The organism is Mesomycoplasma ovipneumoniae SC01, from assembly GCF_000218525.1.
In the GTDB taxonomy this organism is placed as follows: domain Bacteria; phylum Bacillota_I; class Bacilli_A; order Mycoplasmatales; family Metamycoplasmataceae; genus Mesomycoplasma; species Mesomycoplasma ovipneumoniae_A.
The window spans coordinates 1-48,702 of the sequence record NZ_AFHO01000009.1 but is presented as its reverse complement, the minus strand read 5'-3'; the positions used below and the strand labels follow the sequence as shown (position 1 = coordinate 48,702).

Below are 48,702 nucleotides of genomic sequence, written 5' to 3'. Positions count from 1 at the left end.
TTTTTCATTTTTATATTCACTAAAAAGTGAATTTTTGCCTTAAAACTGGGAAACTCGGGAATAAATTTATTCTTTTATTCTTAGCGTGAAGTTTATTATAACTCAAAATTTTTTTAAACCAAGCATTTTTTTTTTTTTTTTGCAAACAGTTAAAAATTTAATTTGCTCGCCACAGATTTCTTAGTTCTAAGGTTAAAATTTATTCTTGTATTCTTAACGGGAGTTTTATTATAACTTAATTTGAGGAAATTAAAACAAAAATGTAAAAATATTTTTAAAATTAAAGATAAACCCCTATTGAGACCAATAGGGGTTTATTTGATTTATTTAAAAATTAATTAGTTTTTTCGTTTATCAGGACGGTGGATATTAAATTCTTTAAAAATGTTAGCAAAGGCATTATTAGTAAATCCACGGCCACGAGCTTTTTTAAGATCTAAAGGATCAGAGATAATATTACCAAAATAACGGTCATCAACTACATATTCAGTGTCAATAATTGGTAGTCATTTTAGTTTTTTATCTTCTTGTTTGAATATTCCAGTAAATCTAACATTTGTTGAGAAAAAATGATCAGGAATTACTGTTTCAAATTGAATTCAACCTTTGTCCTGATAGTGGGGATTTTTTGGTTGTGAATCTTTTGTTAGCATATTAGCTTTAAGCATTGCAATTTGATTATTGTCGTTTTGGAAAACAAAACGTCAGTCATCGGTGGGTTTAACATCTTGATAGTAGTCTTGAGTTGGAATTGGTAAATTTGTTGTCAATGTAAAAGTACGAGTATCACGATTAAATGCGGTTTTTTGCACTTTTAGTGGATAGCCACCATCATGAATTTGGGTTCAACCTTGGGGTAAAATGGTAACTTTGTTTCATGCCTCTTGGTTATGTTTTGTGCGAATTTCGGCAACTTCCGAATTTTGGAAATTAGGTCACCAATTTACAAAATTCGGGGCTATCATTTTACGGTTTTTCTCTAACTCATCAGGATCAACAAATAATAAATCAGTTAAATTAGCAGTTATTATATTTGATTGTTCTTGAATGACTTGTCTTGGATACCAAAGGTTAAAATAAGCACTTCCTCAATCAGCGGCATTAGCACCAACTTTTTCTTTAATATTATCAGTGTATTTATCTTTAATATCTTCTTCTTTTTGATCAGGATCATTAAATAAATCGGTGATAAAGTCAGAAGCATTATAAAAAGTAACTTTTGTTGGTTGATTGGAAATAATATTTAAATAGTCATCAGGTAAGGCAAAATTATCACCAATAATGGTTGACTGATTTGGATGTTGGTTAGTTCAACCTTTACGGGTTGATTCTTCTTTTGTCTTATTAAGACGATAAGAATAAAGATCAACATCAGTTCCTGATTTAGAATATAATTTTTGGTATAAATAACCATCAGGATCAAAAACTTTGAATGACAAACTAGTTAAACTTTGTACCTGAGGTATGGGAAACATGTCAACAAGTGGATCAAAAAGAGGTTGGACTTGGCGGTAGGGGAGTTCTTTTCCATTTCCAAGATCTAGGTATCTCCATCCAGTGACAAAAAATGTTGTATCTTTAACATTAGATAAATCTCGTTTTGTTGGGTCTTGTAAATGTTTTTTTTTAGCAAAAACTACCTCTGATGTACTTCATGGCACACCAACAGTACGCTCAACAATAAATTTTGGTTTAATAAAAGTAATTGTTGAATTTTGTTTTTCTTCTAAAGTTGGGTCTTCTTCACTTTGGATGTTATGAACATTGCTTGATTCGCGATCAAAATCTTCATCAGAAAGTTCTGAAGCAATTTCAATTGGGGCATTAATTAGCCGTTTAATATTTGAGCTTTCTAAATCAAAGCTAATAGTTTTTTGGTTAACAAGTTGGAGATTTCCAACTTTAACTTCTGGGCTTGAATTTGTTTGAGCATTTAGTGATAATTTAATTGGTGAATGATTTTGATTTTGGACATGTGCTAAAGACAAAAAATGGGATTTAGTAGAGGAGAATCGATTAAACGCACTAGATATTGGATTTATTAGATTTGCAAAGGCTTCACCGTCTTTAGAAGATAGGCTTTGAATTATTTCTTGGGCTTTTTTGCTTTCTTTAAATACTTTGGCTAAAACTTCAGGGGTAGGGGGTTCGATGAGGCTAGATATATCCAAGTTCGATAGTGTTTCATTGAATATTATTTCATCAAGAACATCGGCTTGAGGAGAAATATTTATCAAGGCCGGATGAATCGTTACCGGCACCGAAGACAACCACTGACTTGTTGGCCGACCACTGGCATCAACTGGTATTGGATTTTTAAATTCAAGAGTTATTGTTGTTGAATTTGCCAAGGGCTGATCAGGATTGTATTGTTTAGCCCAAGAAGTATTTGAGACCTCAGGAGATTTTGCTAATTCAGGAATATTAGTTTGTTGTTTGTGGACTATTAGACTTAAGCTGTTATCTGATTTAACTTTGGTTGTTTTATTTCCATCATTAATATTTTTTACTAATGAAAGACTAACACTATAGACTTGTGGTGAGATTTCTTTGACTGAATCAATTTCAAAAGTAAGACTTGGATCAAGTTGACTAAAATAAGAACTAAATTCTTGACCTAAAAGAATTTCAAGTTTTTGTTTTAGTGTTTGTAAATCTTCGTTTTGAGTCTGACTTGTTGAGTCTGAATTTTGATTAGATTGGCTATCATCTTGGAAAGGACTAGCAAAATAAGGACTCTCTTCGAGGCTGGCGAAAGTTGAAACCTCAACAGCAACTGGTTTTAATTTATTTTTGAAAAATTCATCTTGATTTGGCTGGGTACTTTGAACTTGTGGACGCGGCTCAACAGGAACTTTGTCATCAATTCAACGGAATTTTGAATCTCTTGGAGGAACTACTTCTGGTGCTGGTTTTTTCTTGTCATAAATTGAATTAGCAAGAATTTGTAAATGACCAAATTTTTCAGCATCAAGAATTAATGATTGACTTGAAAGTGGCGCATCTTCAACCATTTGGTTTAAATTATTTCTTTGTTTTACTTGTGCCTCAGATTGACCTAATGTACGAACAAAAATGGTTTGTGGTGTTGATGAAATAACATCATCAACAAAATTACCAGCATTATCATCAAAGCCAACAACATATTTGATACTTAGACCAATTATGTTATCTTGATTATTAGAAGTCTGAGCATCTTCTTGAATTTCAAATTTAATTGAAGGACGTGCTCCTGAGTCTTGATATTCATTTCAATTATTAGTTAAAGCCGCTTGAGTATAAAAGGCAAAAACTAAATCACTAAGGGTAGCAATTTTACTAAATTGACTATCTTTAAATGGAACTTGAGATAAATTGCCATCCAAAGTATTTCAAAAAGCTGGTTGTTTAGCGATTCTAACTGCTTCTTGATAATTTTTAAGAATTTTAGATGTTAGTTTTTGACTATCATTTGGAGCTTTTTCTTGGCCAATAATTTTATTTCAAATTGCAAAAGGTAATTGGGATAGCTGGTTTTTACCGTCAACAAGTTTATTAGTAATTTCAATTTTTCAGTCTGGGGTAGTTGTTTGGTTTGAACTTGATTGAGTTGAAGTTGACTGAACTGAATCGCGATTTAAACTTGCAGGTAAAAATAAAGCCATTCCTTGATTTGGGCTTGTAATATCATTAGCAAAATAACCATTAAAATCAAGAAGTTTGAGACCAAATTTTGTTGGTTTAACGTCAGATGCTGAACCACCTTGGTTTTGGTCAATTTCTTGTTGGTTAACAAAAGCTTGGGTATGTTGGTAGTTATCAAATTGGGTACGAATTTTTACTTTTGCTAAATCTGCCAGAGTTGGATTTAGCGGTAAGTTTTGGTAGCCTTCAAATTCAAGACCCATTTGGGAACCTATATCAACAAGTTTTTTGACTGCCTCTTTGGGATCTAATGATAAAAGATGACGAAAATAAGCAAATAAAGAAGCACGATTTTTAAATGCCGAAGTTGAAACTGAATAAATATCAGCATTTTTTAATGCCTGAGCTGAGTCAATTGTTACATTTAAATTAGCAATTTCTGTCTCACTAGGAACTTGAATGCTTTGGTTTGCTAAAGTTGAACCTAATTTAAAGTCAATATTATAACTATTTGTATCACTTAAGAGCTCAATTAGTTTTTTATAGTCTTTTTGGTTAATTAATTGTTGAATTTCGTATTTTGAAAGTAAATAAGACTCAGGTGCACCTTGACTGATGTCATAAGGATTTTCTTTGCTTGCCCCGCGAGTTTGGTCTGTTCACTGAGACTGAATTGGGGAAGTATCAGCTAGTTGTTGGGGTTGTTGAGTGTTTTGAGCATTTTTTAATGCTTTAAGTTGATCACTAAGTTCAGGATAAAGACTGGCAAGGGCATCTTCGATTTCTTGATCACGGAAGTTATCAAGTTTAAAACTTACAGTTTTTTCTAAAATAGTTTTAATATCTTGGCCGGTGTCGCCAAAAATTGAAGATTTAAGTTTAATTTTAATTGGCAGTTCAATAAATAATTTTTTTGAAACTGAATTTTGACGAATTTTAGCATTTGAAACTAAAAAGTCATAATCAAGATGTTGACGTAAATTATCAAAAAGTAAATCGTATTTACCAAATGAAAATGTTAGACCACGACTTAGGCTAGCATCAACTATATCTTTAATTGCTGCTGGCTTACTTACAAGTTCTTGAAGTTGTTTATAAAAATTAATTGCATCATAACGAAACAAAGAAAATTTACCAACTGATCCAGACTGTCTTAATGAATCACGTTGAAAAAGACTAAGTGAAGAAGGAAGTAAAAGATCAGTTAGTGGATCAGTCTGAGGCTTATCAGGATCAAGATAATAATCAGAAGCATCAAGTAAATTAACATCAAGTTGAGCAGCTAGATCTTTGGTATTAGCAGCAAATCAAGTAGACTTATCTTTGCCAATTAAGTCAATTGAAGTTAAAAATGACTCGTCTTTATTTTTGTAATTAGCTAAAGTAGCTTTTGCTTGACTAGTAAATTCAGTTTTTAAATATAATCGAACAGAGGGAACTTCTTGGTTGAGACTTGTTGCTCACTGAGTTGAGTTTTGTGGATTTTTAACAAAACTAAATTCAAAAGGTTCTTCTAAGTCACCTTTGGCAAAACCAAAGCCTTGAGACTCAAGACGAATTTTTGCTTTAATTGCCTGAATATCAAAAAATTTACTTAAATGAGACTCAAAATCCTCTAGTGACTCAAGTTGATTTAATGTTTTTGCAAAATCATCAGCACGAGTTAGGCCTAAAGGTCTAACTGAGCTTGATGAAAAATGAGAAAGTGGACTAGGAACTAAATTAGCAAAATTTGAGTCAACAATATCACTAAATTGAGCCAAAGCTGCCTTAGGGGCATCAACTACCGAAAGGTAAATTGATTTTGTTGCCGAGCGGGCAACATTTTTGTCTTCAAGAGTTTCTTCAAGGTGAAATGAAAGGAAAAAACGTTGTTGTTCGTCTTGGGCTTCAAATTTTTCAATAACAACTTTATATTTGTTTGGAATTGCTAAAACACTACGGCCATTATTAGTTAAAAAATTGAATTTACTTGCAAAATCGCTAAATTCAGTACTTTGAGGACTAAAAGTTTTACCCCCTAAAAGTGCTTGTTTAACAGTTTTATAATCACTTGTAAAGTGGGCAACGCTTGGTTTAAAGCTTACTGAATCAATTAGTCCAAGTTGGCTAACAACACCTTGGGTAGGATTAACTCCGCGATATTTAGTTTTAGCAGCAAGGCCAGCAACAGTTCCAAAGACGCTCGACATTATTACAACTGCAGCGGCACTACCAATTAATATTTTTGCCTTATTCTTTTGCATAAAACCGTCCATGTTTTTTCCTTTTTTCATTATTTTTATTATTTTGAACAAAAAGAATTATACTAAATTTAAAATTTATTTTTACTTAATTTTAAATTTTTTTTAATTAGTTAAAAGTCAATCAATAAAAGTTTATGATAGTTTTAAATATTAATTTTTTTGTTTTTAATAATTACTCTTAGAAGACTTAGTTTAGTGTTGAATTTTTTTATATTTAGATCTTAATTAAATTAAGATAATTCTAAATTATTTTAGTTAATTATTTTTTGGCTTATGAATGTTAAATTCTTTAAAGACATTACCAAAAGCATTGTTAGTAAGACCACGCGCATTTGCATTTTTAAGGTCAATTTGATCACTAGTAATATTTTTAAAATAACGATCATCGATAATATATTCAGTATCGATAATTGGTAGTCATTTTAGTATTTTATCTTCTTGTTTGAATATGCCGACAAATCTAACATTTGAAGAAAAGAAATGATCAGGAATAACTGTTTCAAATTGAACTGCACCATTTTCTTTAAACTCAGGATTACTTGATTTATCAGTTACCTTAGTTGCTTTTAGCATTGCAATTTGACTATCATCGTTTTGGAAAACAAAACGTCAATCGTCAGTTTTTCCAACTACTTTTGAATAATCTTCGGTTGGAACAGGAATATTAGTTGTTAGTGTAAAAGTACGGGTATCACGATCAAATAAAGTTTTTCTTACCCGAAGATTAAATCCACCATTTTGAACTTGAGTTCAACCACGGGGATCTTGAAGCACTTTGTTTTTTGCATCTGCATTTTCAGTTGTTTTAATAACAGCAACTTCTGAATTTCGGAAATTTGGTCACCAATTAACTAAATTTGGGGCAATCATTTTTTCGTTTTTTTCAAGTTCATCAGGATCAACAAATAATAGATCAGTTAAATTAGCACTAATTATATTTGATTGTTTTTGAATAAGTTCATTTGGATACCAAAAATTCAAATAAGCAGTTCCTCAGTCAACAGCATTAGCTCCAACTTTTTCTTTAATAGTTCTTGTATATTTATCTTTAATATCTTCATCTTTTTGATCAGGATCAATAAATAAATTATTAACAAAATCACTTGCACTATAATAAGTAACTTTAGTTGGTTGATTTAAAATAATATTTAAATAATTACTAGAAAGTCTAAAATTATTACCTACACTAACGAATTGATTTGGGTGAACATTTGTTCATCCTTTTCTAACATTATTTTCTTCTGTCTTATTTAGTCTATATGAATATAAATTAAGATCAGTAGTTGGACTAGCAGATCCGCTTAGGTTAATTGCACTTAAATAACCCGAAGGGTCAAAGACTTTGAGAGATAGAGCAGAAAGATTATCAGCGGGGTCTTTTGTAAATAGTTGGAAAAGTGGATAGTTGTTATTTTGTAAGGAACCAAAATAATTATCAGCTATTTTTACAGGGTTGACATTTTTGTTATCAATTTTAGGTATTGCTTCCTTTAGTTGTTCTTTTCGTTTTTCCCATGAAGGAAATAATTTCTGTCAGTAACCCTCATTCTGTTTGAGAAACCTCGAGTCTTTAGCGGGTTTTTGTATTGTGCTTCAAGGAACACCTATTGATCTTAATAAAAGAAATTTTGGCTTTATTTTGACAATGTTAGTAGGGATAGTAGAATTTGGAAGAGAATCTGATGCTTCTGTAGAAGAAGCAGAAGAAATGTTAGCTATTTCAATAGGAGCATTAATTAAACGTTTTATATCACTACTTTCAAGGGTAAATGATAAACTTGTTGGTGATTCTACCTTTAGATCATTTATTTTAAAGTCGTTAACCCTTTGATTAAGTAATGGGTTTAGCGTTAGTTGAACTAATTCATGGGCTGGATTTGGGATCTGAAGGGGCGGAGAAGAAATTCACTTTTGACCTGGAACATTAACTTTAGATGCTTCTCTTACAACTTTTTGGGCATCACTCTTCTTCTTGTTTATTTCCCTCGCACCTTTTTTTGCGTTTGCGATGAAGAAGGTAAATCGTGTATGGAGTCCCGCCAAAGCTGTATTTTTTAACTCAGGAGCTAATACTGGTTGTAAAGGACCTAAATTAACTTCAGCCGGATAAATCGTTACCGGTACTGAAGACAACCACTGACTTGTTGGCCGACCATTGGCATCAACTGGTATTGGGTTTTTAAATTCAAGAGTTATTGTTGTTGAATTTGCCAAGGGTTGGTCAGGATTGTATTGTTTTGCCCAAGAAGTATTTGAAACCTCAGGAGATTTTGCCAATTCAGGAATATTAGTTTGTTGTTTGTGTACTAGTAGTGTTAGACTTTTATCTGATTTAACTTTGGTTGTTTTATTTCCATCATTAATATTTTTTACTAATGAAAGACTAACACTATAGACTTGTGGTGAGATTTCTTTGACTGAATCAATTTCAAAAGTAAGACTTGGATCAAGTTGACTAAAATAAGAACTAAATTCTTGACCTAAAAGAATTTCCAATTTTTGTTTTAGTGTTTGTAAATCTTCATTTTGGGTCTGACTTGTTGAGCCTGAAGTTTGATTGTTTTGACTATCGTCTTGGAATGGACTAGCAAAATAAGGACTCTCTTCGAGGCTAGCGAAAGTTGAGACCTCAACTGCAACTGGTTTTAGTTTGTCTTTGAAAAATTCATCTTGATTTGGCTCAGGTTGTTTAACTTGTGGGCGCGGTTGGCCTGGAACTTTGTCATCAATTCAACGGATATTATCTGTTGTTCTTGGAGGAACTACTTCTGGTGCTGGTTTTTTCTTGTCATAAATTGAATTAGCAAGAATTTGTAAATGACCAAATTTTTCAGCATCAAGAATTAATGATTGACTTGAAAGTGGCGCATCTTCAACCATTTGGTTTAAATTATTTCTCTGTTTTACTTGTGCCTCAGATTGGCCTGATGTACGAATAAAAATTGTCTGCGGTGTTGATGAAATTACATCATCAACAAAATTACCAGCATTATCGTCAAAGCCAACAACATATTTGATATTTAGACCAATTATGTTTGAATCTTGAGTGTTGCCAGTCTGGGCATCTTCTTGAATTTCAAATTTAATTGAAGGGCGTGCTCCTGAGTCTTGATATTCATTTCAATTATTAGTTAAAGCAGCTTGGGTATAAAAGGCAAAAACTAAATCTCTAAGACTATCAATTTTACTAAATTGAGTATCTTTAAAAGGAACTTGAGATGAATTGCCATCTAGAGTATTTCAAAAAGCTGGTTGTTTAGCGATTCTAATTGCTTCTTGGTAATTTCTTAGAATTTTAGATGTTAGTTTATCATTATCATTTGGGGCTTTTTCTTGGCCAATAATTTTATCCCAAATTGCAAAAGGTAATTGGGATAGCTGGTTTTTACCGTCAACAAGTTTTTTAGTAATTTCGGTTTTTCAATCTGTTGAAGTGCCTTGGGTTGAACTTGGTTGAGTTGAAGTTGACTGAGTTTGACTAAAATCTAAACTTGCAGGTAAAAATAAAGCCATTCCTTGATTTGGGCTTGTAATATCATTAGCAAAATAACCATTAAAATCAAGAAGTTTGAGACCAAATTTTCTTACACTAACCTCAGATGTTGAATCTCCTGGGTTTTGGTCAATTTCTTGTTGGTTAACAAAAGCTTGGGTGTGTTGATAGTTATCAAATTGGGTACGAATTTTTACCTTTGCTAAATCTGCCAAAGTTGGATTTAGCGGTAAGTTTTGGTAGCCTTCAAATTCAAGACCGATTTGGGTACCTATATCAACAAGTTTTTTGACTGCCTCTTTAGGATCTAATGATAAAAGATGACGAAAATAAGCAAATAAAGAAGCACGATTTTTAAATGCTGAAGTTGAAACTGAATAAATATCAGCATTTTTTAATGCCTGAGCTGAGTCAATTGTTACATTTAAATTAGCAATTTCTGTCTCACTAGGAACTTGAATGCTTTGGTTTGCTAAAGTTGAACCTAATTTAAAGTCAATATTATAACTATTTGTATCACTTAAGAGCTCAATTAGTTTTTTATAGTCTTTTTGGTTAATTAATTGTTGAATTTCGTATTTTGAAAGTAAATAAGACTCAGGTGCACCTTGACTAATGTCATAAGGATTTTCTTTGGTTGCCCCGCGGGTTTGGTCTGCTCACTGAGACTGGATTGGCGAAGTATCAGCAAGTTGTTGGGCATTTTGGCTTTGAGCATTTTTTAATTCTTTAAGTTGCTGACTAAGTTCAGGATAAAGGCTAGCAAGGGCATCTTCGATTTCTTGATCACGGAAATTATCAAGTTTAAAACTTACGGTTTTTTCCAAAACAGTTTTGATGTCTTGACCGCTATCGCCAAAAATTGAAGATTTTAGTCTAATTTTAATTGGCAGTTCAATAAATAATTTTTTTGAAACTGAGTTTTGCCGAATTTTAGCATTTGAAACTAAAAAGTCATAATCAAGATGCTCACGTAAATTATCAAAAAGTAAATCGTATTTACCAAAAGAAAAAGTTAGACCACGACTTAGACTTGCATCAACTATATCTTTAATTGCTGCTGGCTTACTTACAAGTTCTTGAAGTTGTTTATAAAAATTAATTGCATCATAACGAAACAAAGAAAATTTACCAACTGTACCAGAAGAATCTCTTAATGAATCACGTTGAAAAAGACTAAGTGATGAAGGAAGTAAAGTCTCAAGTTCTTGTAATGCATCAGTCTGAGGCTTATCTGGATCAAGATAATAATCAGAAGCATCAAGTAAATTAACATCAAGTTGATCGCTTAGATCTTTGGTATTAGCAAATCAAGTAGACTTATCTTTGCCAACTAAGTCAATTGAAGTTAAAAATGACTCGTCTTTATTTTTGTAATTAGCCAGTGTTGCTTTTGCTTGACTAGTAAATTCAGTTTTTAAATATAATCTAACTGCTGGCACTTCTTGGTTGAGACTTGTTGCTCACTCATTTGGGTTTTGTGGATTTTTGACAAAATTAAATTCAAAAGGCTCTTCTAAGTCACCTTTGGCAAAGCCAAAACCTTGGGACTCAAGACGAATTTTTGCTTTAATTGCCTGGGTATCAAAAAATTTACTTAAATGAGACTCAAAATCCTCAAGTGATTGAAGTTGATTTAATGTTTTTGCAAAATCTTCAGCACGAGTTAAGCCCAGCGGTCTAACTGAGCTTGATGAAAAATGAGAAAGTGGACTAGGAACTAAATTAGCAAAATTAGAGTCAACAATATCACTAAATTGAGCCAAAGCTGCTCGCGGGGCATCAACTACCGAAAGGTAAATTGATTTTGTTGCCGAGCGGGCAACATTTTTGTCTTCAAGAGTTTCTTCAAGGTGAAATGAAAGGAAAAAACGTTGTTGTTCGTCTTGGGCTTCAAATTTTTCAATAACAACTTTATATTTGTTTGGAATTGCTAAAACACTACGGCCATTGTTAGTCAAAAAGTTGAATTTGTTTGCAAAATCGCTAAACTCGCTACTTTGAGCATTAAAAGTTTTACCCCCTAAAAGTGCTTGTTTAACAGTTTTATAGTCACTTGTAAAGTGCGCAACGCTTGGTTTAAAGCTTACTGAATCAATTAGTCCAAGTTGACTAACAACGCCTTGGGTAGGATTAACTCCGCGATATCTAGTTTTAGCAGCAAGACCAGCAACAGTTCCAAAGACCGTCGACATTAGTACAATTGCAGCGGCACTACCGATCAATATTTTTGCCTTATTCTTTTGCATAAAAACCTCCGGGTTTTTTTACTATATTATTCTTTTAATTTAGTTATTTATTAATAACTAAATACTTAATTTAAATTTATTAATATTTATTATTATTTAACATAATATTGTTTTTTTAATATTTTGTTAAGTCTTTGTTATTTAAAATATTGATCAATAAATGCTTTACGTACCTCAAGACGAGCTTTGTCATCTTTAAGTAGTCTCTCACCTTTAAAGACAGCAAGAGATTTGAATGTGATTCCATCACGTTCGTTAGCTGAAGAATCATCAAGACTATTAATTATTCGATCACCAATTTGGGAATAATCAATTCCACGACCGAACAATACACCAATTGGGGTATCTGGGTTAATATTGCGTTTAGCATCTTTATAAATTGACTTTAGTTGACTTGTTCAAACATATGGATCTTGGTTTGGTTCTCTTTGGGCAATCAAACTAAATGTAACTGAAGAATCATCAATACGAACTTCTAAAATTAAAGTTTTATCTAAGAATGACTCAAGTGCAACATTTCCGTTTGGTCTTGTATGATTAAACCAAATACCATCTTGATAAATTTGACCTTGACCTTGGGCAAGAAAGTCGGTATTGTTACCTTCAGGTCAATATTTTCTAAAAATTTCATTTACTTCATCAACTTTAATAGTTGCTGATGGTTGGGAGGTTTGACCAGCACCAGTGGCTACACCACCTGCACCGGTTGAAGCAGTTGTGCTAGCTGCTCCACTTCCACTTGCACTACTTGTATCACTTCTTTCAAACAATGTCTTAGACGGAGTGATTTTTTGAGTGTCACCTTCCACAAAATTTTCAGCTGTTTGTTTTGTATAATCATAAAGTTTAGATGAATCATCTGGTTTTGCTGGATCAACATCACGGAAAACAACTAATCCTTTTGTTTGTCAATCAGCTTCAGTTGTTGGAACTTGACTCTTGTCAATTGCTAATGAACGAGCTTTTTCAATTCTTCAACCTAGATTTAGTGTTTGTGAAAATCTGTCGCCTTTAGCATTAAGACCATCATCAGTTCTAAATAGTTCAAGAACAGTTGCGCCAAATGAACCATTTTGGGCATCTGGAGCAGTTGATAATAATTTATATGACTGATCTACGAGCGTTTCTGGTTTTGCTAAAACATCGCTAAGTTTAAAGGTGAAGTATAAAACACCTTTGTCCATTGTTGATTTTTCAACTTGACGTCCAAATGTTTTAATAATTCGTTTACCTTCACCGTCAAATTCATAAAGAAGCGGTTGTTTAATTGCTAAACCTTTTCCGTTAGCAGCTCTTTGGTTATAAAAGCCATTGTCTTGAAGTAAATTATCAAGTGCACTATTGTCAGTAAAATTATTTACTTTAAATTGGAATGCTGTGCTATTTGCAGAGCTAATATTAGTTAAAATTGGCTTAGATGGAGTACCTTCATGAGCATGATATTCAAGCCCTGAACTTCCGTCAATGAAAACATCTGGTCCATAAGCAAGTGATTTTCTAAGAGCGCCATTATTTTTATTAATACCAACAAAACCAAAGACTGATGAGGCAATTGCGTCATTATCACTATCACGAACTTCAAAAACAAAGTTATATGAACGATTTTTCTCGTCATATTGACTTGATATTGCTAATTTTTGCCCTTGAGCTAATGTAAATGTTCCAAACTTATCAAGATAATTAATTAAATAATCACCAAAAGCAAATGTTTCTTCTTGAGCTGGAGTTGCTGTATCTTGGAAAGGTGTTGCACTATTTGCTACCGAAGATGAAGAAGTTGCTGCGGCAGCTGAAGCTGAGCTAGAAGAAGAAGAAGAAGAACTTGAGCTTGAGGTTGAAGATGAATCTGTACTTGAAGAAGATGAATCTGTACTTGAACTAGAAGATGAGCTTGAGCTAGAAGTTGAACCTGATGCACCTGAAGTTGCTGAGTCAGAACCTGAAGCTGTTGAATCGCCTGAACCTGGAGTTGCCGGTGTAGCTGGCGCTGGAGTAGCCGGAGCCGGTGTTGCAGGTGTCGCTGGAGCTGGGGCAGCTTCAACTTTAGGTTTTTGCAAGCTTATTGGAACACTAATTGGATTTAGTGTTGATTTTAAATAAGCTTTGGCTTGATTTTTTTCACTATCTGAAAGACTAAATCATGAATCAAGTTTTGCAGTTTTGAAAATATTATCTAAATCTGATTGGAATAATAAATAAGGAAGTGAATTATTGAAATCTACTTTGTGGTTATTACCAACTAATTTTTCAAGTTCTTGTTGAGTTTTAGAACCTTTAAAATCGATTGTGATTGGAAATGTTCAACCTGTAAATTTATATGATGAATGATCTCTTTCTGAAGCTGTAGTTGTTGCAACAGGAACACTTACCGGTTGAGATTCAGTACTTTGAGGTTTAGACTCTTGAATACCATCATAAATTTCTAAATATGGAACATTTTGAGGACTTACTTCTAATTTGAAATTAGAATCAGCTTGAAAATTAACATTAAGTTTTAAAGTTTTAGCTGAACTTGACTCGCCTTGATTTTTATCTAATGAAAAATCAAAATTATAATTACCAACTTTAAGATCGCTATTAGTTTCAAATCAAAAATCTATTTGATCTGGGGTAACTAAAACAGATTTACCACCAGACTGCATAGTTGGTAATTGATAATTGTAAATTTCAAAATAAGGAGCGTAAAAGGCTTTATCTTTTTTAGCTATGTCTTCAGCAGTTTCAGTCTGTTGTTGTTGAGTCTGAGTTTCTTGTTGCTGTTGTTCAACATGCTGTTCTTGAACTTGAGATTCCTGTTGTTGCTGTTCAACATGCACTTCTGGAACTTGAGATTCTTGTTGTTGTTCTTGTTGAGCCTGAGGTTGGCTAGTTGAGCCAAGCGCTGCAACTGAAGCTTGAACCGCAACAGGTTGGGTTTCAGCACCCCCTCCAGAACCTGAGGTACCTGAATCTGTTTGGACATCAATATTATATTCGTTTTTTAAATATTCTTTGATTGCTTTTTTTGTATTTTCTTCTCCTGTTGAAGCAAGTGCTTTTAATTTTGTGTCAAAATCACTTTCAGAAGATGCTGATGCAGACCCAGTTGTAGACTCAGGCATAAGTGCTTTCTTGATTTTATCATTATCTTTATGATACTCCTCAAAAACTTTAGCTACTTTTGAGTCAGGAGCTGAACTTTTGGTTTGATAATCAGAAATTAATTTAGCAAGACTTTGTCCTGGATTTTTTCTAAAATATTCCGCAACTTGTGGTTTTAGACTAATATATTTATTTTGATTTTTATTTATTTTTGCAAATATTTTATTTTGAACTGATTCAACTGAACTAAGACCAGTAATGTCTAGCCCAATTAATTTTTCTTTGTTGGATTGATCCAATAATTTTAGTCAAATTTTTGCAGTACCTTTTGTGTCATCAATATCAATTTTAACTAGTGATTTTTCAGAAGTAACTGGTAATAAAGTATACTCATTTGGAATTAAACTTTGTAGTCCAGAAGCAGCTATTAATTCAAGTCCACCAAATGATTCTAAAGTTTGTTTAAATGCAAGTTCAAGATTAGAATTTGTTGGTTTTAGTGTAGAAACTAAAGGAACTTTAGGAGCCTTGGGGGTTGCTTCAACTTTAGGGGTTTCAGTAGTGCTTGGTTGGTTTGAACCTGAACCATCTTGGGTTCCAGTCCCTGCACCGTTTTGGGTTCCAGTAGTTGATCCGTCTGAACCAGTACCACCAGCTGCTCCAGTTGATGCGCCTGATCCATCAGTTGCTCCACCAGTTGAAGTTCCTGCGCCTGATCCACCTGCGGCTGTTCCTCCGCCAGTTCCTCCTCCGGTTCCTTGTTGCTGAAATTGACTTGCTACTCCAGAAAGAGCACTAACTTGGGTGGCAGTTGCAACACTAAAAATTTCAGGAGAAATCTTACGAAGATTGGTTAGTAATTGATCTTGAAATTTAAGGGCAAAAGCTGAAGGAAAAATTGAATCTGAAGCAAACTTTTTAGTTAGTTGAGACTTATCAAGATTGTATTTTGAAGACTCGGCAATGAAATTTTCAAGAAAATCTTGGTTGGCAATAGCACTAAACCCAGAAAGACTAGCACTAAAAGCACGACTTGCTACTTCTTTTTTTGTTTTTTTATCAAAAACAAAAACGGTTAAGTTCTTAATTGAATTTGACTCAACCTTTGTTTCTTCAGTTACTTGAATGTCAAAAAATAAATCAGAAAATTTATTATCAACTTTTGAAAAATCAACTGCTTGACTTAATTTAAAAGCATATAATGGATCTGTGTGTAATTTAAATGCCTGGGAAGCTGAAATTTTGCTTCATTCAGGTTTTAGACTAAAATTGCTGATGGCAGCGACCAAATCAGCATCGTTTATTGGCGGGTTTAATTTCGTTTCGGACTTGTCATTATCAAATAATTGTTGATAAGACGAGTTAAGTGCTGATCTCTGTAGACCAATACCAACTCCGGCTGTAATTCCGATGAAACTAAGTCCCGCTAAAACTATTAATACTTTGTTGCGAATTTCTTTTTTCATAATGTAAAAAATTATACCAAAAAAAATTAATTTTTTTTATTTTTGAAATACTTAATTATCCTTTTTTTTTTTTTTTTGCAGGTTGTTTGAATTTCGAAACATATTATAAATTATTTTTTTGACTTAATGAATGATTTTCTCCTATTTTTTTAAATTATAATTTTCATAAATAGTAAAATTATACCAAAAAGAAAATTATTTTTTCCTTTTTTATCAAAAATATGCTAAAATTAAGGCATTTTCTGTGCTCATAGTAAGACCAAAGCCAAAACAAACAAGCCAAAAACTATCCTAATAAATAAAATAAAAATAAATTATATATTATTTTAAAAAAATGGTATAATTCTAAGCGGTTAATTAATGCAAGAAAAGAATGAGTTAATAAATTAAGGGGGCAAAGCGATCTAATGAAAAATGTTATTGATTTTTTTAAGACTTCTTCAGAACTACGGCTTGCATACCGTCTCTTAAAGCAGATTAACCAAAAACGCGGTTATTATGGTTCAATGACCGATCAGGATCTTTCAAATCAGACAAATGTTCTAAAAAAGCGCCTGGCTAATGGTGAAAAACTTAAAGATATTCGGGTTGATGCCTTTGCCGTGGCTCGGGAAGCAACAAAAAGAATCCTTGGAAAAACGCCATATGATGTCCAAATTCTTGGTGGACTAATTCTTGACATGGGTTCTGTTGCTGAGATGAAAACTGGTGAGGGTAAAACAATTGCCTCAATTGCGCCAGTTTATCTTAATGCACTTTCAGGTCAAGGAGTTATTGTCTCAACTGTAAATGAATATCTATCTGAGCGGGATGCTGAAGATAATGGTAAAGTTTATAATTTTTTAGGTCTTTCTGTTGGAATTAACAAAGCTGAAATGGATCCGGAAACTAAAAGAATGATGTACGGGGCTGATATTACCTACTCAGTTCATTCAGAATTAGGATTTGACTATTTGCGGGACAACATGGTCTATAGTACTGCTGAAAAAGTTCAAAGAGGGCTAAATTTTTGTCTTATTGATGAAATTGATTCAATTTTAATCGATGAGGCTAAAACCCCTTTGATTATTAGTGGTGGAAAATCCAACCTTCCAGCTCAATATTTATCTGCCAACCAATTTGTAAATACACTTGTAAATGAAGATTTTTATATTGACCAAGAAACAAAAGGTATTAAATTAAATGACAAAGGTATTGACAAAGCTAATGCTTTTTTTGGTTTGCGCAACCTTTATGAAATTGAAAACTCTGAACTTGTTCACCGAATTCAAAATGCCCTTCGTGCCAATAAGGTAATGAAAAAAGACGTTGAATATATTGTCCAAGACGGTAAAATCGAGCTTGTTGACCAATTTACCGGGCGAATTATGGCCGGAAGATCTTATTCTGAAGGTCTCCAGCAAGCACTCCAGGCAAAAGAAGGAATCGAAATTGAACCTGAAACTAAAACCTTAGCAACAATTACTTACCAAAACTTTTTTCGTCTTTTTAAAAAACTCTCAGGAATGACCGGAACTGCAAAAACCGAAGAACAAGAGTTCATCGATGTTTACAATATGCGTGTAAATGTTATTCCAACCAACAAACCACTGGCCCGCAGAGATGAAAAAGATGAAATTTTTGCCACAATTGAACAAAAAAATAAAGCAATTATTGCCGAAGTCCAAAGAGTTCATAAAACTGGCCAGCCAATTTTAATTGGAACTTCCCAAGTTGTTGACTCAGAGACTCTATCAGAAATGCTTAACCAAAAAGGTCTGTTTCACACAGTTTTAAATGCAAAGCAAAACCAACTTGAGGCTGAAATTATCGCAAAAGCAGGCCGTAAAAATGCAATAACAATCGCAACTAATATGGCCGGCCGGGGAACAGATATTATTCTTGAACCTGGAGTTATTGATCTTGGCGGACTTTATATTTTAGGGACAGATAAGGCTGAATCAAGAAGAATTGACAACCAACTTCGTGGTCGGGCTGGTCGCCAAGGTGATATTGGTGTCTCAAGGTTTTTTATTTCTCTTCAAGACCAATTATTGCGCCGTTTTTCCAATTTTGAACAAATTTTTGATAGCTACGGCCAAACAGCTGGGGCTATTAAAGGAAAATATATTCACTCGGTTTTACTGGCAGCCCAGAAAAAAATTGAAGGTTTTAACTTTGATATGCGAAAAACCGTGTTGAGCTATGATGATGTTATTCGCCAGCAACGTGATTTAATTTATACTCAACGTGATATTTTGCTCCAGATTGAAAATTTTGACCACTATATTAAAAAGATGATCATTAGAGCTGTTGAAGTTATTTTAGGTTATGACTTTATTTTGCTGCCAAACCAAGAAATTCACTATAAAAATTTAATCAATTTTCTTAATGACAACCTTTCAAGAATAACTCGCTATGATTTTGCCCAAAGTGGAATTGAAAAATACCCTTTTGAAGAACTCAGCAACTTTTTAGTCCAGGAACTAAATAAAATTTATTTTGAAACTCTGCAGCCAACCTTAAAAGAAAATATTGGCCAAAACTATTTCCAATCCGAGCGGCACATAATTTTATCTGTGCTTGATAATCACTGGCAAAACCATATTGACACAATTGACAAACTTCGCTCTTCGGCAAATTTAGTCCAGTATTCCCAAAAAAATCCTTACCAAATTTTTACCGAACAAGCCACTTCAAAATTTAATATTTTAATTTCTGAATCAGCCTACCAGGCAATTGTTGCCTTATTTAATAACTCTAATGCTGAAAAAATTGAATATGTCCAGGCAATTCTTTCTGATGGAAGTGCAATTTCTTATCCAGCTAATACTCCCGAGCATATCGTTGCCCAACTGATTGCAACTAATGAAGACCGAATTGCTTATGCAAAACAAATTGAAAAAGAGTCTCAGCCTGAATTTATTTATGAACAACTCAAAAATAATAACATTCAAAGACTGGATGCTAGCGGCGGATTTGAACTCTGACAAATTGCAAATAATAAACTTGTTAATCTCAAAGAAGATATGCCTCTTGACGAAAAACGCAATATTTTGCTAAGAATGAATCAAGAACAACTTGAACTTTTGGCCCAAAAAGAACTCCAAATTGACTCTGAAATTTCAGCCCCTGACCAAAAACAAAATACTGACAACCTTTTTGAGACTAACGAACAAAACCAAAACAAACAAGCCAACCAAGATGACTTTTTACCTTCAAACTTCTTTTTTGATGTAAAAGACGACCCTGATGCGCTCATGAAAATGTTAGAACTTGACAGACAAAAAATGTTAGAACTAGACAAGCAAAAAGAAATGGACAGAGCTGAGCAAAGCAAGCAGCAAGACTTGGAAAACTTGGAAAATCCAGAAAAACCCCACGAAGATCAGATTTCTAATTCTCAGAATTCAGGCGACTAAGGACCCCCCTAAAATTAAAGAAAAACTTTAGAATGCAAAGAAAATAAGAAAACTTGCTTGTTTTTACTTTTTTCCTTGTTTTTCATTAAAAAGCGCTAAAATTGGCAGAAAGGTTAAAATCAAAGGATGCTAAAAAACACTAATATTTTGCTTTTATTGGCGAAAATTAGCTATTTTGTGTCAGTGTTAGGTTTTATCTTTTCTATTGTAGAAAATTTTTTCTACTACTGGTTCTTTGAAAACTTCACCTTCGGAATTTTTGTTGGCCTTATTGGTCTTGCTAGTTCTTTTGTTTTTTTGTTGATTTTTTTGCTGTTTTTGCCAAAAATTGCTCCACTTTATTGAAAAAATAGTTTATTTAATGATAAAAGATTTCAGAAAGATTTGTGTAATTTTTGACAGAAAAATAGTAAATTCTTTTTAATTGCAGTTTCTTTATGTTTTTCTTTTTTAATTATTTTCAATTTGGTTAATTTATTGTTGTACGGAATTATTTATTATAGTTTTTCGTTTGTTTTTGGTTCGTGCTTTAGTCTTTTTTGGATTAAATTTCGAATTTGCGCAAAATGTTATGCCGTTTAGAAATGATTTTCTTGAGTTTGCCAGTTTGATGGCAAAATTGACTTTTTATTGAGCACAAATATGCAAAAATACCGCTAAATCCGCGGTTTTGAGGCTAAAATCTTTAATTTTTATTATTTTAAATTTAACTTTTTGCAAAAAAAAAAAAAAATGCTTGGTTTAAAAAAATTTTAGGTTATAATTAGTCTCAATTAAGAATAATTAATAAATTTTGATATTGAATTAGGGAGGAATTAGTTATGTTTGTTGTCTAAAAAAATCAGAAAATGCGACTTTTCCGTCATATTTTTAAATATGATGCAATGCCTTAAATTTAACCGTTTAGAAATCTATAAATTTAAGGCTTTTAATTATGGCTCTTTCAAAACTTCACATATTTTTTTAGGCTCAATTTAAGTAAAAACGAGTTTTCTATTTACATTGAGTTTAAATAGTAGTTGAATTTTTCTTTCATGAGTGTTAGATTTAAAATTTAGTGTTTTTTCTTGATAGTTATTTTTTCCTGAGTTTGCCAAAAAAGTTAAAAAAGTTGCCTAAAACCAGACACTTTTTTAAAATTATCTTTTCAAACTGGGAAACTCGGGATTGTTGTACGGGATTATTTTTATAGTTTTTCGCTTGTTTTTGGTTCCTGCTTTTCTCTCTTTCAGATTAAATTTCGAATTTGCGCAAAATGTTATGCCGTTTAGAAATCATTTTTAACATTTGCAAAAATTTAATGGCTAAAAAATTTTTTTATATTATAATATGCCTAAAAGGAGAAACATGACACCACATATTGAAGCTAAAAAACACCAGATTGCGCCAGTTGTATTAATGCCCGGAGATCCACTTCGCGCAGAATTTATTGCTAAAAATTTCTTAACAGACGCCAAACTTGTTTCAAAAGTCCGTAATAACTTAATTTTTACCGGCAAATATAAAGACAAAGAAGTAACTATCGCTGCCTCAGGAATGGGTTCTGGTTCTATTGGTATTTATGCCTATGAACTGTTTAAATTTTATGATGTTGAGAAAATAATTCGGATTGGCTCAGCTGGTTCTTATGATAAAGATCTTGAAATTTTTGACCTTGTTATTGCAAAATCAGCTTGGTCAGATTCTTGTTCATTTCCGGCACTTTTAGGTCAGGGTCAATCTCATTTAAGTTATCCAGATTTGGAACTTGTAGCTAATTTATTTCATAGTGCTGAAAAATTAGGTTTGAGTCCGACTTATACAAATATTCACTCAACTGATGTTTTTTACTCTAACCGTGATTTATCGAAAACAATCCAACTTTCAAGAGCACAAGCAGTAGAAATGGAGTCTTTTGCGCTTTTTACAATAGCAAATCATTTGCAAAAAAAAGCAGCTTCGATTCTTACAATTTCTGATAGCTTGATTACCAAAACTTCACTTGATCCTTTAGCAAGACAAGAAAAATTTGAAGAAATGATTGAAATTGCCCTTGGAGCTATTTAAATATGAATTTATTTGAAATTATTGAAAAAAAAGTCAAAAAAGAACATTTAAGCGAAGAAGAAATTCATTTCATGATTAATGGATTTCTAACTGGCCTAATTGCCGACTACCAATTTTCTTCTTTTTTAATGGCAATTTTAATTAATGGCCTTGATGATGATGAGCTTTATTTCTTTACTCGTGAAATTATTGCATCAGGTAAAACAATAAATCTCAGAAAAATTAACGGAGTTAAAATTGACAAGCACTCAACAGGCGGTGTTGGTGATAAAATATCACTAATAATAGGGCCAATTTTTGCTGCCCTTGGCTACAAAGTGGCCAAAATGTCTGGAAGAGGTCTTGGTTTTACTGGTGGCACAATCGACAAACTTGAGTCAATTCCAGGATTTCAAACTCAACTGACAGAAGCTAGTTTTTTGGATCAAGTTCAAAAAATCGGAATAGCAATTACTGCACAGTCAAATGCAATTGTTCCTGCTGATAAAAAAATTTACGCACTTCGTGATGTTAGTGGAACAGTTTCGTCAATTCCGTTAATTGCAAGTTCGATAATGTCAAAAAAAATTGCTACTGACACAGATGTTATTTTAATTGATGTAAAATGTGGTAGTGGCGCTTTTATGACTGATCTTGGTCAGGCAAAAAAATTAGCAAGTAAAATCAAAATGCTCGGGAAAAGATTTGGGAAAAAAACAATTGTTAAAATTACCAATATGGACGCCCCGCTTGGAAGAATGATTGGAAATAAAAACGAAATTATTGAATCATTAGCGATTCTTCAAGGCCAACAGTCCCAACTTGCTGACTTTGCAAAAGAATTAGTAGCCCAAACACTTTCTGAAATTGAAAAGCTAAAAATAGAAAAAGCCCGTGAAAAAGTTACTAAAATTATTGAATCTGAACTTCCAAACGAAATTTTCTTAAAAATGGTTGCAGCCCAAGGCGGAAATCCAGCGACAATTCAGTCTTCAAACTTTTGAATTCCAGCATATAAGGAACAAATTTTTGCCCCTCAAAGTGGATATATAAAATGGGAAAATGCAATAAATTTTGGAAAAATTGTTGCATTTTTAGGCGGAGGTCGTACTAAATTAAACCAAAAAATCGACTATGAAGCCGGAATTTGTCTAGAAGTTGAATCTGGAACATATGTTCAAGACGATCAGTTAATTTTTAGCCTTTATTCCTCTAATCCGATTGATTTGAGCAAAATTCAGGATTTAATTGCAAAAACTTTCTCAATAAAACCTGAACCAGAAGTTGAAAATATGTTTTTAAATTAGGCTAATTTAAAAACATATTTTTTATTTTAAAAGGAGATTTATGAATTTCAATAAATTAATCGATCACACAATTTTAAAAGCCCAAACAACTTCTCAAGATATCAAAAACCTAATTGCTGAAGCGAAAAAATACAATTTTGGCGCTATTTGCATCGCACCTACTTGAGTTAAATTAGCAAAACAAGAACTAAAAGACACTGATATTAAAATTGTCACTGTAATTGGATTCCCGCTTGGAAATCAAGTTAGCGCTGTGAAACAAAAAGAAGCCAATCTTGCCATAATGCACGGGGCAGATGAAATTGATATGGTAATGAATATCGGCAAATTTAAGGAAAAAGAATTTGACTTTGTTATCAATGAAATTAACCAAATAAAAAAAGAAATTGGAACAAAAATTCTTAAAGTTATAGTTGAAACTGCACTTTTATCAGCAAATGAAATTGCCGAAGCTACCAAAATTGTAAGCAAATCAAATGCAGATTTTATTAAAACATCAACAGGATTTTCTTACCGCGGGGCAACTATTCAAGACATTGAAATAATGAGTGCTAATAAAAGTAAAAACTTACAAATAAAAGCAGCAGGCGGGATTTCCACAATTGAAGATATTAAAACATATTATAAATTAGGTGCTACTCGTTTTGGGACTTCTAAATCTGTAAGTATTATTGAAAATTTGGACGATAAAAAATCTGAATATTAGTCTTAGAATTTTTAAAATTATGTTATAATTTTAAAAATTCTAATTTCAAAGTTAATTTTAATTTAAAGGAAGAATTATGCAAGTAAATGTTAGTCATCCTATAATTGCTAGTGAAATTGCTAAAATAAGACAAAATGTTTCCTTAGTTGATTTCCGGGCTGCGATTGAGAAAATTTCCTATTTACTTGCCTTTCCTGTTTTAGCCAAACTTAATTCAACATATTTTAGTGGCACATCTGTTCTTCAAGAGCCTTTTTCAGGAACGAAAATTAGCGACTCTGTTGTTTTTGTGCCAATTTTACGCGCTGGATTTGCAATGTTAGATCCTTTTTTGAATCTAGTTCCTGATGCAAAAGTTGCGCCCGTGGGAATGAAACGGAATTTAGATCTTTCAAATACAACTTACTATCTGAACTTACCTAAGGCTAACCCAAATTCAGTTGCAATTATTTTAGATCCTATTTTAGCAACCGGAAATTCGATAATTAGTACAATCGATTACCTTATTGAAAAAGGGTTTGACAAAATAATTATTGCAACAATTTTAACTGTTCAAGAAGGACTTGATAAAATTGCCAAAAAATATCCGCAAGTTAGTATTTTTTTTAGCCAAAAAGATGAAAAACTTAATGAAAAAGGTTACATTATTCCTGGAATTGGTGATGCCGGTGATCGTTTTTTTGGGGATTAAAATTGAAAACTTCAATTTCTTGAAATTCTAATTTTAATTTCAAAATTGCAATTACTGGAATTTTATTTAGTCTTTCGTTACTTTTTTTTATTTTTTCACACAATTATTTTTCCTGACCGTTTTTTCAAAATCTTGGGCTAAAATTTGACTTATCTACTCTTTTTTTAGTACCTATATTCTTACTGGGAAATTTTTATTTAGGTTTTTGTTGCATTCTGGTTAGGTTTGCAATAGGTCCTTGACTTATTTTTAACCATTTTGGCGGAATTGATATTATTTATTTTGGCCATTTTGTACTATTTTTAGCTTCAATAATATACATTTTTTCATTTTTAGGTTTTCGTTACCTTTTTATCAAAATTTTTAAAAATTTCGCTAAAATAAAAAGGTTTATTATTTTATCACTAATTATCTCAACACTTACAACCAGTTTAATGATGACTTTTTTAAACGGAATTTTGATTTTTCCAGTTTATCTAAAACTTTTTAATATAATAGATTCAGTATCGCTCAACTTAGTTTATAAAAAGTGAGACGATATTCAAAAAAGTTTTTCTGAAAACGCAAATTTTTCGTATTGGTCTTTTATTTTTAGTGTTTTTATTCCTTTTAATCTTGCAAATTTTGCTATCCAATCAATTTTAGCTTTTCCTATTTACATGATTATTGAACATTTTCACAAAAATAAGATGCTAAACTAAACAATTTATAAAACCACAACTTCTTTATAATAAAAATATTTTTTATAATTTTGCTAATTTTTTTGAGTTGTTAAAATTTTTTTAGTTTTTGTGATATAATTATCTAGAAAAATTCAAATAAACAATCAAAGGACATTTGAGGAGTTTTTATTATGCCAGTTCATTCATACCGATTTTTAGTTGCATCAGATGATATTTATTTTCCAAACACTGCTCAACAAACTATTAGTTTTAGTGACCCTGAATCAATTAAAATTCTCAGGGAAATTTACCATTCAACTTCACGGACAACTTTAACAAACAAGGAATTGTTGATTGTTTACCGTAAAGAAAATGAAGAAGTAGATTTATTTGAAGAAGAAATTATTGATGAACAACTTAACAAAAAAGGCGCTGAGCAAAACAAATCAGGGACTACTGATGCTTCTAAAGTTAAAACTTCAGAAAACGAAAAGCTAACTGTAGATCCAAAAATTGAAAACGACTTTTTACCAAGAGTTCTTGACATTGATGAACTTTCTAAATATGCTTCTCTAATTAGAGTTCAAAGTTATCGCGCAAAAACTAGACCCGATAAAAGCGATTGACAAACCGTAATTTTAGATTTTACTGTTCTTGAAAAAGTTCAAGTTGTAGATTTAATAACTGACCCAAATAATGTAAAAGCTGACCAAATAAGTATTAAATCAACTCGCGAAATTATAAAAAATCGGGAAATTCATGTAAGTTTAATTAATGATTTACTTGAGTTTGGAAGAAAAACAAAGAACTTTAAGATGCCAGGTGAACTTCTTTTGGTTGTTGATAAATTTCAAAATAGTAACACCGAAGTTGAAAAAAATGAATTCATCAAAGGTGTAACAAACACATTATCTTCATCAGTTAGTCTTAGCTATCAACAAAAATACCATTTATTTGCGCTAAATTCTTATGCTTCTAAAATTAAAAAACTATACGAGCATGTTCATGCCTTTAATGAACAAATTCGTCTAGAAGATGAAATTAATGTTATTCTTAAATCTAACCTTGACAAACAACAAACAGAATTTATCCTAAAAGAAAAAATTAAGGCAATCCGTAAAAAATTAGGCGAAGACTCGCGTTATGAAGATGAAATTGAAGAGCTTTTACACTCAGAAATTGGAAAATTAATTTTCCCTAAAGAAGTTGCAAAAACAATAAAACGTGAAGCTAACCGTTTAAAATCAATGATGGCTACTTCACCTGAATCTAATATTACCAAAAATTACCTTGATTTACTAGTTGCGCTACCTTGAAGACGTGTAAGAAAAGACATTTTAGATATTCAAAATGTTCGCCAAAAACTTGAAGAAGCCCATTATGGACTTGAAGAAATTAAAAAGCGAATAATTGAATATCTTGCTGCCCTAATTCATCGGCGTTCACAGTCAAATCAAGAGCCAACCCTTGAGAAAATCGACGGTGATTATTGTGATTCAAATTTATTCCTTAGCTCAAAAGTTCACAAAGGAAGAACTAACTCAATTCCAATTTTAACTCTTGTTGGTCCTCCAGGAACCGGAAAAACTTCAATTGCAATGGCAATTGCTGAATCAATTGGCAAAGAATTTGTTAAAATTTCACTTGGAGGTGTTCGGGACGAGGCTGAAATAAGAGGTCACCGTCGGACATATGTTGGTGCGCTTCCTGGAAAAATTATTCAAGCTCTAAAAAAAGCTGGCGTTTCAAACCCACTAATTTTACTTGATGAAATTGACAAAATGGGTTCAGATTTCAAAGGTGATCCAGCTGCGGCAATGCTTGAGGTTCTAGATCCAGAACAAAACCGTTTTTTCCAAGATCATTATTTAGAACTTGAATATGACTTATCACAAATTCTTTTTGTTGCCACAGCTAATGAAATTCATGATATTCCTGAGCCTTTACTTGACCGGGTTGAGATAATTGAGCTTTCATCTTACACTTTTCTTGAAAAACTGCAAATTGCAAAATCACATTTAATTCCTGCAGTTCTAAAAGAAAATGCCTTAGATCCAAAATATTTCCCAATTGATGATCAGACTATTGACTACCTAATTCGCTACTATACTCGTGAGGCAGGTGTCCGGGGATTAAAACGGGTTTTTGACAAAATTGCACGAAAAATTATTGTAAGACTGCTTGAAAACAAACTTCCTGAGAACTTTAAAATTGATGTTGAATTTGCCCGTGAACTTTTAGGAATTGAAAAATTTGACCCCGATCCTGTTGATGCAAGTCCGCAAATTGGAACTGTAAATGGACTAGGATACTCACCACTTGGAGGTTCAACTCTCCAAATTGAGGTTAGCACAATTCCTGGGCGTGGTGATATTAAACTAACTGGTTCACTCAAAGATGTAATGCAAGAATCAGCCCGAATTGCCCTTTCGTACGTGCAGTCTAAAGCTAAAGATTTTGGAATTGACTTTGATTTTGAAAACACTTTGATTCACATTCATGTCCCAGAAGGTGCAGTTCCAAAAGATGGGCCTTCAGCTGGAATAACCTTTACAACCGCAATAATTTCTGCCCTTAGCCAAAAACCGGTTTCACACGATATTGCAATGACTGGCGAAATCACTCTGCGTGGAAAAGTGCTTGGAATTGGCGGCCTAAAGGAAAAATCACTTGGCGCCTACAAAAGCGGAATTAAAACAATTTTTATTCCCCAGTCAAACGAAAAAAATCTTGTTGATCTACCTGATGAGGTTAAAAACTCAATCAAATTTATTCCGGTTGAGACTTACCAACAAATTTATGACTTTATTTTCAAATAATAGGACTTTTGTTGTATAATTATCTCGATAGTTCAGCTCATTATTTGTCAAAAAAGGTATAAAATGAAAAACATAAAAAATTCTCAAAATAATTTTCGATTTTTTTGGTATAATTAACCTTGAAAATTAAATTGAGAATTTTTGAAAATTTCTAGCACTTAAAACTAACTAAATAGGATAGGAAATAGTTGCAAGGCTATTCAATGGTGGTTTTTAGTTTGTTTTAAAACAAGTAAAAGAAAGGAAAAATATGGCAGTTGTTAAAACTGGTGCAAAAAAAGATTTTGACCGTTCAAAAGAGCATATCAATATTGGGACAATTGGTCATGTTGACCACGGAAAAACCACTCTAACAGCGGCAATTTCAACTGTATTATCAAAAAAAGGTCTAGCTGAAGCAAAGGATTATGCTTCTATTGACGCAGCCCCTGAAGAAAAAGCACGTGGAATTACAATAAATACAGCCCACATCGAATATAGCACAGATAAGCGTCACTATGCCCATGTTGATTGCCCTGGTCACGCCGATTATATTAAAAATATGATCACAGGAGCAGCGCAAATGGATGGTGCCATTCTTGTTGTTGCCGCAACAGATGGTCCAATGCCCCAAACTCGTGAGCACATTCTTCTTTCAAAACAAGTTGGTGTGCCAAAAATGGTTGTTTTCCTAAACAAAATTGACTTACTTGAAGGTGAAGAAGAAATGGTTGACCTTGTTGAGGTTGAAATTCGTGAACTTCTTTCTTCATACGACTTTGATGGAGACAACACCCCAATAATCCGTGGTTCAGCTCGTGGTGCTCTTGAAGGAAAACCTGAATGAGAAGCTAAAGTTCTTGAACTAATGGATGCAGTTGATTCATATATTGACTCCCCAGTTCGTGAAATGGATAAACCATTCTTAATGGCAGTTGAGGACGTCTTTACTATTACAGGTCGTGGAACTGTTGCTACTGGTAAAGTTGAAAGAGGACAAGTTAAACTAAATGAAGAGGTTGAAATTGTCGGCTACCGTCCTGAACCTAAAAAAACAGTTGTAACCGGAATTGAAATGTTTAACAAAAACCTTCAATCTGCAATGGCCGGAGATAATGCCGGAGTTCTTCTTCGTGGTGTTGACCGTAAAGATATCGAGCGTGGGCAAGTTATTGCAAAACCAAAAACAATTATTCCCCACACTAAATTTAAAGCAGCAATTTACGCGCTTAAAAAAGAAGAAGGTGGAAGACATACTCCATTTTTCAAAAATTATAAACCTCAATTTTATTTCCGTACAACCGATGTTACTGGTGGAATTGAATTTGAAGCTGGCCGTGAAATGGTAATTCCTGGAGATAATGTTGACCTTACTGTTGAACTTATCGCCCCTATTGCTGTTGAGCAAGGAACTAAATTCTCAATTCGCGAAGGTGGAAGAACTGTTGGAGCCGGAACAGTAACTGAAATTATTAAATAAAAAATCTTTTATCTAACACAAACTTTAGGGCCTGCCCTAAAGTTTTTTTTTTTTTTTTTATATTTTGCAGCCAAAATTAATCAGCATTGAGACTAAAGTTTACAAAAATGAGTGTTGAGTGTCAAATAAAGATTAAGTTTTTTAGGCGGACAATTTTCCTGAGTTTGCCAGCCTAATGGCAAAATTCACTTTTTAATGAATACAAAGTGAAAAAATACCTGTAAATCCGTGTTTTTTGACCTAAAATCTTAATTTTTATTATTTTAAAACTAACCCTTTGCAAAAAAAAAAAAAAAATGTTTGGTCTAAAATAAAATTGTGTTATAATTAGCTTCACTAAGAATAAAAGAATAAATTTTGATATTGAATTAAGGGGGAATTAGTTATGTTTTTGGCACAATAAACTCAGATAATGCCATTTTTTCCATTATGGCTTTAAATATAATGGAATGCCTTAAATTTAATCGTTTAGAAATCTACAAATTTATGGCTTTTAATTATTGTTCTTTCAAAACTTCATATATTTTTTTAGGCTCAATGTAAGTAAAAACGAGTTTTCTATTTACATTGAGTTTAAATAGTAGTTGTATTTTTTTTATGATTTTTGTTATTTTATCCTTGAATTGATTTTTGCCAGTATTTTTAAGCTAAAAAAGTAGTTTAAATATTTTATAATTTTGCTTTTTAAGTCAAAATTTTAGCTTTTTTAGTTTGCTTTATTTTATCAATAAGTAGATTTTTCTTTCGTAATGGTCAGATTTAAAATTTAGTGTTTTTGTCTTGATGGTTATTTTTCCTAAGTTTGCCAAAAAAGTTAAAAAAGCGGCTAAAATCGGACACTTTTTAAGATTATCTCATCAAACTGGGAAACTCGGGAATAAAAACGAGTTGGGCGAATTTTTTAAACTAATTTATCTAAATAATTTGGACTTTAGTTTTTTTAGTGTATAATTTTTAATTTTAAAAAGTTTTCAAAGGTGGCTAATATGATTTTTTGTTGCTAAAAATATAAATTTACCGCTAAAATCAGACTTAGTTGGTAAAATTTATTATAAGTATTATTAAAATCAAACATCTTTAATAAATAAGAAAATTTGGAGGCAAGTATGAAACTATATTTTTCCCGTCGTCGAAAAGTTGTAATTGTAGCAATGGCAACAGCATTGTTATCTTTAAGTTTGTTTTCAATTAATCAATCATTACTTAATTTTGATTTTTTATCCAATGAAGTTAGTTATTCAACTCAAGCGCCTTCAATAATTTCAAAAAATCAGCCAAATGATACTGGATTTAATTCGCCAGTAGCTAATACTGTTTTTGTTCCGCCAAAAATAGAAACACCTAAAGAAAAAATTGAAAATCCAGTTAAACCACAAATAGTAACACCAAAAATAGAAAAAATTGAGCCCTTACCTGAAAAAATAACACCTAAACCTGTAAAAAGAATTCAAACTATTGAATCAACCGTCCCTATTCGAACAACACCTGCGCGCCAAAGTCCGACCAGAACTATATCTTCTCGGCCAACAATTTCAACTTCAAGAACAGTAAGTCAACCACAAGTTCAAAATAGAAATAACTCACCTGCTGTTAATTTTGGTGATTCAGCTTATCAACGCGCCCTTGGTTTGTGAAGAAAACAACAAGACCGGAAAATCGCCGAGGTTAGACGCGAAAGAGATAAATATCAAGCCGAAGTTGACGAAGCAAACCGTGTTATTTCAATTATTGACGAGCACTATAAAAAATATGCGCCAGTTGGAGAAGATGGTAAACCAAAAGTTACTCTAGAATCCTATCTTGAGGGCTATAAATACTCTCGCTGAGTTGCAAATAATTATCTTGAGCGCGAACAAAATTACTTAAAAGTGATTGAGCAACGAAGACAACTTGACCAACCTTTTACAAAAGAAGAATTACAAATGATAAAAGATGGCTACACTCCTGATCCTGAAACCGATGGATGAGAACCAAAAGTCAATGTTGTCGTAAATGGAATTAAGGCAGATAATAAAAGAAGATTAAATGCCGTTGATTCAAAATGAACAAGATATGATGCAACTCAAATTGGTTCGCTAAAATATGAAGGATGAAATGACACTAATGTAAGTTCAGAAATTAGTAGTCTTACCAATGGTAAGGGATTTTCTAACGGTAGCATTTCACTGATAAAATACACTCGTGCCCCTGGAAATACCGCTGGTAGTCTTTCAGAATTTAAAACTTTAGTTCTAAATGCCGATGATGATGTTGCTTTTAAAGCTTTTGCCGAGATTATGAAAAATGCCGCTAATAAAGATAATTCAATCAAGGCAATTGTTCTTAAAAATGTCGGGGCAAAACATAAAACCCAAAATATAAAAGAAATTTTAGAACTATTGCCACCACAAATGCAAAAAGTTTCACTCTTTTTAGATGACCACCAAGCAGTTAATGGTCTTCGCGGACTTGAAAAATTCAGCAAACTAAGCGAACTAGAACTCTATACAAATTCACGGACCAACGAAAGTAATTGAGCAATTAATCCTAATGCCCTAAAAAATGTGGACTTTATTTCTTTTGATTATATAAATAAAGGTGATATTAAGTTAGTCCAACCTGGAGAAAAAATTCCTGGATCAATTATTTTTGATACTCTCCGTTGAGACGAGGGTGATGATGCTGCCAAAGTTAATGAGGGACTTGAAATTGCTTTTAGTTCAAAAATTAATCAACGTGTTTTCCAAGGAACTTTTGGTGGTAGAGGAGGATATCCATTACATCTTGATTTTTCTTCATCTAAAAAAATTAAGACGCTAAAAGGGATAGATTTTGCTAAAACAGAGAAACTTTTTAACGAAAAACTCCAAAGTTGAGAAGTTGAAGCTGAATCGCAAAAAAATCCTGGGCATGTTAATTTACTTTTCCAATATTTATATTTTGGCGCCTCAAAAACAAACGATTCTAGCTCAACAGGATCAAATTATGTATATAAAGTTCAAGCAAGTGATTTTGAAAATTCCCAATTTACTACAAGACTTGTTAATGGTCCTATCCAACAACCGGGAATTTATATAAAAGATGAAAATGGAAAAACTCTTTCAAATATTCCACTTTATATAACTGGTAGTTCATTTTCTGGCGATGCTTTTAGTCAATTGTCCAAATTTGTTGATGTGGCAAAGAAAAGTGCTACTTTTAACAAAATTTATGTAGAAAACGCATCACTTCAAAGTCAACTTTCAGGTTTAGGACTGCCTGTTGAAACAAAAACAATTACAACAACAGACTAAGCTAATAAAAAGTAAAAAAAATAATTATTTTTTACTTTTTATGCTAAAAATATCTTTTTTACTTAACTTTATTGAAAAAAGCACAATTAAAAATTTTAATAAAAGGGTAAAATGGATTCAATTAATCATTGAGTTAATAAAATTCAAGAAAATCTGCTAAGATACCAAAAGGTTGTTGAACAATATCGAACAATAGCAATTTGGTGCAATCAAATTGAAAAAGTTTTTGCAATTAAGCCAAATTTACTTGATTTTCCACATGGAATTGGCCTTAAAAAAATACCATTTTTAAAAGACTGGCCAACAAGAAAAATAATAAGTCTTATTAACAACGGAAAATTATCAAAAAAATTCACTAATTTTCAAAAATGAAATATTCATACAAACCGGAGCTTATTTAATCAAATCAAAGCTAAATTATTAGTTTGAGACTATTATTTATCTTTTCTTGAAGGAAATTATTGTGAAACTTGAATTATTGAGGAAGTTTCATACACTAAAAATTTATATTTTTTTCGCGGACTGCTTTGAAAAAACGAAAATTACACAATGATTGTTGGTCTTAATAAATTTCAGGGAAATAAAAAATATGCCACTGACTTTTGCTCCTTTTTTACCGCGCTTTTAACCTCAAAAGAATTTAGTGATATTGCAAAAAAAATTGATAAAATTTCCAAAATTGACCGAATTTGGTACAATTATCAAAACAAGGAAATAAATCAATTTTCCAAACTTTAGGTTAAATATTCATCTTTTTTTATAATATTATTTTAAATTATTTTATAATTATATTATACTAATTTATATTGGAGGGTGTATGGTTTGAGAAAATCCATTTGGAAAAAATAAAGTTCCATCAGTGGCTGAGTTGTGAAAAAATGAAAAAAAGCAATACCGAATTTGAATTTTTTCTTATCCGGTGTTACTCCTTTTACTAAGTGTTTTTTTAAGTGTACAACTTTTTTTAGATTTAGATATTAAAAACATTGGTCGAGCTTTTTCGATTTTATCAATTTTATTTACTGCTGCAAATTTATTTTTTTATGTATATTCTATCTTTACATCATATAAAGCAAAAGATTTTGCACCTATTGGCGATCGTTCCTTTTTTTTCTCGTTCGTTTCATTTTCCAGTGCTGCTCTTTCAATAATAAATTCAACAGTAGTAATAATTGGAAATTTAAGTCTTAATAATCAAAATTTTGCCGTAATTTTGACTATTCAAATAATTCTTATTGCGTTAATTTTTATTTTAATTCCATTTTTCTATACAAAAGTGCTTAGAATTAAGTCAATATTCAAACTTTCTCGAACATTAGTCATTATTGAAAAACGTATTGATGAAATGAAAAAAGATCCTAAAGCATTTTCTGAATTTATGAATATTTTTGACTTAGGTCACCAAAATCCAATGAATTCACAACAAGCAAATAACCCTGAAAACACACAAACCCAAGAAGCTCAAAACAAACATCAAACAAAAGAAGAAAAAATAAAAATCGCACTTGAAAAATTAGATTTACCACAATTACACGAAATTGCCAAAAAATTAGAAATTTCTGGTTTTGAACAGTTAAAAAAACAAGAATTAATTAAGATTTTAACTCAAATACTTGCACAACAAGATTCCGAAAAATAGTTTAATATTTTAAAGTGAACCACTTTCTAGAAAAACAAATGAAAAATTTCTTTGTTTTAAATTAAAATCTGCTATAATTATATTTGATGGTTTTTAGGCAATGGCACCATAGCCAAATGGTAAGGCATAGGTCTGCAACACCTTGATGTACCGGTTCGAGTCCGGTTGGTGCCTCCAAAATGTAATGCGCCCGTAGCTCAATTGGACAGAGTGTTTGGTTACGGCCCAAGAGGTTGAGGGTTCGACTCCTTCCGGGCGCGCCATATATAATATAATTAGACCAAGGAAAATTAACTAAAATAATTTAGTTAATTTTTTTATTTTTTTTAGTTTTTCATGTTATAATTTCAAACTAGTTTTAAATTTAGTAAAACATCCTTGGTTATTTTTATAACCCACAAGCCCATAAGGAGAATTAATATGCCAAAATACGAAATAATGACAATTTTAGACCCAAAAGCAGAAGCAACAATATTAGAAAATTTGCTGTCTACTACTTTTAGTCAAAATTCGTCATACAAACTTGTTAAGCTTGAAAATTCAAGTCTTGCTTACCCTATTAAAAAATCAAAAACTGCACAATATTTTTTAATTAATCTTGATTCGCCAGCTAATTTAATTGAAGAATTTGTTCGCCGCGCGAATATTACCAAATCAATTTGACGATACTTGATAATTAATCTTGACTCTGAAAAAGGTTTTAACCAAAAACCAAAAAATGCCGATCGCCATAAAAGAACAAATGCAAGACGTGATCATTCAGATAGACCTAATTTCAAATCAGCGACACGAACTCGTCAAGACCAAAACTCACCTAACCAAGCAGAAAAAACTGATAAACCTTTTCAACGTCGAAATTTTAGACCTAATACTCAAGGCGGCGCAAAACAAGGTTTTGCCCAACAGTCTTCAGATAAGGCTAACTTATCCCAACGCGGAAAAACTTCAAATTCATCTTCTTCAGCAAACCAACCAGAAACTGGTGCTGATAGTGCTAAAAAAATACAGGAATCCCAATAGTTTTTATCTATTTTAGTCAATAAATAAAAATAGATAAAAACTATAAAAAAATTATGAATCGAATTATTTTAATTGGACGCGTTTCTTCTAAACCTGTATTTATGACAACAAAGTCAAATGTTAATTTTATTCGATTTAATTTAGCAATTGATAGACGAAAATATAATCAAAATTCGCCTACAATTACTGATTTTATTCCCGTAGTTGCTTGACGACAAAATGCAACATCGCTCGACAAACTAATTACCGTAGGAAGTTTGATAGCAATCGAAGGTTCTTTACAAGCTAATCGTGTTATGTCAAATACAACAAATTATCTTACTAATTATGAAGTAAATGTTGACTACTTTCGTTTATTAGAAACTAAAGAACAATTAGAAATGCGTCGCCAAAAATTAGCTCAAAAAGTTAGTGAACCAACTTTTGAACCAATATTTGATGATTTTCAACTTCCCCAAAATAATAAAAGATCATTTCACGAGGATAATATTTTTCAGACAGAACCGCCAATGAATTTTGATGAAACTAATATTGAAATTAGCGATGATGATAGAGATCCATTTGCTGAATGAGAAATTGATGATCTTGATCCTAACAAATTAAATTAAAAAGGAATGCAAAAATGAACAAAAAATACGCTAAAAAATTCAAAAAAAAAGTGTGCCAATTTTGTGAAGCTAAACTTTCTTACATTGACTATAAATCAATTGAAGTGCTTCAACGTTATATTAACTCTTTTGGAAAAATTCAACCTTCACGAATTACAGGTAATTGCGCAAAACACCAACGTAAATTATCACTAGCAATTAAAAGAGCACGTTTTGTCGCTTTACTTCCGTTTGTTGGTGACAGAATCCGGGGAAGTTACGATAAAACTCGAGTTTAGTCATAAAAATATAATATGAATCTAAAAGCAGGTCTTATTGGACTTCCTAATGTCGGAAAATCATCGCTTTTTTCAGCACTGACAAAAATGAATGTTGAAATTGCTAATTACCCCTTTGCAACAATAGACTCAAACATTGCAACTGTTGAAATACGTGATCCAAGACTAATTAATTTAGCCGATATTGTTAAGCCAAATAAAATTGTTTTTTCTACTTACTCTTTTGTCGATATTGCTGGTTTAATAAAAGGAGCTTCATTAGGTGAGGGATTAGGCAATAAATTTCTCGAAAATATTCGCAATGTTGATTGTCTAGTTCATGTTGTGCGTTGTTTTGATGATTCAAAAATAATTCACGTTAATAATCAAGTGAATCCTATTTTTGACATCCAAACGATAAATTTAGAGCTCATTCTTGCCGATTTAAGTTCAATTGAGTCAATTATTTTGCGACTTAGTAAAAAAATCAACAATACAAACGACAAACAAGCAAAAGTTGAATTTGAACTTGCTAAAAAAGCAAAAGATCATTTACAAAAAGATAAATCATTACGCGATTTGACTTTAGACAATGATGAGCGTCAAATAATCAAAAATTGGCAACTTTTAAGTATAAAACCTATTTTATATGTTGCTAACATTGACCAAAAATCTGTTAGCGATCCCCTAAAAAATCCATATTTTTCTGAGCTTAAAACTTATCTTGAAAAGGAAAATGCAATTTTAATCCCAATTTGTGTAGCCTTAGAACACGAAATTTCCCAACTTGATCAAGATGAAAAACAACTCTTTTTACAAGAATTTGGACTAGAGAAGTCATCTCTTGATTTTCTTGTTCTTAATAGTTTTAAACTTCTTGGGCTAGCAACTTTTTTTACTGTTGGAAAAAAAGAAGTTCGCTCATGAATATTTAGGAAAAACACAAGTGCAGTTGATTGTAGTGGGATTATTCACTCTGATTTTGTCAAAAAATTCATAAGAGTTGAAATTATCGCATATGAGGATTTTATTGAGTTCAAAAGCGAAAAAGCACTTAAAGAAAAAGGTAAAATTCGTCTTGAGGGAAAAGAATACTTGATAAAAGACGCAGAAATATGCCATTTCCGAATAAGTAATTAGTTCAAATAAAATTTTATAAAAAACCAAAAAATTATACATCAAAAAGTTTATTTATAAATATTAATTGGTATAATTTTTTGGTTTTTTAAATTATCAGTTATTTCCTAGTTTGGCAGTTTGATAAGGTAATTTTAAAAAAGTCTCGGGTTTTAGGCACTTTTTTAGCTTTTTTGGCAAAAGTTAATTACAATTTTATTAGTGATTTATTAAGATATCAAAGTAAAAATCATACCTATTTCAAATATTTGGATCACTAGGGACACCTTCGCGATTTTTAAATATCATTTGTTGATCTAAAGTGTTGAATTCAACTCTTTGTCTTAATTTTTGCAACATCGTTACTAAACCAACTTCAGTTAATAGATTGTTTTGGAGTAACTTGTTTTCACTAATATGTCTGTTAATTTTAAAAATTATAGTTTTTAAAATAACTAGTGAGATAAAACACAAAAGTATATGAGCTAGGATATGATCGTCAATTCTTAAAAATACAGGTCGAATATTCAATAAACCTTTTAGACTTCTAAAATTAGCTTTAATATTTGACTGTTTTTGGTATTTTTCAACTATGTCTAAGACATTCAAATTTAGCATATTTGTTTCATAAACATAGTAGCCATCAAATTGTTTGTCTTTGTCAATTTTACTTTGATCTAATTCAAATTTCATGTTTGAAATTTGCTTAAAATATTTAGGTTTTTTACCAAACAATTTGCTTAGCTCAATAAAACCATCTTTATTTTGTTTTTTAATAAAACTTTGGATTTGCTCTTCGCGCGCTTTGCTGTCTTTTATTGCTCTTTTTGTACTGTAAGTAATAATTCTTCTTCTGATATTTTCGGTGTATCTTTTATTCTTATAAGATGAATAAAATTCTTCTTTTTTATACTTAAAATCCGCATTTACATTAACATAATCGCTTAGATCTAGTAAATAATTTTTAAATTTTTGAGTTCCTACCTTTGCACGATAAGAAATAATGAAATTATAGTTTCTTGATTCAAGAAATCGAATATTTGCGGCTGTTGACATGCCACGATCAGCGATTATTGTCATATTTTTGATATTATATTTGGATTCAACATCTAATACAAAAGGGATTAATGTACTAGAATCGCCGGTATTCCCTTTAAAAACTTTAATATGAAAAGGAATACCATTTTTATCGCACGCTAGCCAATGACAATTTGGTCTTCTTTGAATTTAGCATCTTTAGAATAACCAGGAATTCTTAATCCATTTCTTTCAAATGTCTCAAAATAGACTGTTGATGAATCAAAATAAAATTCACTGTCCCTTTTTCCAAGTTCACTTGTTACCATTTTGTTGACACTATTTAAAAGTTGATTTTGTGACTCAAAGACAAGATCTAAGAGTCTATAAAAGCTATTTTTGGAAGTATTTATTTGATTTGAGTAGTCATCCTTTTTATCAAAAGCATTAATAATACTGCCAGGATCAGTGATCCGTTTTGAAATTAAGTAGTTAAAAATTTCCTTCATATTTTTATGTCTACTTTTAGGAAGTGATTCAAAAATATTGTGCTTTTCAATAAGTTTTTCAATTAATTCCCCACCAACAAAAACCGAACTTTCGATTATGGTGGAATTTTTAATAGAATCAAGTAAAATAGCCTTGACTTTATCTTTGTCATCTAAATTTGAAAACAATTTCAATTTTTCTTTGATAATTTGAACAGCATTTGGATTAATTTTTTCCAAATTCCGCTCATTTCCTAAACTAAATCAACGTTTTGCACCTTTGCCATAACCTTGTGTTCAGCCAACATATTTATATGGTTTATCTTTTGAAGATCCTCAAACATTAAATAAAAACAAATTTTGTTTTTTCATAATGTATAATTATACCATAAAATTACTTAAAATGCTAGTAAATGCTACCAATAAAAATTAAGGTTTTACATTCAAAAAACACCGATTTACTTGTATGTTTTCCCATTTATATTCACTAAAAAGTGAATTTTTGCCATCAAATTGGGAAACTCAGAATTAGTTCAAACCAAATTTTAAAAAACCAAAAAATTATACATCAAAAATTTATTTATAAATATTGATTGGTATAATTTTTTGGTTTTTTAAATTATCAGTTATTTCCAAAATAACAGCATTAAATTGGCAATCATTGTCCGAAGTTTGAAATTTTGTACTTTTATTATAGCGAATTCTATTATAAACATCAAGGAATTTTACACCAATTGCATCATTTGCAGGACCTGTCATTCCAACATCAGTTATAAAAAGTGTTCCAAGCGATAATTCTCTAGCATCAGAAGTCTGAACGTGGGTGTGAGTTCCTAAAAGCGCATTAATTTTACCATTTAGATAAATTCCAAGCACATTTTTTTCACTTGTTGTCTCAGCATGAAAATCAACTATATGAAAATCAGCATCATCTTCGGCAATAACTTTGTCAATTGCATCAAAAAAATTATCTGCAAACTGGTGATTTCAAGGTTTGACTAACTTATTAAATGCCACACCTAAAAGTGAAGTTATTCTGAACGTTTTTCCATTTTTTAAAATTGTAGTAGTACCTTTGCCACTATATTCTTTGTCAATATTTAGCGGCCTAACAATATCTGGATTATCAATAATTAGAGCAATTTCAGGATTAGATCAAACATGATTGCCAATAGTAAAAATATCAACACCAAGCTCTTTTAAATATAAATAATCCCTTTTATTTAGCCCTTTTCTGCCGGTTATATTTTCAGCCTGAACTATTATTAAGTCAAAATTATAGTTTTTTCTCAAAATATTAAGTTGATTTTTAAACATTTCTATACCAGGCGCGCCAAAAATATCACCAACAAATAAGACAGTAGCAGATTTCATTCAATTCCTTTAAATTTTTCAAATATTTTATTTGAAAAAAAATTAAAAAAGATGCTTTTATTTTAGCATCATTGGTCAAAAAGATATGGTGCCAACAACAGGAATCGAACCTGCGACCCCATCCTTACCATGGATGTGCTCTACCGACTGAGCTATGATGGCGCTTATTGCTTTAAAATTATAGCACTTTTTTTAATATTTTTAATCAAAAAAATTATTAAAAAGTCAAGCAAATTTAAAGGCAAAAACAAAAAAATACTTTCAAATGGAAGCAAATATTAAGTTTTGAAAGAGCAAAATTATTAATTCTTATTTGTCTTAGTATTATACCACAAAAATTTTAAAAACCAAGTTTTTTTTGTATTTATAAAAAACTTGATGTATAATTTATTTTGTAAAATAACGAAAAAAAAATTGACTCACAAATTGTGAGCACTCCCAAAAAAAATATTTTTATACACTATCTGTTTTAAATTGTTAATTGCTCTTTTAAAATTTAATACTACAAAATAGGAAAATTAAAAATGATTGGCTTATTTGAAAACATTGTCATAAAAGCAGATCAAAATAAAACTATTTTAAATCAACAACAATTAGATTTTTTTATTAAAGCATCAAAAGCAGAATTATTTAAAAAAACTAATACAACTCAGGATTTTTTATATCATAGAGTTCTAAAAAACATTTTCGATCAACCACTGTTATTTTTACAATTTACTAATCATTATTTAATAATAACTCCTAAAAATTATGAAACTAATGAAATTGCAAATGCTAGTTTTGATAAGGAATTATTTGATAAAAATAATGTCGTTTATATACCCGGATTTTCATTACATTATCAAGTTGATGGCGACTATTTTGGGTTAGTTTCTAAACAGAAATTAGATGAAAAAATAGTTGAAGTTATTAAGAATCAAAAACATATATATTTAAGTGTAACTAGACTAAATACAGAAAAAACAAGACTAAAAAAGAAGAATATTTTAATTATAAATTTCGTGCAAAACGTGGATCTGCAGATCCTGGCGATATAGCAGATAATGCTGTACAGGTTAAAAATCTTTATTCTTTTAATATCGGTCTTGACAATTCCTGATGATTTAAGGCAAAAGATTCATATTCAAAACTTGGCTATATTGAACATCAAAGGGGTCCTGGGAAAGGCGGGCTTTGTGAATATATTGCTATGTCTTTAATGTTAGAATATGCCGAAACATTCATTGCATCTGGAATATTTACTGATGCAGAAATTGATAGATATTTTGATATAAAAAATAATTATTCTCATAACTTAAGTGATGGTGTTGCAGAACATAAATATTATAAATATAAAAAATCTAAAGATAAAACTACTACATATAATTCACTTCCATATCAATTGTTTGAACTTAATGATAAATACCAAGATGTTAAGTATGCTTCTTATTTCACTAGCACATTAGAAAAATTTCTAAAAGGAAAAGAAATAAAAAACCACATAACAACTGATTATTCTGCCAATTTTATGCATTCAAGTAACCCTGAAACTTTTTTACTTAAAAATAGAATGCCAGTTATGGTATCTTTTGCTAATTTTAGTGGTGGTCACAACATTGTTTTATATGGATATGATCCAGATACAGAAAAATATCTTGTAAATTTTGGATGATCAGGTTGTTCTAATTTACTTATTTCTAAATGAGATATTTGAAGTTTTTGATCAATGGGTTATTGATGAGGATTTAAAATAGATGATGATTATATAAAAAATCATCCACCTAAACAAAAATTATTAAGTGCAAATGGTGAGATTTATTCATATCCAGAAATTTTTGAAGAAGAACTTGCAATTGATAAAAACGGTAATCTAATTAGAGATTACGACATTTATTAATATAGCTAAATTAAGGTGTTTTTTTATGAAAGAAACAAAAGAAAAAAAATTCACAAGTCCATTAATTTTTTCAAAATATTTAAAAACTAATCTTCGAAGGAATTGATTTTTATTATTTTTCTTTATAATTTTTTCAATTTTTTCAATTTTACTTTTTTTATTTTTATGAGAAGCTGATAAAAATTTTGACTTACCCATTTATAATTCGCAAAATCAACGAATAACTATTGTCAAAAAAAATGGCGAAGAGTTTGGAAATAACGAAATTTCAGAAATAAAAAACTTAAAATCTGTTAAATATATTTCAAATGGTGAATCAGAATTAGAATTTGGCGATTTTAGTAATAAAGACTCATTTAGTTCTGGCTTATGAACTAAAATTTTGCCAGTTGAAATCAATGATTTTTTTAAAAATGATATGAAAAACTATACTAATTTTCAAGGTAAATTTTTAGAAAATAATGATGAAATAATAGTTTCACAAGATTATGCTAATTTAAAAGAAGTTAAAATTGGCGATTATATTGATTATAAATATTGAATAAAACATCCTTTAACTAATGAAAATGAATTATTAATTTATACTAAAAAATTTAAAATTGTAGGAACAGTAGGATTTGCTAATAGTTATAGAGATGATTTTATTTTAATATCCGATAATAGTTATAAAAATTTAGTTGAAAATATTTTTGATAAGTCAAAAATATTTCTCAATCAATACCAAGATCAAAATGGGTTTTTTAAATCTTTAGTTAAAAATTTAGTATATTATAATGTAAAAACTTCAAATACAGAAAATGCTGTTGGTTCTAAAGTTTTTTCTACATTTTCTGATTTATTTTCTGATTTATATTTTAATGAAAATTTTAATCTTGATAAAAAAGATAAAAAGCTTAAAACAGGTCGTTTTACTGAAAATAAAAACGAAATTCTTGTTAGTCAAGGTCTAATTAATCATTTAAGTAAAAATTCCAATTTAAATTTAAATGTAGGTGATGAAATAACTTTTAAAATAAAAGATATTAATTTTTTATTTTTCAAAGATCATCGTTTTACTTTTAAAATTAGTGGAATCTTTGAATCTGATGAAGCAAATAAAATAGAATTTAACCAAAATGTAGTCCAACTTTTTGCTGATTCAATAAATGAAAACAAACCTTTAAGACTAAGTGTTTTTTATAATAAAAGCGAGCAAAATTTATTGTCAAATCTCAAAGAAAAAGGATTTGAATTGGCACCAAGAATTGGTTATCCAATTCATAGAGGCGTTGCTGATATTTGACTAATAATTGCATCAATTATAGTAATTGTAATCTTACTTTTAACTACTGTTATTGTTTTTGTTTTTGCTTTAAGAAATTTTAAAATAAACAATGGAACTATTCAAAGTTTTGATGTTGATACAAGCAAAAAAATATTCCTTAAAAAAGAAAATTTATATTGAATTTTTATATCATTATTTATTCTTATTGTTAGCTTTTCACTGTTTTTTATTTCAATTAAATTGCCATTTTTTAGGGATTTTCTTGCCGATAGATCAGCAGGTTACATAATTGGTCGCATTAGTTTAGATCTTATTTGAATCTCATTATTATATATTGTATTTTCTACTATTATTTTTAAAGTCGCTACTCATTTTTTAAAAAATAGGAAAAAATATAAACCAATTGAAAATAAATTAGTAAATTAATTTAATTGAAAAATTTCAGCTTTTTATTTAACTAGCTAGTAGCTAAATAAAATTTGTGATTTTGCTTTTATAATTAACATTGTGCCATAATAAACAAAGTTAGCGTTTTTATGCTAACTTTGTTTAATTTCCAGTCATTTTTTAACTTTTTGGAACGTTTTTCAAAATATAAATGGATTAAGTGATATAATTTATAATTTTGTAACTAATAAAAACATTAACTTAGTGAGAATAAAATGAATAAAAATGAAGCAGTTGAACAACTTATAAAATTTATTCAAACAAAACAAGCTGGACTAAAAAGAAACCAAAAAATTGCTTATTATGGTGCTAATGCTGTTAAATGGATAACTTTTTTTTCAAATATTATAGTAATTTCCTTGGCAATTTGGGTAATTATAACTGAAATTAATCGTTATCAACTAATTGAATCTGAAAATAAATCAGTTTTTAATGACCTTGGACTAACTATTGTTTTGGCTAGTTTTATTTGTCTTACTTTTTTTATTAATTTATTTCTTGCTGTTTTTCGTGAAGTTATGAAGTATAAGGAATATAAAAAAGCGCAAAGAGAACTAAGTTATTTGTATTTTCAAATTCAAAATGATCCTAATTATACTCTTGAAAAATTTGAACAGGACTATCAATCGATCTCTGATTTTTATTTTCAAAAAAAAGATGTTTCAAAAATAAAAATTCTTAAAAAAATAGTTTTTGGAGGTAAAAAATGGTTATAAAAAATGTTCGACTTGATTCAGATTCTTATGAATTTGCCAAATTTTTATACAGAAAAACGCTTGTAAAAGCAAGGTTTTTTCAATTTTTATTTTGAACAGTTTCCATTTTTAGTATTTTTTTTGGATTTTTTTCGACCTTAATGGGTATTTTTAAATTAGCTTCGCCAAAATTAAATGAATTTGAACCTTTTGCAAATTTTTTTATTTCAACTGACGAAAATGGTGCAAAAGTTGACCAATGACCAATTTTTGTCTTATGAATTAACCTGTCAATTTCAATTATTAACGGTCTTTTTGCCCTTTTTCTAGTAAAACCACGTTGAATTCGTAACCAAGAAATTAATGACTTTTTAAAAATTGAAATAATTTTGTTTGAAACAAAAACAGGAAAATATGCAAAATCTGAAAATGCACAAATTGAACTTTTTAATTCAATTTGCAAATTTTTAGGAATTCTTAAAGCCCTTGAAAATAAACATAAAGAGCAAAAAACTAACATTAATAAAAAGGAACAAACTAATGGATAAAGAAAAATTGCTTTCAAAAATTGAACTTGATGTTATAAAATTAACGGCAAAAGCTCGTGTTTCTAAGGGTATTTTTTTGTTTTGCAGCATTGCATTAATTTTAATGTCAGCTTTTAATGGTATTTTATCTGCCTATGCAATTACTAAAAACCCTAATCCAACTGCGGTTAAGTTATTTGTAGCAATTGCATTTATTAATGCAATTATTAGTTTTGTTAGCTCACTTTCTTCTTTTTTTGTTTTTGAAAATGTTTATAAAAAGTCAACAGAAAAAATTAATTTTTATGAAGAAAAGAAAAATGAGCTTTTATCTCAAGATGCAAACATTGATGAGATTGCAAAACAATTAGGTAATATAAAAATTGAAAATTAGTTTGTAATATTTTTAAAAAATGTTAAAATGTATCTATAATTTAACTTAAATTTTATTTTAACAATTTTTTTTATAACACTGATACCGTTGTTATAACCCGAAAAAAACATTCATTTAAAGGAAAAAATGCCAACAATTTCTCAATTAGCAAAAGGATGCCGAGTTAAGAAAACTTGAAAGTCAAAAGTTCCTGCATTGAATATGTTATATAATTCTTTGCACAAAAAAGAACTAAAAATTAGCTCGCCCTTTAAACGTGGAGTTTGCACAAGAGTTGCAACTATGACTCCTAAAAAACCTAACTCAGCATTACGTAAATTTGCAAGGGTAAAACTTTCAAATGGAATTGAAGTTAATGCCTATATTCCCGGTGAAGGCCACAATTTACAAGAACACTCAATAGTTTTAATTCGTGGTGGAAAAGTTAAAGACTTACCTGGTATTCGTTATCACATTGTGCGTGGAACTCAAGATACAACTGGTGTTGCAAAAAGAGCCCAAGGTCGTTCCAAATACGGAGCTAAAAAACCTAAAACTTCAAAGTAAAAATCTAAAAAAGCTATAAAATACGATATTTTTTAAAAGGAGACACACATGTCACGAAAAAAACAAGCCCCAGTGCGCGACGTGCTTGCTGATCCAGTTTTTAACTCAAAACTGATTACAAAAGCAATAAATTGCGTTATGTTAGAGGGGAAAAAAACTACTGCCCAAAACATTCTTTATTCATCATTTAAATTAGTTGAAGAAAAAACTCAAAAAGATGCTCTTGAAGTTTTTCAACAAGCTGTAAAAAATGTAACTCCACTAACCGAAGTTCGTTCACGTCGAATCGGGGGAACAAACTATCAAGTTCCAATGGAAGTTCGTCTGAAACGTCAACAAACTCTTGCCTTGCGTTGATTAATTCTTTTTGCCAGAAAACGTAACGAAAAAACAATGGTTGTTCGTCTTGCAAATGAAATAATTGATGCTTATAATAAAACAGGCGGGGCCTTCAAGAAAAAAGAAGATACACACAAAATGGCCGAAGCAAACCGCGCTTTTGCACACTTTAAATGGTAGGAATTTAGAAATATGTCACGAAAATTTGAACTAAAAGATTACCGTAATATCGGAATTATGGCCCATATTGACGCCGGAAAAACAACAACAACCGAAAGAATTTTATTCCACACTGGTAAAATTCACAAAATTGGTGAAACTCACGATGGAGTTAGCCAAATGGACTGAATGGAGCAAGAAAAAGAACGTGGAATTACAATAACTTCTGCGGCAACAACTGCTTTTTGAAAAGGTAAAAGAATTAACATAATCGACACCCCAGGACACGTTGATTTTACCGTTGAGGTTGAACGTTCACTCCGGGTTCTTGATGGAGCAGTTGCTGTTCTTGATGCCCAATCAGGTGTTGAGCCCCAAACTGAAACTGTTTGAAGACAAGCAACAAATTATGGCGTTCCGCGTGTTGTTTATGTTAATAAAATGGATAAAGCTGGAGCTAATTTTGAAGCTTCAATTGAATCTGTGCGCACTAAATTAAACGGTAATGCCGTGGCAATTCAGTTAAATATTGGTGCTGAATCTGATTTTAGCGGAATTATTGACCTTGTTGAAATGAAAGCTTATAACTACGATGGTCAAAAAGAAGAAGTTGAATACGAAATTCCAATTCCGAGTGAATTACAAGACAAAGCAGCAATAATGCGACTTGCTCTTGCTGAAGCTGTTGCTGACTATGATGAAAATTTATTTAATGATCTTCTTGAAGAAAAAGAAATTTCAGTTGAACAACTAAAAGCAGCAATTCGTAAAGCAACAATTAGTGGTGATTTTTTCCCGGTTGTTTGTGGTTCATCTTTTAAAAACAAAGGTGTAAAGAAAATGATCGATGCTGTCATTGATTATTTACCTTCGCCACTTGATGTTCCGCCAGTTAAAGCTTTTCGCGATGATCAAGAAATTACAATCCAAGCTGATGATAATGAAGAATTTTCTGCCTTAGCTTTCAAAATTATGAACGACCCTTTTGTTGGATCATTAACTTTCTTCCGTGTTTATTCAGGAAGCCTGACAAAAGGAACTTACATAATTAACTCAACTAAAGGAAAAAAAGAACGTGTTGGCCGTATTTTAGCAATGCATGCTAATTCTCGTGAAGAAATCAACGAAGTTCGTACTGGTGATATTGGTGCTTTTGTTGGTCTCAAAGACACAACAACAGGTGATACACTAATTTCGGAAAAGTCCAAAAGCTTTGTGCTTGAAAGAATGAGTTTTCCTGAACCTGTTATTTCCCAGTCACTTGAACCTTTTTCAAAAGCTGAAGTTGAAAAACTGGCTAATGCCCTCCAAAAACTTGCAAACGAAGATCCAACTTTTAAAACTTGAACCGACACTGAAACTGGACAGACAATTATTGCCGGAATGGGAGAATTACACCTTGATATTATTGTTGATCGGCTAAAACGTGAATTTAACGTACAAGCGCGTGTTGGAAAACCACAAGTTTCTTACCGTGAAACAATTACAAAATCCGCTGAAGTCGAAGGAAAATACATCAAACAATCCGGTGGACGTGGACAATATGGTCATGTTTGAATTAAATTTGAACCTAATCCAGAAGAAGGCTTTGATTTTATTGACAAAATTGTCGGTGGAAAAATTCCAAAAGAGTATATAAAATCAATTCAAAAAGGTCTTGAAGAAAAAATGCAAGTCGGAATTTTGGCCGGATATCCTTTAATTAATGTAAGAGCAACCTTATTTGACGGTTCTTTCCACGAGGTTGACTCTTCAGAAATGGCCTTTAAAATTGCAGCTTCAAAAGCCCTTTCACGTGCTCGTGATGCTGTTGGAACTGTTTTACTTGAGCCAATTATGGATGTTTCTGTTTTTGCCCCTGCTGAATATGCCGGAGACGTTATGGGTGACTTATCACGTCGTCGTGGACTTGTTCGTGAACAAGAAACTAGATCTGATGGAGCAAATGTTATTCGTGGACATGTTCCTTTAGCAGAAATGTTTGGATATTCAACCCAATTACGTTCAATGACATCAGGACGAGGAACTTACCAAATGCAATTTGATCATTATGAAGTTGTTCCAAAAAATATTTCTGATGTAATTGTTAAACAACGGGCAATCAAATCTGACGACTAAAAGTCATTCCCGAGTTTAGCAATTTGATAAGATAATCATAGAAAAGTGTCCAGTTTTGGGCACTTTTCTAATTTTTTTGGCAAACTCAGGAAAAATAACTGCCAAAGCAAAAACACTAAATTTTAAATCAACACTCACGAATGAAAAATCAACTTATTAATCAAATAAATCAAACTAAAAAAGCTAAAATTTTAACTTAAAAGCAAAATTATCAAATATTTAAACGACATTTTTTAGTTTAAAACACTGACAAAAATCAATTTATGGATAAAATAACAATAACCATAAAAAAATACAACTGCTATTTAAACTCAATG

The 48,702-nt window shown here is 31.1% G+C and carries 26 protein-coding genes, 3 tRNA genes and 2 pseudogenes; 25 read left to right on the top strand and 6 right to left on the bottom strand.

The features are described from left to right. Positions 1 to 338: 338 nt before the first annotated feature. The 3 genes from MOSC01_RS0101950 to MOSC01_RS04425 form a co-directional block, all read right to left on the bottom strand. Positions 339 to 5,870: a P97 family adhesin gene (locus tag MOSC01_RS0101950; RefSeq protein WP_100167635.1), complete on the bottom strand. Its 5,532-nt coding sequence runs from the start codon at positions 5,868 to 5,870 to the stop codon at positions 339 to 341. A 255-nt stretch (positions 5,871 to 6,125) separates the two neighbouring features. Continuing rightward, positions 6,126 to 11,612 carry a P97 family adhesin gene (locus MOSC01_RS0101945; protein WP_010321131.1) on the bottom strand — a complete coding sequence of 1,829 codons (5,487 nt, stop codon included), beginning with the start codon at positions 11,610 to 11,612 and terminating at the stop codon, positions 6,126 to 6,128. Between the two features lie 137 nt (positions 11,613 to 11,749). Next, positions 11,750 to 16,159, bottom strand: coding sequence for a P110/LppT family adhesin N-terminal domain (locus tag MOSC01_RS04425; RefSeq protein ID WP_010321130.1), 4,410 nt, complete (start codon positions 16,157 to 16,159; stop codon positions 11,750 to 11,752). Between the two features lie 407 nt (positions 16,160 to 16,566). Between MOSC01_RS04425 and secA the strand changes: the two genes are divergently transcribed. The 17 genes from secA to ychF all read left to right on the top strand — a co-directional run bounded on the left by secA (position 16,567) and on the right by ychF (position 37,165). Further along, entirely contained in the window at positions 16,567 to 19,560 is a 2,994-nt protein-coding gene (secA, locus tag MOSC01_RS0101935; protein ID WP_010321129.1) for a preprotein translocase subunit SecA, read from the top strand. 1,347 nt (positions 19,561 to 20,907) lie between these two features. Further along, positions 20,908 to 21,606 carry a purine-nucleoside phosphorylase gene (gene deoD, locus MOSC01_RS0101925; protein ID WP_010321127.1) on the top strand — a complete coding sequence of 233 codons (699 nt, stop codon included), beginning with the start codon at positions 20,908 to 20,910 and terminating at the stop codon, positions 21,604 to 21,606. Between the two features lie 2 nt (positions 21,607 to 21,608). After that, complete coding sequence (locus MOSC01_RS0101920) at positions 21,609 to 22,892, top strand: thymidine phosphorylase (RefSeq protein WP_010321126.1); 1,284 nt, start codon at positions 21,609 to 21,611, stop codon at positions 22,890 to 22,892. 40 nt (positions 22,893 to 22,932) lie between these two features. Further along, entirely contained in the window at positions 22,933 to 23,598 is a 666-nt protein-coding gene (gene deoC, locus MOSC01_RS0101915; RefSeq protein WP_010321125.1) for a deoxyribose-phosphate aldolase, read from the top strand. Between the two features lie 76 nt (positions 23,599 to 23,674). Beyond that, on the top strand, positions 23,675 to 24,289 hold the full coding sequence (upp, locus tag MOSC01_RS0101910; RefSeq protein WP_010321124.1) for a uracil phosphoribosyltransferase: 615 nt from the start codon (positions 23,675 to 23,677) through the stop codon (positions 24,287 to 24,289). 2 nt (positions 24,290 to 24,291) lie between these two features. Next, a complete protein-coding gene (locus tag MOSC01_RS0101905; RefSeq protein ID WP_010321123.1) occupies positions 24,292 to 24,990 on the top strand; it encodes an MPN527 family putative ECF transporter permease subunit in 699 nt (232 codons plus the stop codon). 152 nt (positions 24,991 to 25,142) lie between these two features. Next, the gene (gene lon / locus MOSC01_RS0101900) at positions 25,143 to 27,770 is read left to right on the top strand and encodes an endopeptidase La (protein WP_010321122.1); all 2,628 of its coding nucleotides are present in this window, start codon (positions 25,143 to 25,145) and stop codon (positions 27,768 to 27,770) included. Between the two features lie 250 nt (positions 27,771 to 28,020). Continuing rightward, on the top strand, positions 28,021 to 29,229 hold the full coding sequence (gene tuf, locus MOSC01_RS0101895) for an elongation factor Tu (RefSeq protein WP_010321121.1): 1,209 nt from the start codon (positions 28,021 to 28,023) through the stop codon (positions 29,227 to 29,229). A gap of 1,106 nt (positions 29,230 to 30,335) precedes the next feature. Continuing rightward, complete coding sequence (locus MOSC01_RS04155) at positions 30,336 to 32,501, top strand: putative immunoglobulin-blocking virulence protein (RefSeq protein ID WP_010321120.1); 2,166 nt, start codon at positions 30,336 to 30,338, stop codon at positions 32,499 to 32,501. 111 nt (positions 32,502 to 32,612) lie between these two features. Next, entirely contained in the window at positions 32,613 to 33,239 is a 627-nt protein-coding gene (locus MOSC01_RS0101880) for a hypothetical protein (protein WP_010321119.1), read from the top strand. 79 nt (positions 33,240 to 33,318) lie between these two features. Further along, a complete protein-coding gene (locus tag MOSC01_RS0101875) occupies positions 33,319 to 34,140 on the top strand; it encodes a Rho termination factor N-terminal domain-containing protein (RefSeq protein WP_010321118.1) in 822 nt (273 codons plus the stop codon). Positions 34,141 to 34,242: 102 nt separating this feature from the next. Further along, positions 34,243 to 34,317, top strand: a tRNA-Cys gene (locus MOSC01_RS0101870). A gap of 9 nt (positions 34,318 to 34,326) precedes the next feature. After that, positions 34,327 to 34,403: transfer RNA gene (locus MOSC01_RS0101865), tRNA-Arg, on the top strand. A 157-nt stretch (positions 34,404 to 34,560) separates the two neighbouring features. Continuing rightward, complete coding sequence (gene rpsF, locus MOSC01_RS04420) at positions 34,561 to 35,160, top strand: 30S ribosomal protein S6 (protein ID WP_010321117.1); 600 nt, start codon at positions 34,561 to 34,563, stop codon at positions 35,158 to 35,160. A gap of 53 nt (positions 35,161 to 35,213) precedes the next feature. Next, entirely contained in the window at positions 35,214 to 35,768 is a 555-nt protein-coding gene (locus tag MOSC01_RS0101855) for a single-stranded DNA-binding protein (protein ID WP_010321116.1), read from the top strand. A gap of 14 nt (positions 35,769 to 35,782) precedes the next feature. Continuing rightward, positions 35,783 to 36,046 (top strand): 30S ribosomal protein S18, encoded by a 264-nt coding sequence (gene rpsR, locus MOSC01_RS0101850; protein WP_010321115.1) that lies wholly within the window; start codon positions 35,783 to 35,785, stop codon positions 36,044 to 36,046. 15 nt (positions 36,047 to 36,061) lie between these two features. Beyond that, on the top strand, positions 36,062 to 37,165 hold the full coding sequence (gene ychF, locus MOSC01_RS0101845; protein ID WP_010321114.1) for a redox-regulated ATPase YchF: 1,104 nt from the start codon (positions 36,062 to 36,064) through the stop codon (positions 37,163 to 37,165). A gap of 195 nt (positions 37,166 to 37,360) precedes the next feature. On the opposite strand, the pseudogene MOSC01_RS04145 reads toward ychF, so the two are convergent. From MOSC01_RS04145 to MOSC01_RS0101830, 3 genes and pseudogenes are all read right to left on the bottom strand, one after another. Continuing rightward, positions 37,361 to 39,018 (bottom strand): annotated as a pseudogene (locus tag MOSC01_RS04145) (IS1634 family transposase). A gap of 204 nt (positions 39,019 to 39,222) precedes the next feature. Then, positions 39,223 to 40,020, bottom strand: a complete 798-nt coding sequence (locus tag MOSC01_RS0101835) for a TIGR00282 family metallophosphoesterase (RefSeq protein ID WP_010321111.1) — start codon at positions 40,018 to 40,020, stop codon at positions 39,223 to 39,225. An 86-nt stretch (positions 40,021 to 40,106) separates the two neighbouring features. Next, positions 40,107 to 40,182 (bottom strand) — tRNA-Thr (locus tag MOSC01_RS0101830). Between the two features lie 362 nt (positions 40,183 to 40,544). Between MOSC01_RS0101830 and MOSC01_RS04995 the strand changes: the two are divergent. The 8 genes and pseudogenes from MOSC01_RS04995 to fusA all read left to right on the top strand — a co-directional run bounded on the left by MOSC01_RS04995 (position 40,545) and on the right by fusA (position 48,385). Beyond that, positions 40,545 to 41,896 (top strand): annotated as a pseudogene (locus tag MOSC01_RS04995) (putative cysteine peptidase). A 25-nt stretch (positions 41,897 to 41,921) separates the two neighbouring features. Next, the gene (locus MOSC01_RS0101810; protein ID WP_010321108.1) at positions 41,922 to 43,586 is read left to right on the top strand and encodes a hypothetical protein; all 1,665 of its coding nucleotides are present in this window, start codon (positions 41,922 to 41,924) and stop codon (positions 43,584 to 43,586) included. 236 nt (positions 43,587 to 43,822) lie between these two features. Then, the gene (locus tag MOSC01_RS0101805; protein ID WP_010321107.1) at positions 43,823 to 44,323 is read left to right on the top strand and encodes a hypothetical protein; all 501 of its coding nucleotides are present in this window, start codon (positions 43,823 to 43,825) and stop codon (positions 44,321 to 44,323) included. Beyond that, on the top strand, positions 44,314 to 44,850 hold the full coding sequence (locus MOSC01_RS0101800) for a DUF4231 domain-containing protein (RefSeq protein ID WP_010321106.1): 537 nt from the start codon (positions 44,314 to 44,316) through the stop codon (positions 44,848 to 44,850). The genes MOSC01_RS0101805 and MOSC01_RS0101800 overlap by 10 nt, the downstream gene beginning before the upstream one ends. After that, positions 44,843 to 45,223 carry a DUF4231 domain-containing protein gene (locus tag MOSC01_RS0101795; protein ID WP_010321105.1) on the top strand — a complete coding sequence of 127 codons (381 nt, stop codon included), beginning with the start codon at positions 44,843 to 44,845 and terminating at the stop codon, positions 45,221 to 45,223. Before MOSC01_RS0101800 ends, MOSC01_RS0101795 begins: the two co-directional genes overlap by 8 nt. A 126-nt stretch (positions 45,224 to 45,349) precedes the next feature. Then, on the top strand, positions 45,350 to 45,769 hold the full coding sequence (gene rpsL, locus MOSC01_RS0101790; protein ID WP_010321104.1) for a 30S ribosomal protein S12: 420 nt from the start codon (positions 45,350 to 45,352) through the stop codon (positions 45,767 to 45,769). 48 nt (positions 45,770 to 45,817) lie between these two features. Continuing rightward, positions 45,818 to 46,288 carry a 30S ribosomal protein S7 gene (rpsG, locus tag MOSC01_RS0101785; RefSeq protein ID WP_010321103.1) on the top strand — a complete coding sequence of 157 codons (471 nt, stop codon included), beginning with the start codon at positions 45,818 to 45,820 and terminating at the stop codon, positions 46,286 to 46,288. A 12-nt stretch (positions 46,289 to 46,300) separates the two neighbouring features. Further along, positions 46,301 to 48,385 carry an elongation factor G gene (fusA, locus tag MOSC01_RS0101780; protein WP_010321102.1) on the top strand — a complete coding sequence of 695 codons (2,085 nt, stop codon included), beginning with the start codon at positions 46,301 to 46,303 and terminating at the stop codon, positions 48,383 to 48,385. Positions 48,386 to 48,702 lie beyond the last annotated feature (317 nt).